Origin of the sequence: Bacillus sp. AFS088145 (assembly GCF_002564465.1) — a bacterium.
Classification (GTDB): Bacteria; Bacillota; Bacilli; order Bacillales; family Bacillaceae_G; genus Gottfriedia.
In genome coordinates, this window is the sequence record NZ_NUUX01000028.1 from 57,672 (window position 1) to 110,934 (window position 53,263).

Sequence of the window (53,263 nt, forward strand, 5' to 3'; positions counted from 1 at the left end):
CTGTAGGAATTATGTTGCCAATTGTGAACATCGATAATTAGTATGATGAATCTTATTGGAAGTGGATATAAGAATTTGTTTTATAAAATAGAATTGTTATGAATTATTTATTATAGTAGCTTTAGTTATTAGAACTAATTCGCGAAATTGATAAGGATAATTAAAAACAGCCGAAACTTAATAAGATTCAGCTGTTTTGTTTTACATTAATTTTTAATGCTTAAAGTACTATCTAACAAATAAACCTACAATCGTTCCTGTTAAAACTGAACCTAGCGTAGCAACTAATAATACTCTTAAACCAATTTTAGCAAAAAGCTCTGATTGTTTTTTATCAATCGCAGCAATTGCACCATATATAATTCCAATTGATGAAAAGTTAGCAAAAGATACTAAGAATGATGACACGATTGCTACAGTTTTTGTTGATAAATTAGGAATGATTTTTTGGAAATCAAGCATTGCAACAAACTCATTTGCAGCAACTTTTGTACCCATTATTGATCCTGAACGTACTAATTCATCTGTTGGGATACCCATAATGAAAGCAACAGGTGCAAAAACATATCCTAAAATTTCAGTAAATGTCATTCCGATAATCGCATTGAATACGAAATTAATCATAGCAAGTAAACCAATGTAGGTTATTAACATTGCTCCAACAATTAAGGCAACTTTACCACCATCAAGTGCACCGTTACCGATGGCTTCAAATAACGACTTTTCTTTAATCATTTCTTTGACATTAATTTCTTCATCTTGTTCTGATGTAACAGGACATGCCATTGAAGAAAGAATTAAACCAGAGAACACGTTGATCGGCAGTGCAACTAGTACATATTCAGGGGGAATCATTTGCATATATGCACCTAAGATCGAACATGATACCGCTACTAACGAAGATGTAACGACAACAAATAATCGGTTAGGTGTAAGTTTATGTAATTCGGTTTTAACAGAAAGAATTGCTGTTGTATCACCGAATACCATACTATTTACAGCAACGAATGACTCAATCTTTGGTAATCCTGTAACTTTAGCAACTGCTCCACCGATATATTTAATTGCTAACGGTAGTATTCTTGTGTAAGTCAAAATTGATAATAATGAAGATACGAATATGATCATCATTAAAACGTTTATCCAAAAATAACCCTTTGTCGATAAATCACCGAATACAAATGAAATACCTTCGTTACCAAAGGATAATACCTTATTAAAGAAAGAGACGATCTTTTGTAAAACTGTTCTACCAATTGAGGTTTTTAGCATAAACCAAGCTAAAATCAATTGAACCACTAACATAATTGCAACAGCTTTATAGTTAATGTGTTTTTTATCATTAGACATTAGCCAACAAATAATAAGTATCAAGATAATGCCAATGATTGCGATAATATATGACATTTATTTTCCTCCAAACTACAAAATCGTAGAATAATTTCTAATTTGCAATCTTATTGTTTCCAATCAATATAAAAATATCATTAAATAAAGTAAGCTTTATTTAAATAAATAGCTGAACTAATTTCATGCCACCCCAAACACCTATAATCCCACAAATTGCTGAAAATACAGGTGGTGCCGGAATTGGTAATTTAATGAGAGTAAATACAACTCCAACAATTAAACCTGCGATTAAGCTCATAATTATTTCATGCATATTTACTAACTCCTTTTTGTTTCAACACTTTTTTGTATTACGATTGATACTGATCGCCAATCTTCTCTGTTAGGGTATTATCCCCAAAAATCATAGCTAATACAAATTACTACACTAAAGAAAACTTTTTTTGTAAATCAAATGGATGGTAGGTAAAAAGAATGTTTTTAAAGAATATATTTGTAAAGAAAATTCTAATCTTGATCACCTAGAATATTTTCAAGTTGAAAGGGGCTTATGAATGAAACAATCGCTATTGCAAGAAATTCATGATTTTACTTTATTTGGTGAACATGCAGATCATTTTGAATACTTAGCAAGTGGAAAAGATGGAGATGTTTACACTAGAGACAATTATGTTATAAAAGTATTTAAGGAAGATGGAAAAAGTCGAGATGACGGGATGAAACTTCACCTTCTCGAACGAAGTATATACTATCCAAAAGTACATGTATTTACGAATGATTTTATGGTAAGTGATCGGATATTTGGTGAAACTTTTTATCAATTAGATGGACACAGTAAAAATTTACGTAAACAATTTGAAACAGAAATTAATCAAGCGATCTTTGATGCTCAAAATGCAGGTTTAAATGCATTCGACTTACATAATCATAATTTAATTTTATCAAAAGATGGCGAAGTTCGAATTGTTGACGTCGGACGATTTTCTCTTGAAGAAGAAACTCTCCAGCTAGGCTTTTTTAAATCTTTATTTGGAAGTTCAAATCGACGTAACCGAAAACATAAAAAACGTCATGATCACTCATCCTCAAGGCATCATTACAAACACTCTTCATCCTCAAGACGCCACCATCGTAGACATTCAAGTTCATATAGCTCTTACTCTTCCTAAATAAAAATCCACCTTTCTCATCAAAGGTGGATTTTTTTCTCAACTGCATAAGTTATAATAGAATGGAAAAACTAACCAATATTATTAATTGTAATATTGGAGGGCAAAATGTATAAATCAATCGTAGCGTTTATGCTTTTAATATTTCTTGGTTTTTCCTTCGATCATTTCATGGTGGCAGAGGCTAGTGTATTTACAAAAGAAATGTTAAAAAAAGAAATCGAGAATTACGGAGAAAAAGCAACTAACAAAATCCCGGCATCCTATAGTAAAGAAGATGCGCTAAAAAATGGAGATATATTAATAATAGGAAGAACTACTAACCATAATGAACGGATTCAAAAATTTATTAATAATGTAAAAAATAAGAAGCCTGACTTTATTCGATTTGTTGAATTTACTTCAAAAGGTGATCCAGTGATTACCGAATATCAATATAATGGAAAATTAATATACTATCGATTTGATAGTTCAAGGGATCGAACAGACCGATATCGAAAAGGTACATTTGCGATGAGTAAATTTGTTACAGGACCAAAAGTATTAGAAGACTATTGCCAAAAATTAGTCATAAAAACTAATACGTCATATTTAACAAATTGTTATCATTTTGATAAGGTGGAATTTTAGTTTTTAAAAACGTCGGTTAAAAAATCGGCGTTTTTTGTATTATTGTTAAAAAAAAGCGAATGAAATTTCACTTACCGTAATTTATATACAAAACAATTTTAGATCTTAAAATTCAAGATTATTAATAAAACTTATTAACTATCCAACCTTGAGAATTTCACTTACCGTAATATATTCCTAAAATTATTTCTTTTAACGATAAGATGGACAAAAAGTTCCAAACTAAACTATAATTTCTACATATAACGAATAAAACTACTACTAAAATCTGGAAATAATAAAGATTCACCAAAGGAGTAAAAAAAATGGCAGAAAATATAGTTCAAAATGAGAAAACTGAGTTAATAAAATTCATACCGCCAAAAGGAGAATTTACAAAATTTTTGTCTGATGAGGATTATTTAGAAAAAGGACGATCTTGGGGATTATTTAATAAAAATCCAAAACATGATTTTTTATTCAAAGGTCAAGACTTTCAAGTAAATGTAAAGCTTGTTGGCTATGAAACATATGGGGTTACGGATGAGTATCATACAATTATTATTGAATTTGAAGATGGCAATTTAACATGTATTCATCCTGCTTATTTAAAAGAAATGCAATCACCAAGCTTTAAGAAAGTATACACAGTTGGTGAAAGTGATCCGAAGAACAGTGAAGAGAAGAAAACAGAATCAGAAACAGTAAAAACGTCGAAAGAAAGTTCTTCTAAAGCTACTACAAAGAAAAAAGTAGAAAAGAAAGAAGAAGTTTCAATTACATTACCAATTGATAAATCACATTTTAACGGTGCCGTTAAAGAATTCAGTACAAAATATAATCATTTCAATGATAGCGAAGAAGAAATCATAATTTGGGAAAACGTAGCTGTCAAAGGAGATCAGGATTTAGTAATTGGTAATGCTTGGTGTTCATTGAGCAAAACTTTAAAAGCAGCTGAATTAGAGGTAGGTAAATCTTATCAATTTGATGGAAAAGTAGTTGATAAGAAACTAAACAAAGAAGTTAAATATAAACTAAATAACCCTTCAAAGGTTGCTGAGATTTAAATTTAAAGCAAGTAAAAAAGTTTCAAATTAATTTATATTTAAATTAAGCGAATTCATAAAAAGCTAACAAATACAGTTAGCTTTTTTCAGTGTTGAAATATAAAACGTTTAATAGGGAAAACGTACATTAAGTAATCATTATTGATGATTAAATTATCAATTTTGATTGATTTATTAATGGTACTCTCAGTAAATGCAATTTGGTTAGGTTTGTATAGTAAACTTTTTTGATGAGTAAGTTGATTGGAATGGAGGGATGCTCGACTCCTATGGGATAAGTGGGAAGGCTAAAGAATCTCGCCATTATGATCAAATCTAAGTAAATGGTTACATGTTTTTATTTTTTTAGACAAATAATTTAATAAAACACAATACCTATAAAAAGGTAATTAAAGTATAATCCTGAAAATTAGTAACTTAAGTCATGTATTACTACTTTTTACTAATCATAAAAAGAAGTTTAGTATCTTAATACACTTATTTAAGGGGGCGTATTTGTTGAGAAGAAGAAAAATTGTTATAACGATTCTTACTTTTGCTTTAGCAGGTTCTTTATTTTCAAATACTGCACTTGCAAAAGAGGATAAAGTTAATACTTATGAAAAAATTGATCTTGTAGGTCTTGGAGACTCCATAACATTTGGTTTCAACTTAGGTACTACTAATAGCATACCATCAAATTATGCGTTCCCTTTTCTAATTGGTGAAAACGCAAACCTTGAAGTTCGTGATTTAGGCGTTCCAGGTTGGACGACAGCTAATCTTTTGCAAGCAATAAAATATGATACCAATTTCAGACAATCAATAAAACATGCAGACTATATTACTTTAGATATAGGAAATAATGATTTGTTACATACTTTGAAAAAAAGTAATCATTTAGAACAACTTCCAGGAAAAATTGCTTCAATGATGCCGAAACTGACAGGAAATTTAAATGAAATAATTAAGGAAATTCGTGAACTTAGCGATGCTCCGATTGTTTTGTACAATTTCTATAATCCATTTCAAGTAAATAATCAACCGATGCATAAACTATCAAATCAATTATTATCGTTCATCATTAATCCTAAAATAGCTAGCATTGCAGGTAAATACAAAAATGTAAAAATAGCTGATGCATTTTCTGCGTTTGATGAAAAACAAGCAACGTATGTTAGACAGGGAGATATACATCCAACTATAGATGGACAAACTGTACTAGCTAACATCGGAAGGAACGCGCTCGGAATAAAAAAATAAAAATTTTTTATTAAGTTTTTATTTTTCAAATTAGCTTATTTAAAATTATCGATTAACCATAGATTGTGGTTAATCTTTTTTTATTGTAGCTATTTCTTATGTTAATTAATTTTGAATGGAGACATATCACATTCATCATAGAACTATATATTAATATTTACTAAAAAATGCTTTTTGGATTTTGAATAAATGATTTTATATTTAGGAGTGATCTAATGGAAAGTATCCATGAGATACTAAATGAGATTACATCATCTAATGAGGGTGATGTATTAGCGACAATTATTCATGTAGAAGGCTCAGCCTACCGGAAAGAAGGAACTTCCATGTTATTTAAGGGAAATGGGAAAGAGGTTGGCTTACTCAGTGCCGGTTGCCTTGAAGCAGATTTGTCATATCGAGTTCAAGAAACAAGAATAAGAAAAACACCCCAAACTGTTACTTATGACATGAGTGCAGAGGATGATTTAACATGGGGCAATGGAGCAGGGTGTAACGGAATTGTTACTGTGCTTTTAGAACCAATTGATGATACTATGTTTAATTTACTAACTAAATTAAAAACATACCTATTAAATCGTACAAGTGTATCGATGATGAAAATTTTATCTGATGATAGTAATGAGGTTGAAACTTTATTCATAGTCGATGAAAAGACCTTTTTTGGAAACTGTAATGAGCGAAAATTAAATCAGATTAAAATTGCTTTTAATGAATTACTCTATACTAATCAAAAAAGTGGGCTACGTACGATTGAACCGCTTGAAATTAATACGTATTTACATACTTTTCATCCAAAGCCTCGATTATTCGTGTTTGGAGCAGGTAAGGATGCGATTCCTTTAGTAAAACTTGCATCTTTAGCGGGATTCTTTGTAACTATAACCGATTGGCGCGCGGATCTATGTTCTAAAGAATACTTTCCGGACGCAGAACAAATCTTTGTGGGATTTCCGAGCGAAATCATACCAAGACTTCAATTGACTGCTTCTGATTCAGCTATCATCATTACCCATCAATTCCAAAAAGACAAGGAAATATTAAATCATATATTAAATAGTAATCTTAAGTACTTAGGAGTTCTTGGTGGAAAAAAACGAATCCAACGACTTTTGGAAGGCAAAAAAGTAGATACAAAAATAAATAGTCCAGCTGGCCTACAAATTGGGGCTGAGGGCCCAGAAGAGATTGCAATCAGTATTGTTGGTGAATTAATTCAAAGACAAAGAATAAAGAAGATATCCAAGCATGAAGAATAGTAGAATCATTGCAATATTACTTGCTGCAGGTAGTAGTAAAAGAATGGGACAGAAAAAAATTACACTTCCATTAGGTAATTCTACAATTGGAAGTTTCGGTTTACGTAAATTTATCAATTCTAAGATTGACCATGTTTTTGTCGTAACAAAAGAAGATGATTCACTAAATTGGATTAGCAAAGATCTTTTTCAAAAACCTTATAAAGATTCATGGACACATGTTCCATGTACAAGTGCTAATAAGGGACAATCATATTCTTTAAAATGTGGTTTAACTCAAGCCCTAAAAACAAAGCCTTTAGGGATCATGATCCTCCTCGCAGACCAACCTTTTTTATCGATCCAAACTATAAATGAAATACATCAAATTTATTTAAAACGTGTTAGTCAGAATTCAACAATTCCTTTTTTAGCAGCAAGCTTTCAAGGTGTCCCCAGACCCCCAATCATCCTATCGCCAAATACGATACCTGACTTATTCATGTTAAATGGAGATGAAGGAGCAAGAGCCATTATTCGGAATCATACTAATTTCGAAGGTTTGTTGGTTGAATTTGAGAATCAGTGGGATTTTTTCGATATCGATACAAAAGAAGCGTATGAAGTAGCGAAGAGATATGAACATAAAGGAAATTAGAAAAGGAGTTGCAATTTTTACGAAATAAGTTGTAAAGCATTTGCCGTTCAAAAAATATTAGTGAATGCAGACTTTTAATGAGATATTTCAAAATATTGTACTCTAGGTATCAGATGAAAGACTAAATGACAAACGATAAAACTTTATCCTTCTTATATTTCCACTTTGGTACATAGGGAAAATATGAGGGGTTTTTTGTGTTTTGGGATATTTTTTAATTTTCTTTATGGGGAATTTGCTGGTTTTTGTACTTTGAAAATAATAAGCAATCTGGTGATAAATAATATATATAACGGTTCCATGTGGGAGGCATTACCTAATTATGTAGATACAGATGTATATCATTATTATAATAAGGCCTATAATGAACAAAAAATCCAATCGTTTGAAACAATAACCAAGTACTCACTTATACCGTATGAGATTAAGGTGATACCTGATGCAATTGCTAAAAGAAATAACGCAACGATTGATTTTACAACTAGTGAAAATGGTACGAATTTTAATATAAGATTTAATAAATAATTCCTTTTCGTTAGAAATAATTTAGTTAAAGCTTTGTCTAAATATAAATTAATAGCTAATATTCGCTTATAAGTTGTTAGAAGCAATTATAAATTCTACTATAATAGGGGTATAATAAATAAGAGTTTGGTGTTGGTAATACCAAACTTAAGTACAACATCCGTAGTGATACGGCTGACAAATATGTCCTTGGGGAAGGACGGTTACTTCTTATTAGAAGTAATATTGATGATGGCAACGATTAAGCTGATAGGCGCAATCGTTGCCATTATCCTTTCTAGCATATTGTTTCATTTTCCTTCATATTTCAAATATAAAATTGTGAACTATATTTTAATTATAAATCCATTAAATGGGGTGCCTAAAAATTCGGTAAAACTGAAATTTTGGCACCCCTTATCTATTGATTAGCAGGAACTTAAAAAGATACAATTAATTCATAAATAAAAGTTCATTAAGACTAACAAAGTCTAACATATATCATAATTTAAATAGAAGAACTTCTATTTGGCTAACAGACAAAAGGAGTGTGCAAGATGGAACGGAAAAAAATAAATAAGCTTATAATTTGGATGTTAATTTTGTCTCCGGTTTTATTCTTCCTAATACCGATATTAGTCGGTTTAGTTTTAACGCATCCATTTAGACGAAAAACCGAACAAACCCCTGCCGATTACAATTTGCAATTTGAAGAGGTTGAATTTAAGAGTAATCTTGATCAAGTTGTGCTAAGGGGATGGTGGATACCAGCAAAAAATTCAACAACTAAAACTGTCATAACTGCACACGGGTACACAGATGAACGAAGTCAAAAAAAGATTAATGGTCTTCGAATTGTGCAATCAATCCATGATCAAGGGTATAATGTATTGATGTTTGACTTCCGTAATAGTGGAAAATCAGGTGGACGAACGACAGGAATTGGATATTATGAACAGCATGATTTATCGTCGGCAGTGGAATATGTGATTAACCAACGAAATCAACAAGAAATTGTCTTGCTTGGATGGAGTATGGGTGGGGCGACATGTTTACTGGTTGGTAGTCTTCATCCGCAAATTAAAGGAGTTATTGCAGATAGTCCATTTCATGATTTACAAACTTATTTGGAAGATAATTTAAGTGTTTGGTCAAAATTACCTAAAAAACCTTTTACTTCAATCATTTTACGTTCGATGAAACATTTATTAAAAATTGACCCAAAAGAAGTGTCTCCAGTCATATCAGTTCAAAAAGGAAATTCTACAAATTATTTATTAATTCATGGAAAGAATGATTTGAAAGTACCTTTCAGTAGTAGTGAAATGATTTATGATCAAATCCCTAATGAAAACGAAAAATCATTATGGTTAACAGAACATGGACATATTACAACATTTATTGAAGAACCGGAACCATATACGAAGAAAGTAATTGATTTTATTGTAAAAACATTTTCTTCTAATGCAAATTAAATAACTAATTAGATTTTGTGAAACAGATGAACCTTAAAGAGTGGTTTATCTGTTTTTTTATTTGAGAAAGATATACTTCAGTACATGAAAGTAGAGCGTGTAGAAAATACTATCATTTATAAATTGGTTTAAATAAAAAGTATAATTTTTGCCCCAAAAAGCTCTATTTTACTAAAAAGGCAGGTGAACTAAGATGGCAAATGAATATCGTTCGCGAGAGGAACGTAAAAGGCTGGAAAAGCCTTCTAAAATTTCCAATAAGTCGGAAGGCTTATGGAAAAAAATTACTGTAACATTATTATCAATCGTAATTGTTTTCATACTGATTGGTGTAGGAATATTTTCATATTTAGTTAGCGGAGCACCCGCTTTAGATGAATCAAAACTCAAAGTACCACTTTCTTCGACTATTGTTGATAAGGATGGCAAAGTTGTCGCAGAGTTAGGTAGAGAACAACGTACAAAAGTGTCCTACAATGAAATTCCAAAGGTAGTAGAAGACGCATTTATTGCTACTGAAGATGTGCGGTTTTATAAACATAAAGGCGTAGACATTCGACGGGTATTCGGTGCAGTTTTAGCGAATATTACTGGAGGTTTCGGATCGCAAGGTGGAAGTACAATTACCCAGCAAGTAGTAAAAAACTCATTTTTATCTTCTCAAAAAACAATTAAGCGTAAAGTTCAGGAATGGTACTTAGCATTTAAATTAGAACAAAGATACTCTAAACATCAAATATTAGAAATGTATTTAAATAAAGTTTACTTTTCGAATGGTCTTAAAGGGCGAGGAGTATATGGTGTAGCCAAAGCTTGTGAAACTTATTTTAGTAAAGATTTATCTAAAATTACCTTACCAGAAGCAGCAACTTTAGCAGGTATGGTGAAGGCTCCAAATAGCTATAATCCTGCAAAGCACCCTGTTGAGTCACAAAATCGTAGAAATACAGTTTTAAGTCAAATGAAAAAATATGGATATATTACAGATGAACAATATACAAATGCAAAAGCAATATCAATGAAATCCTTAGTAAAGGTTCATGAATCTGGTGGTACAAAATACAATTCATTTATCGATGTAGTCGTAAATGAAGTGGAAAAAAACAGTGATGCAAATGTTTATACTGATGGACTAACGATTGAAACAACTTTAGATCCTAAAGCACAAGATAAAGCAGATGAAATATTAAGTAGAGGAAAAAGCTTCTATCCTAGTGATGAATTTCAAACTGGATTTGTATTATTAGATACGAAAACTGGTGAAATTCGAGCAGTAGGTGCTGGTAGAAATACAAGTACTGGTGGTTTAAACTTTGCAACTGATATTAAAAGACAGCCGGGATCATCAATTAAACCTATACTTGATTACGGTCCAGCTATTCAGTATTTAAAATGGTCAACTTATCATCAAATACTTGACGAACCTTATTCATATTCTAATGGTACACCTATTAGAAACTGGGATCGAAAATATAAAGGTGATATTTCAATTCGATTAGCATTAGTCGATTCCCGAAATATTCCTGCATTAAAGACTTTCCAGGCTGTAGGAAGTGATCGTTCTAGAGAATTTGGGAATGGTTTAGGGTTTAATTTTTCGAAGAATACATATTATGAATCTTATTCGATCGGAGGATTCACAGGTGTATCTGCAATGGAGATGGCAGGAGCTTATGCTGCATTTGGAAATGGTGGAATTTATAATAAGCCTCACTCCGTTAAAAAAATTATTTATCCCGATAAAACTGAAAAAGTATTTGCAACTGAGCCTAAACAAGTAATGAGTGATTATACTGCATATATGGTAACAGATATGCTTCGTGATGTAGTTAAAACACCACTTGGTACTGGTAAAAGAGCAAATGTACCAGGTCTAGATATGGCAGGGAAAACAGGTACAACAAACTACTCTGATGAAGTTAAACAAAAATACGGATTTCCGGATAACGCAACTCGTGATAGTTGGTTTATTGGATATTCTTCTGATGTTACAATGGCTGTTTGGACAGGGTATGAAAAAAATAAAAAAAATAATTTTCTTGGTAAAGGTTCAACAAATATTGCAAAATTCATTGCAAGAGATATGTTAGCGGCAAATGGAGATCGAAACGCAATATTTAGAAAACCTTCATCAGTTGAAGAAATTCGAAACGAATTATACATTCGAGGAGAAAAAGTAGATGATATTCCTAAAGATATAGTGATTGAGTCTGCAAAAAATGTTAAGGCAAATTATGACCCTGTTACAAGTAATATTTCATTAAATTGGACGTATCCTGCAAATCTACTTCAAAAGACGTCTTTCGTAGTTAGTTATACTGTAAATGGTGCAGCGGGACAAACTCAAAAAATTCAGGGTACAGCAACAAGTATTAATGGAATTGTACCTGGAGATATTGTAAAAATAACGATTATTGCTACTAGTGATGAAGGTAATAGTGGACCTGTTATAATTACCGTTGATTTATCTTCAACTGAACAACCAACTACTCCACCTGCAAATGAAGGTGGACAAGGAACTGGAAATGGACAGGGTACTGGAAATGGACAAGGAACTGGAAATGGACAAGGGAATGGAAACGGGACAGGAGAAGGTACAAAGCCAGGTGATCAAACGCCGGGTACAGGGGGAAAGAATGGAGATAATATTATAAATCCAATCGTCCCTAATCCTAATAATCCACATTAAATCTAAATTTAAAACGCATTGAGAAAATATCAATGCGTTTTTTCAAGTGAATAATGTTAAAGGAGTTTTTAAATGGAAGATAAATTAAGTATTCATATTTTTTTAAAAGAGTCAGATAATCCATTTGCAAGTTATTATAGCGATGACTTTTTACACTTAAGCTCTGATTTAGAAGATTTTATATTATCTAAACTACTTAGTGCTAAAAGAAAAAAGATAGAGTTATTATTTGTTGGTCAAAATAAATTTGATGAAAATTCATTAAAAACTGCGACGTTAAACTCTTTTTCTAATCTTATGAAAACTGATGAACGGATTTATGCTAGAAATATTAAAAAGACAATTATTTTATTTGTTTTTGGTATTATCATTGGCTTGTTTTACTTAAAGCTTCAAAAAAGTCACGCCTATATCGGAGGCATATTAAGCATAGTATGTTGGGTATTTATTTGGTCAGGTACAGAAGTATATTTCTTTGAAAATATGCAGATCAAACAAAAGATTAAAAAATGTAAGAACATTCTTAATGCAAATATTTACAAAAAATGAGAATGCTAATGCCCCCGAAAAGGTCGGAGGCATTAATTTGGCTGTGTTATTTTATAGGGTGAGCTTTTTGAAATATATCTCTCAAAATATAGTAAGATTTTTTTAGTCGTTCATGATATATAGGCTTATCCCATTTTTTCCAAGTATAAGAATAAAAATCATCCATTAAAAGGTTTCCATTTTTTTGTCTAACAGTTGAATAGGATAATTCCTTATTTGATTCAGTAGAACGATAAGTAACAACAGCTACTTGAATTGTCTTTATTTTTTTGTGGCCTTCTAATCCACTTTTCCATAGATCGCCCATTATTTTGCGGGTACTTGGATCTTTCACATTTAATAATTGCCATGGGACACGGATTTCTATCACATGATTTTTTTCGTTGAGCGAAACATCAGTTAAAGAATTAAAATCTTTATGAAGTGGGTTTCCATCTCCGAACATTAATTTACCTGTTTCGTAAGACTCTAAAGGTAAATTTAGTGATTTCCCGTTTAAATTTGGAATGACAAGCGGTCGATTTAATCCAAGCATGATTTTATGATAAATACCGTTATCTTTCATATTTACATTCGGCTCAATTGGCGCGTAATGTAAAAGATTGGCGTATTCATAATAAAATGGATCATAATAGCTATCCACAAAAACATGAGAATTATTAGGTCCATTTAAGTCAATTAAAAAATCAATGCCATTTTCAGTTTTTATCGTTTTGTCATTTGGAAGTTGATGTTGTCCTTGACCTGGGATCGTATCAAGTAAAAGCATAACTCCTGTTTTAGACCAATCAAAAGGTTTTTTCGTTTTTTCAAAATTTAAAAGGAAATTAATTGATCGCTCGTCGCTAGACATTGACCAATTCTTTAATTTCCGTTCGTTATCATTTTGATCAAGAGAATTAATAAAATTAGCATTTTTCATATTTGCTGATTTGATTTTATTTTTTTTCCAATCACTTGGATCACCATCTACAGAAATGACATGTTTTGAACTGTTAGGATCAAAAGATAGTAAACCAAATTGCTGTTCGCTCGTTTGTACATTTAACCAAAATGGTCGGCGCTCAGGATCATCTAATTGCATAGTATTCCATGTTCGTTTAAACCATTCATCTTGCCATGAAAATACAATTCCGCCAGCCATTTGCTCCGTTTGAATGTCTTCAAAAAGGTGAGCATTAATTTCTCCCTGCTCAGTTTCACTATGAAACCCTTGATTCCATCCATAACGATTGCGATGAGTCATACCTCTTGAGGATGGAATACCAAATTCTGAAACTAAAACTGGCATAGTATGTACTTTTCTTAGTTCATGTAAATATCCAGCATAACTATTCTTCTTACCCCGGGAATCAATATAATTCGTATAGCTTAGTTCATAATTTAAAAATTCTGGGTAATATGGGTATACATGATAGGAAGCAAAATATCCAGGATATAATGTTGACTTTGGTTTGACATGATTCGGATCTAATGAAACCATATCTTCTTTTTCCATCGGTTCATTTGGATGATGAATCGGATCGGTAGTTACCCAATTTGCAAAGCTAATTGGACGCTGCCAAGCATATTTTTCTGTTTCATATTTCACTGTATTGTCTAATATACCTGCAAGCCAAACTTCAAATGGAGTTGCATTGTTTGTTTGAAAGTACTGACCATTAAAGTCAACAGTACCTTTATGTTTATCATTTGTTGTTTTCATCATATTTGGATCCCACTCGATGCCCAATATCCAACCAATTACGTATTTTGAAATATTGGAATGGTATTTACCCGAAGCTTGACCTAGTTTTTGAGGGATTTGTGCTCTCCCATGTATAACATCAACTGTTTGACGAATATCATGTTGAAAATCTTTTGTAAGACCCTCATTATAAATATCTACTGATGAATTCATCTTCTCCTCATTAAGCCAAACACCGTGAATTAAATAGAGAGGGTGATTAGTTTTTTGATTGTATTCATAAAGTGCATCATAAAAAGCAGGAGGATGAAGGGTATATACTCGAATAACATTTGCGTGCATCTTTCCAATCTCTTTGAGCCACCTTAAATATTCAGCTTTTGTTATTGCTGTTTCACCTGGAAAGTGTCCTGGTTTAGCAATCCCAAGATTTACACCTTTCAGAAGGAGATCGTGTGGGGTTTTTGTTTTATCGAAAAGTTGAAAATAAATTTCACCCATCTGAGCGGGAAATGTAATGTTATTTTTTTTATAGGTGTATGTGTTAACTTTCCTACTTATTTTACTAGTTTTTGTCTGATGGAATAGTATAAAAGCCACACCCATCATTAGAAAAAGCATCAGTAAAATGATCCATTTTTTTTTATTTTCCTTCATCATTAAATCCTCCAAAACATTTGAAACGTATTCGTTTAGTATGCTATAAGGTAATTTCCTATATTCGTTAGGAGTGTATAAGTTAACTCTTGTTAGAATGATTTGATAAAAAATAAAAAAAGTTAAAATTAAGAACATTATACTTAAAAATAAACTTTGTATTTATTGCAAATGTCGGTTAAAAAAAGTAAAATTTGGTTAAATTAACGTTAAAAAAAGTGGAGATTGTTATATTTTTTATAATGAGAGGAAAAAAGATGAATAATACAGATGGAATCAAACCTTCAAGGAAATATGCTAATGGAACTGTACATGAGACTGCTAGCGGGAAATTTAAGGTATTAGATCGCTATTTAAAAGATGGTGTAATAATGATTAAGCTTCAATGGTTAGAAAGTAATGTAATTGAAGAAAACAAAGAAGTAAATGTGTCTGCTTCGATTTATAAATTTCAAAAAAACAGGGGTATGAATGAAAATAACCCTTTATCACATCCAGTAGAAGTACAATTACTACATGATATCAAAACTAGCTTGGACCGTTTATTTGAAATTTTAGATATAAGAACTGAACTTTTGAACCATGCACTAGAAAAAATTGATGAAAATAGAAAGAAAATCGACGAGAATAGAGAGACTTTAAAGACACAACAAAAAATGATTGAGGAACAAAATAAGAGAATAAACACAATCGTAGATAAATTGATTGAAAAGATGTAATGATAAGCCTAAGGATAACGATTTTTTGATTTATTTAGAATCATTATTTGGAGTTAAGAATAGTTTGTTTAGAGTTAACTGTAAAATAAAAAAAGAATCTTAAAAATAATAAAACCGCAATTCGAAAATAGCCGAATTGTGGTTTTTGTTTTATATTTGGTAGTTTTTAGGAAATAGTGATGTTGTCTTAAATTACCAACAAATATAACGTTGATTGGATAAAGAATTAACGTTAATATTAGATAAAGTAAACTTGATTTTGAAGTTCATTTTAGTTTTAACGTTTAGTTTGAAGTGTTCCAAGTTAAGTCATAGATGACAATAGAACGATTATTTTAAAAATAGTATTTTAATGTACGCCGATTAATACCAACTAGATCAAATTGAGCGGGTGATAACGTGATTGATATTCAAACTGAATCTCCAATTGTAATGTTTATAGGAAGTGAAGAGAAATTTAATTATCAAAACTTTTGTGATGTAAATAACTATCATTATAAATTAGTTAACCCCAATCAGAATAATTTAGCTCTGTTTGAAAAAATAGATTTATTTAATCCAGATGTACTAATTATTTTTATTGAAGAAATACGAAACACATTTAATATAGAGAGATTTAATCAAATGAGGGATTTTTGTGAAAGAAGATATATTTCAACAATTTGTATATGTAATACGACTGATCAAATGACAATGAGTGCACTTATGCCTGATACCGTTTTTAGTGAATCAGTTGCTGAAATCGAACTTCAGAAGTATATAAACAAATTCGCTCAGCGTAGAAATCAAATACAGGAACAAGTTTTAATTGATCCAATGACTGGTGTTTACAATTTTAGATATTTAAAGAATGAGGTAAAAAAACAATTAGAGGATTTAAAACGTAGCTACGAATCTTTTTCGTTGGTATACGTAATAAAAGAACAAAATCAAGACTATTTTTTGAATAATTTAACCGAAAAAAGTTTTATTCAATTTTTAAAAAGAAGTTTAAGATCGTCCGATTTGCTAGCACATTACAAGAAAAAAGGATTTGTTTTATTGCTACCAAAAACGGTAAAAGAAGATGGCATTAAATTAATGAATCGTTTATCACAATCATTTTCAGAAGTACCGATCTCTTTTGATAATCGAATTCACTATACGTCATTTAATTTTAATGTGCTTGAAATTCCAGATCCAAGTATAAGAGCTGATGATTGTTTAACACTACTCACTTCAAATGAAATGGATGCTATGAATCGATTTGATTCTACAGCTAGTAAAATTGAAAATATGATTCGTAAGCTAAAAGTAGCGGTAATAAATGAAGATCGCCTCATTCGTGAAATGCTAAAACATCAATTGTCAGATTTAGGCGGAAAATTATATGATGTTGAAATAAAAGTGTTTATGGACGGGGAAGAATTTTTAAATGATCCTTGGCACAAGCAAAATGAACGATATCTTTTAATAATCGACCGTATCTTACCTAAAATGGGCGGCTTTGAAATAATACGAAAAATGCGTACTAGCTATGATCGTAGAAAATATTTATGCTTAATGATTGGAAATAAAAGCTCTGATAATGATATAGCAATTGCATTAAAAAGCGGTGCAAATGATTACTTGGAAAAACCTTTTAGTCTGAAAGAATTACGTCTTCGTTTAAATAGAATGTTAGGTATAACAGATAAATGAATATAGTCATTATCCTTTATCTAACTGGAATATTTCTTCTATTACTATTTTCAATCTATATTTATTTAGTGTATAAGAAAATGATTAATCAACAAAAAAATAAGCAAAAAGAAGAATGGTTAAATGGAAATATCTTATTTGTTGAAAATTATTTAATCAAAGGAGAAATTTCTGCTTCTTTTATTCCTAGAAAAGAAATTGAGTTTGAAGCCTTAGAAAATATATTTTGCAGTTTTATGAGTATTATCAAATTTGAAGAAGGATTTGATCCAATTAGGCCAATCGTCAATTTATATTTTATCTCTAGATATAAAGATAAACTTAAACATGGTAATTGGAGTGAACGGATGAATTCATTGTTATTTATCAAACAATTTAAAATAAAAATGATGCAAGATGATTTAATTCAACATTTATCATGTAAAAATTGCTCGCTTGAAGAAAAATTTAATATTTTTCTTATTTTGGCGAGTTTTAAATATGAGAAATTAATGCAATTGTTAGTTGACCAGAAAAAAATACCTTCTTTTTTACTCACGGAAATCTTGTATCTACATGTGAATGAAGACAATATCTATGAACTGCTTAAAGACTTTGATAATTTACCAGAGAATTTTAAAAACCCTATTTTGGATTTGATCCGAATTAAAAATATGCGATCTGAGCAAATCCATTTATTTCTTGAGAAATTATTAACATCAGAAACTAATGAACTAAGAATACGTTCCCTTAAAACAATCGCATCTTTAGGATATATTTCTTCACCAAATTTAATTATTCAACTCTTGGAATCAAATGAGAAAGTGATTCAAATAAGGACTGAAGAAAAGTTAATGATTGTACGATTAATGGGAAGTATTCGCAATGAATTATTTTTGTCTTATTTAACTGAGTTAATTTCAGACAATGCTTACATGGTAAGATATGAAGCTGCTAAATCGATAAAAAAATATAAGAATGGAGAGTTAGTTCTTATTAAAATTATCGAAGAACATCCTGATGCATTTGCAAGAAATATATCAAAAGAATGGTTGGAGAGGACTGCGGAATTTGATTAATATATTCTTTTTAATAGTTAATAAAGTAATTATCATTTACGTGTTGCTCCTTTGTTCAACATATTTAATTTTATTTATATTAGCATTTATGCGATTAAAGAGAGAAAAAGGTCTACATCAAATTGAACAATATAAGAGATTAAAAGAGTCTGCCTTTACTGCCCCAATTTCAATACTAGTCCCTGCTTATAATGAAGAAGTAGGGGTAATTAATACGATTTTATCCTTAGTGACTGGAAGTGGAAGGTTAGATTACCCAGAATTTGAAGTAATCGTCATTAATGATGGATCAAAAGATTCGACTCTACAAAAAACGATCGATCGTTTCGAGATGAAAGTAGTAAAAAACAAGGTATTCCATAAACATAAAGGGATTGAAACGAAACCAATTAAAAATGTATATCAATCAGCAATTTATCCCTTCGTATTTCTAATTGATAAAGATAATGGTGGAAAAGCTGATGCATTGAATGCTGGAATTAATTTTAGTAAGTATCCTTATTTTGCTTCGATTGATGGCGATACAATCCTTGATTCTGATTCATTCATTAAAATTATGAAACCGATTATTGAAAATACAGATGACGAAATACTTGCTACTGGTGGAAACGTATTAATTGCAAATGGGAGTAAAACATCGCTTGGTAAAGTAAATGAAATGCTTCTATCGAAAAATCCACTTGTAGTAATGCAAGTGATCGAATATATGAGAGCTTTTTTGATTGGTCGAATTGGACTTAGTAATAAGAATTTATTATTAATTATATCTGGAGCATTTGGTGTTTTTAAAAAGTCAAGAGTCATTCAAGTAGGGGGATATTTAACAAATACGATCGGTGAGGATATGGAACTCGTAGTTCGTCTTCATCGTAAAAACATAGAAGAAAATTGGGGAGCAAAAATCGAGTATGTAGCCGATCCAGTTTGTTATACTGAAGCACCAGATTCATTCAAATATTTAAAAACACAAAGAGTAAGATGGCACCGTGGATTATTTGAAAGTTTATGGGCTCATCGTAAAATGATTTTTAATAAAAATTACCGTTCAATCGGATTTATTGCAATGCCATATTTTTTCTTCGTTGAATTTTTAGGACCTATCATTGAGTTTTTTGGATATGCGTCTTTAATTATAAATATTACTTTACACAATATAAATATCATGTATTCCATTGCACTTTTAATTTTAATGATTATATATGGCTCATTTTTCTCTGTTAGCGCAGTGCTTTTAGAAGAATGGCGTTTAGAAAAATATAAAAAAATTAGTGAGTTAAACCGATTATTTTTCTATTCATTGACAGAAGCGCTTTGGTATCGTCCAATTTTGACATATTGGCGTGTAGTAGCAACAATTAGCATATTCTTAGGGCAAAAAAAGGGTTGGGGAGAAATGAAGAGAAAGGGTGTTTAACTTTCAGACTGTTGACAAACGCTTGCAATCAGTCTGAAAATCAAGCATTTAGTACTTTCTCTACAAAGTTTAAGGCTGCTTAGCAGTCTTTTTTTGTTTGTTGAAAAAGATCATATGTAAAAATTTTAAGCTTAGTCATTATTTCTGTAATTTTATTAAACTAAAATATCAGAATGATAAATATAAATGAGTAATAGAGCATAAATAGAGTATAGCGGAGGAGTGAAGGATGATAAAGGGATTAAAATTAGTGGGGCTAATCGCTTTCATTGCGATTTTGAATGTGATTGTATTCTCTCCAGGTTTAATCGGAATCCAATTAATTAATGCTAGTGCATTTCAAACTGCATTTGGGGTATCGTTCATAATAGCGAATTTGTTAGTACTTCTATTTAGTATGTTTCAGCTATATTTCAAGCCTGTTAAAGATAAGCCAATTAAGCAGCTAAAAACAAATGAAGATTTCGTTCTAGCTTTAAGTCGATATAAAAATAGTAAAGTACTAAAAGAAGATATTATTACTTCAGTTGAGCAAATCGAACGAATGAAAAAGAAAAAAGGCGTATTTTATAACTTATTAACGGATCGATTTTCTCCTACAGAAATTACATACAACAAGTTTGCATCTGTTGTGGACGAGGTTGAGTCATTATTTTATTTAAGAATTAGAAACATCATAAACAAGATCAGTACTTTTGATGAACTTGAATATAAAAAAATAAAGGGGAAAGACGGATTACGATACTCAAAGTCATTAATTCAAGAGAAAACAAATCTTTTTAATGAATATATCAAATTCGTTAAAAGGGCAATTGAAATGAATGAAGAGATTCTTGTTAATATTGATAAATTAATTTTAGAAATTTCAAGACTAGATGAAATAGGAATCGATGATATTGAAAAAATGGAATGTATGAAAGAAATCGATACATTAATTCAACAAACAAAATATTATAGGCAATGAATGAAAGGATGATAAAAATGAGGAAGTTTCTTTTTGCATCTATTGCAGTAATCGTTGTAGTTTTTCTTCTTGTCTATATTGGAGTTAATATGACTTCAGGAGATAAAGTTGTGAAAATTACTGATAAAAATAAAAATCAGCAATTAGCTAAAATGATCTCTAAAATAAATATTTCGAAAGCAAAACCAATTAAAGGTCAAATTGACTTAAGTACAGCTGATGTCGCAAGTGAACTCCCTGATATATCTAAATTTCCTGTATCCGTAGACAATACGACTGATCGTTTTGTTGAAATTTTTTCATCTACTGAAAAATCAAGTGATGGGAAAAATGGTTGGTTAAACGAAGTCGCAAATAAGTTTAATGATGCAAAATTCAATCTAAATGGTAAGCAGGTATCTATAAAAATTAGAAACATTGCTTCTGGTACTGCAACAGATTTTATTAAATCTGGAAAATATGTTCCTGATGGTTTTACACCTTCAAATGAACTTTGGGGTCAAATGATCACAGCAAGTGGTGTTAAAACAGAAACTGTATCCTCGCGATTAGTTGGGAATGTTCCTGGTATTGTCATTTCAAAGACAAAATATAATGAGTTAATGAAAAAGTACAGTAAAGTCGATCCGAAAACCGTCATCGAGGCAATGACAAAAAATGAACTATCAATGGGATATACCGACCCATTTACTAGTTCAACTGGATTAAATTTTTTAGTTACGACTTTAAATTCCTTTGATTCAAATGATGTTCTTAGTGATACAGCTGTGAGAGGGTTTGAAAGCTTTCAAGCAAATGTACCATTCACTGCTTCTACGACACTACAAATGAGTGATGCAGCAGAATCGGGCGTTCTAGATGCATTTGTCTTAGAATATCAAACATTTGTTAATTCACCTGATTTAAAAAATAGTTACGAATTTATTCCATTTGGAGTGCGCCATGACAGTCCACTTTATGCTTTAGGGAATTTACCAAAAGAGAAAATGGATATTTTGAAAAAATTTGCTGAGTTTACTGGTCAAAGTAATCTTCAATCACTTGCGAAACAAGATGGGTTTAATGGGTTGAACAATTACAAATCAGAGTTTAAAACGATCGATGGGGATACTTTAAGTGCTGCACAGAAACTTTGGAAAGGAAAGAAAAATACTTCAAATCCAATAGCTGCGGTTTTTGTAGCAGATGTTTCAGGTAGTATGGATGGTAAACCATTAAATGAGCTAAAAGAATCACTACTTAAAGGTCAAAAATATTTAGGAAGAGATAATAGTATAGGTTTAATCTCATACTCTGCAGATGTTACGATCAATCTTCCAATTGCAAAATATGATGCAAATCAACAGTCAAAATTTGTTGGTGCAGTATCTGGCCTCGATGCAAGTGGAGATACAGCAACAAACGATGGAATACTTGTAGCAATTAATATGTTAAAAGATGAAATGAAAAAAAATCCAAATGTAAGACCGCTCATTTTTGTCCTAACCGATGGGGAGACTAATCATGGGAATTCATTGAAGAATGTAAAGGGAATCATAAAAGCATATAAAATTCCAATTTATACGATTGGTTATAACGCTAATATTAAAGCGCTTGAAAGTATTTCGAATATTAACGAAGCTGCAAATATTAATGCTGATTCAGATGACGTAATCTATAAAATTCGTAATCTCTTTAATGTTCAACTTTAATTAGTAGGAGGATTTAAGAATGTCATTTTCTATGCAAGTTGTAAATGAAGAGGAAATCAAGGCAGTAATAGAAGAACAAGTAAAGCCTGTTCCAGAAGAATTAATGAAATTAAAGGCAACAGCGGATGCAAATGTAGCGATGATTATGGAATTAGACATTGTTTCAAAGGAAACGTACGAAAAACGAAAAGAAATTCTTCAATCAATCGAATCATTTGGATTACAGACGATGAAATCTTCTTCGAATAAAAATTCTCTTCTAAAGGTTTCACTTGGTCAACTTGCTAAAAGTGGAGACGAAGGAGGGCAAGTTGCAAAAGGATTATCAGAGCTCCAAGTTCAATTAAAGGACTTAGATCCAAGTGTCATTAATTTTGCAAAATCGGGTTTTTTAGGTAAGTTATTTAATCCTATTCGTTCATATTTTCAAAGATTTGAAAAAGCAGATGTCGCAATCGCAGATATCGTAAAGTCACTTGATAAGGGGAAAAAAATTCTTGAAAATGATAACACGACATTAGAGCATGAACAACTATCACTTCGTATGCTTTCAAAAACGCTAGAAAAGGAAATCCAACTTGGAACATTAATGGATGAGTCAATTGAAAACCAGATAGAAAAAGCAAAAATCGAAGGGGAAGATCAAGAAAAAATTAAATTCATCTCAGAAGAAGTACTTTATCCGTTACGACAACGAGTCATGGACCTTCAGCAAATGTTAGTTGTTAATCACCAAGGAGATATGTCATATGAGGTTGTGATTCGGAATAATCGTGAATTAATTCGAGGTGTTGAACGTGCAAAAACGGTAACGATTTCTGCATTGAATACAGCTGTAACGGTAGCAAGTGCTCTATATAATCAAAAAATCGTTTTACAAAAAATCACTGCTTTAAATCAAACAACAAATACGATTATTGAAGGTACTTCTAGATTATTAAAGGAGCAAGGGGTTGCAATCCAAAAGCAAGCGATGGAGTCAGCGGTCTCTGTTGAAACACTAAAAACCTCATTCACAAACGTCATATCAGCGTTTGAATCGATTAGTACATTTAAACAAGAAGCTTTGCCAAAAATGCGCCAAACAATCCTACAATTTCAAGAATTAGCTGAAGTCGGTTCTAGGCAGATTCAAAGACTTGAAAAAGGGGATCGAATTGGATTATAGAAGTTACTGGAAAAAGATATGAAGTAAGTGACATATCTTTTTTCAATTAGCCTTTCTCTAGCATTCAGACTACATGTAATTAGTTCTATTTATGTACAACGATTAATAGGATTTTATAGTGGTAAAAAGGAGGGGGAAAGTGTGAAACAGTATAGAGTTATTGGGAAAAGTGTTCCTAAAAAAGAAAGCTGGGATAAGGTAACCGGGAGAGTTAAGTATATTGTTGATGTCCAAGAGGTTGGTACACTACATGCCAAACTCGTAACGAGTACCCATGCTCTGCAATACTAGGTGAGATCGATACAAAGGCAGCATGGAAGGTCAAAGGTGTACGTATGATTATTCCTGGAAAGGACTATCCACTGCTTATAGATTCAACGATAAAAGATCGACCATTGCTTGCATTTGAAAAAGTACGTTACTATGGAGAGCCAATTGCTATGGTCATAGCAGATACGGAAGCTATTGCAATAAAAGCATCTACTTTAATCTGTGTTCAATACGAACCCCTTCCTGTCGTTAATTCACCTGAAGCCATATATCAAAAAGATGCTCCCCTCGTACATGAAAATGCTGAACAATACTTATTTGATGTGTCATCTGGATTAACAGGTACGTCTGGTGGGATTCGGCCTATACCTGGTACAAATATAGCAAACATACAAGGAATCCGAAAAGGGAATATTGATCGGGGCTTTGCTAACTTTGACGTTATTGTAAAAGAAGTATTTTCATTTAATCAATCTGATCATACAGCTATCGAGACAAGATGTGCGGATGTAGAAATTAAAAAGACCGGAGATGTTATTATTCATTCTGCCTCACAAGAACCATTTGAAATGAAAGAATTAATTAGTAAAACATTTAATATTGAAGAAGGGAAAGTACTTGTAAATATCCCGTTAGTTGGGGGTTCGTTTGGTGCTAAAACAAGTGTGCAATTAGAACCGCTAGCATATGTAGCCTCTAAGTCAGTTGGTGGAAGAAGAGTTAGGCTTTGAACTAAAAATTCTCCCCGCTATAGGTTAGCAATTAGTGGATTATGTGGGTATCCATTTCGTTCTTATGAGATGGAGCAAGCTCTAAATAACACTAATTTATCAGCCCTGGAGCGGATTAATCAGGCCATTCTTGCAATCCCAGCTCCGGTCAAAAGTGATATACGTGGTTCTAGGGATTATCGTATTTTTGTCTTAAGGAACTTACTTCTAGATGGATTAGTTTATTTGGGAGGAGTGAGAGCATGATACAGAAATTGAATCTTGATATAAACGGAGAACAGCGAACGGCGACTATTAGAATGGCTGATACGCTATTAGATGTTTTAAGGGAAAAACTCGACCTAACAGGAGCAAAACGTGGCTGTGAAAACGGTGATTGCGGGGCTTGTACGGTTATAGCGGACGGTTTACCAGTAAAAACATGTATGATGTTAGCGGTTGATGCTGTTGGAAAGAAACTTACCACAATTGAAGGCTTACATGATGATCCAATGCAGCGTGCTTTTGTGGAAAAATGGGCTTTTCAATGCGGGTATTGTACTTCGGATTTTATCCTAAACGCTCATGCACTCGTGAACGAGCATCCCGACGCAACTGAAGAGGTTATAGAAGAATGGCTTAGTTCAAATATATGTCGTTGCACTAGTTACCAGGAAATAAAAGAAGCTGTACTATCAGTTTTAAATGAACAACGAGGTAGACCAAGAAATAGACGCTAGCAAAATACATTTCTCTTAAAATAATTGCTTGATAAAATATATCCTATATTTGGAATTTAAAGTTTAATCAACTAAGTTTCATAATATGAATTTAAAAAGCCTACGTTAATAAAAACGCAGGCTTTTACATTTTTTAGAATTACAGTTAAAAAAAGAGAATTAGGTGTTCTTTAGGTAATTAACATTTTTTGAAATAGATTGGAATCGTTCCAATTGGCGTAATCTGGTATAGAATAGGGTTCAAAACGACTGGTACAGGAGGCAGATTGGAAATAACTCTTTTATGATTCTTATGACGAGAACTTTTAAGACTTATATGTTCACTATTCAATTCATTTTTATGAATGTTTCTCTCATCATTCCGACCAAATAAAAAATCATCAAACTTATTATATGCCATATTATCACTCCTAAATTCAAACTTTCGTATGTATACCTAATATATACAAATTTAGGATTAATGAATGGGCACGATGAGAGTACATCTTTAATTGGATTAATTTTGATAATCAATTAATTTAATAATTTACTTTTTTATTCAAAACGTATGGCCACTTAAGGCATCTATTCAAAGAGAATGGTATATACCTTCAAATGAACTATGTTTTATTAAAGTGTAAAAATATGAATTACGCTATTATTTGGCTCTCATTCGTTTAAGATCCTCTTTAGGTGGAAAACCAAATAACCGAGAGTATTCTCTACTGAACTGGGAAGGACTCTCATACCCTACTCGAAATGCTACTTCTGCTGCATCTGAAGATTCGGACAGTAATAAAAGTCGCGCTTCCTGCAATCTTAAGTGCTTCTGAAATTGTAGCGGGCTCATTGCAGTTACGTCTTTAAAATGTCTATGTAGGGAAGAAACACTCATATTTGCTATTTCTGCAAGCTCTTCAATTCGTAAAGACTTGTAAAAATTAGCTTTAATTTGTTCAATAACTTCACTTATTCGATTAGTAGTGCTACCTTCGATGGCAATTTGTTGTAATATACTCCCATTTTGTCCACGCAATACTCTGTAGAGAATTTCTTTTGTAAAAATAGGTGCAAGAATTGGGATATCTTCAGGTGAATCCATTAAACGGGCCAATCTAATCACTGCATCTAAAATTGAACCCTCTAATCCGTTGATAAAAATCGCTCGTTTTGCATTTTCCTTTGAATTAGTGGGAATTTCAGTATCAGTTAAAATTTCTAAGATTTGACTTGGATTAAATTCAAGTTTTAAAGCTAGGTATGGAGCGCTTGGTGTAGCTTCAATAACTTGGCCTGTAACTGGTAAATCAACGGATGCTACTAAATAATTTCCAGGACCATACTTAAACTGTTCATTTCCTAGTAATAATTCCTTTACACCAGAAACAACAATACATAGGGACGGCTTATAGACTCGGTATTTAGGATCAGTAATATTTGACTCTCGAATGAAAAATAACGAGTTAATTGAGGTCTCGTTAACACCTTCATGACTAGTATTGCGATCAATAATTTGAATTAGTTCGCTTAAATAAGAAGCGTTAATTTCAGACATATAGTCCTCCTTGCTTACTTTATATTAATAGAAACATAAAAAATTTTTCATAGAATTTGTAAAAACGAGAGGATTAGGCAATCATTTAGGAGGAATGAGTTAACGAACTCTGCTTATTTAAATGCATAATTAAGTATATCAAACATATCTTCAAAACTATAATATTATCATTTTACCTATGAGGAATTAAATTTAAAACCCTTAAAGGAGAGATTCATATGAAATTAATTGCATTAGACTTGGATGGTACTACACTCAACACTAATAAAATAATAAGTGAAGAAACGTTAAACTCGATTAAAAAAGCTCAGGCAGCAGGACATATCGTGATGATTTTATCCGGTCGTTCACCAAGTTCAGTAAATGATGAACTTTCAAAGTATGGTTTAAATTGTCCAGTTGGAGGCCATAACGGAACTGCATTATATGTGAATGGAAAGTTAATTGAACTAAATTCAATAGGGAGACCTCAAATACAAAAAATCGCCTTAGATGTTGAGAGTGAAGACTTACCGTACAATATTTCTACCAATAAGGGAATATTTGCCCCAAGTAATTGGGATAAACGATTTGAACATGTTGTTTCATCTGGACGTGTTCCAAAAGAATACTTCTCAAACAGACACTTCAAAATGTTTACTACACCACCAAATGTATATGGACATTCGTTTTTTAACAAAGTTCATGAAATAATTGAAAATGAGGATTTTACGATCCAAAAGTTTCTTATTTTAACCCTTGATCCAAAACAAATGGAGAGACTTGAAAAAAAATTAAGATTCATAGATGAGATTTTTGTTACGAGTGCCTCACCTTTTAATCTTGAAGTTACACATATAAATGGAAATAAAGGGTATGGGTTAAAAGCCATGGCATCCTATTTTAATATTCCATTAGAAAATACAGTAGCTATTGGAGATGAAAAAAATGATCTACCGATGTTTAATCTAGCCGGATTATCAATAGCCATGGGGAATGCTGAAGAAGAAGTAAAGCTCTCATGTGATGTTGTTACATTAAGTAATGATGAAAATGGTGTTGCATATGCATTCGAAAAATATATTTTTAAAGAGTCAAATGTACTATAATAATCTAGAAATCTAAATACATCCAAATAAGCAACGTTTTCCTTGGTTAAAGGTACGAGTATGTTTCTTTATCCAAGGTTGTTTTTATTTGTCTATTTAAACCAATCGATTAAACTATAGAAAGGTAAGGGGGAGTAAAATTTGGTTAGACGGATAAAAGATCTATTTGCCATTAAGGGGTATAGTTTATTTGTCATCTGTTTGTTATTTGTAGGGATCGGACTTTCAATCACAACTCCTTATTTATCACTGTATTCTACAAAATATATAGGAATGAGCTCTGGAGCATTTGGTATTTTCATGGCAGTGATTTCATTAAGTGGTGTTTTAGTAAATACATTTATTGCTGAACGTTCTGATCGAGGGATTGACAGAAAATGGATTATTATGATTGCAATGATTTCATCAGCAATAGGTTATGCATCCTATTTAATATTTCATAACTACTATTTATTATTAGTTTTTGTTGCTTTATTTAATGGATTGGGTGCAGCGGCTATGCCACAAATTTTTGCATCCGCACAGGAATCGGCAAATGCAAGTTTATCTAAAGACAAGACTTTAGCATTATCAACTTTACGCTCGCTTGTTTCTTTAGGATTTTTAATCGGACCATTAGTAGGTACTCTAATTTTAAGAGCAAAAGGTTATCATGGACTTTTTTGGGGAACATCTAGTATTTATGTAATAATTACTCTACTAGTATTCTTCTTTTTAGAAAAGAGAAAGCCAGTTCAGAATAATTTAAAAAAGAAAAACAAGACAAAAGTCACAGCCGCTAAACGAAAACAGCTAAGACTACCATTTATTGCTTTCATCTTATTATTTGCAGTTAGTTCGATTAATTGGATCAACACACCACTTTTTATCGTAAATGAATTACATGGTACAAATACAGATGTTGGATTAGTCGTAAGTATATGTGCAGGCTTAGAAATTCCAATCATGCTTGTGTTGGGAGTACTTTCTAAAAAAATCTCGAATCATGCATTGATGATCTACGGCTGCTTTATTGGTTTACTCTATTACTTAACCTTAAGCATTTCAACTCATACATGGGAGTTAATTGTTGCACAGTTACTACAGGCAACATACATCGCAATCGTTATGGGTAATGGTATAAGCTATTTTAACGACCTACTACCAAATTCACCAGGATTTTCTGCATCAATTTATGCGAATTGCTCGACGATCGGAAGTTTAGTAGGAAATTTAGGCGGAGGTCTGTTTGCACAATTAGCAGGGTATCGTAATGTTTATTTACTTTGTATATTGTTTGTAATTTGTTCACTCTTTATATTATGGAAATCTAAAAACAATGTGGAAATGGAAATATCGACAGGACATAGTCAGTCTGTGTAGTTGATTTATTGTTGGTGAAGTACACATAAAATTTCGAAGTGCAAATAAAAATGATGAAACTATTATTAGTATTGACATGACGGGACCAATTGTTAAAGAATCTGTCCCGGTCGATGGTAGTATTTATGAAAATGATGGTGAAATCACACCTAAGTTTACATTAGTAGACCATTTTTCAGGTGTTGATAACGATAAAACAAAGGCAAAACTTGATACGTTTGCATACAAAATTGGTTCCCCAATCGCATTATATACATTGCCACTTGGTTTACATTCAATTGTAATCTATTCAGTTGACAATGCAGGAAATATTGGTACCAAAACTATTCAATTTCAAACAATTGCAACATATGGATCTTTAAATGGACTAGTAAAGCGCTTTGCTCATTCCGATTGGATTGACAATGCAGGAATCGTAAAAAGCCTTCAGGAAAAATTAGGAAATAATGATTTGAAAGGCTTCTTGAATGAAGTTAGGGCTCAAAGTGGTAAACACATCACAACTGAGGCTGCAGAATATTTACTTAGAGACGCTCAATATTTGTTATCACAACAAAAATTTTTACAAAAAGATAGCATAATGGTTTAAAGGATCCTCAATTTAATAGGGTAGAGGTGGAAGTGCCGCGTCACTCTTGGGTGTTATGCCGACTTTATTCAGTGCAGTTACCGCCCCACTGGTGGGAGTTGCAGGTGTATTTTCGGCAATGCCATTTGGAGTTATTATTTTCATAACGAACTTGTTATCCATAATCTTGTAAAATGTTTAAAATTTTATAGTTTGGAAAATAAAAAAGTGCCCATTGATGGTAATTGATAAGCCTTATGGTTTTACTGTAATTCACACAATTTATTATCGGTTACCTTTTACTTAAAACGAAAATTGCTAAACAATAGACAAAAACGGGCTATTCCTTACTGGGGGTGGTGACAACCACTGGTACTCCCCCAATTAAGGAGCTAAATACCTTTCCTACAAAATAAATGTTATTTGAAAAAAGTGATCGCTAAATTTCTATCGGGCGATCACTTTTTTTGTTAAAAATTACATTTCATTATATATGGTTTTACTGTAATTCACACAATTTATTATCGGTTACCTTTTACTTAAAACGAAAATTGCTAAACAATAGACAAAAACGGGCTATTCCTTACTGGGGGTGGTGACAACCACTGGTACTCCCCCAATTAAGGAGCTAAATACCTTTCCTACAAAATAAATGTTATTTGAAAAAAGTGATCGCTAAATTTCTATCGGGCGATCACTTTTTTTGTTAAAAATTACATTTCATTATAACTGCCCATATTTCTTCATTTTGTTATAAAGTGTCACCCTGGAAACACCTAGCATTTTTGCAGCAGCTGATTTATTTCCATATGTTACTTTTAGGGCATGTATTATTAGTGACTTTTCATCCACTTCGTGTAATTCTGCTTCTCCGAGAATAGGCGATTGAGAATTTGTGTGTCTTTTAAAAAATTCATTTGGCAATTGTTCAGATTTGATTATATTATCATCTGTAAATATCATTACTCGCTCAATTATATTTCTTAGCTGCCTGATATTGCCGTTCCAAGGAAAATGCATGAATGTTACCATCACTTCCGGAGAAATGACTGGAACAGGCTTCCGGTATTTGATGGAAAACTCTTTTAAAAATAATTGGACAAGTTCGGGAAGGTCTTCCTTTCTGTCTCTGAGAGGAGGGATAGGGATCGTAACCACATTTAACCGATAATATAAATCTTCACGAAATAAACCTTCTTCCACCATTTTCTCCAAATCCCGGTTAGTTGCTGAAAGAATTCGCACATCTATTGGAATAGGTTGGTTTCCGCCAACTCGATAGTATTGTTTCTCCTGCAAGACACGCAGCAATTTTACTTGAAGCTCTAATGGCATTTCCCCAATTTCATCGAGAAATAATGTTCCACCCTTTGCTGTCCCGATTTTTCCTAGCTTCCCTTCTTTTATTGCCCCTGTAAATGCACCTTTTTCATAACCAAATAATTCACTTTCAAAAAGCGCCGAAGGAATGGCCCCGCAGTTAAGATCAACAAATGGCCCTTTTGAACGGGGACTTGCTTTGTGAATAGCCTGTGCAAACAACTCTTTACCAACACCGCTCTCACCAGTAATCACGACGGTTGCATCTGTATGGGCGACCTTCTTGGACAAAGAAATGGAAGTTTTTATCACCTGGCTTCTTCCCTTAATTTTGTGGAAGGGATCGATAATATCCTTGTTCCCAATCTGATTTTCCAAATCTTGAATATACGCAGAAGTAGTTGTAAGTTCATTATTTAGTTTTACAATTTCTGTAATATCACTTTCAACGGAAATTCCCCCTACCACCTTATCCCTGATGAATATTGGTAAGGTGTTAATTAATACATGGACATCTTCCTGCGGTTGGTTATAATGCCGAATAACCCCTTTTCCTTCCTTCATTGTGGACATTAAAACTACAGAATCCTCTTTAAAGCGATTCGTAATTTTAGAGCCGATCATTTCTTCAGCAGAAGTTTTGTACAAATCTTCTGCCTTAGGATTCCACGCAACAACTTTTCCATCGCTGTCTACTATTGTAATGGCATTATCTACGGCACGCAGAAGGGTCTGATAAACACCTGAAAGCTTTTGCCACTCTTGAAAAATAGCATTTATTAATGTAGTAAAGGGGACCCTTCGCACTTGCCTTCCAGCTTCATCAACAAGAACAATATCTTGGTCTAGAACTATTTCTTCAACCTCTGAGAGCAAGGTGTCGACAGAGAATTGTTTTATTTTTTCTGTATGAATCTCCTCATCTAAAGGAAGGGAAATGGACAGAAGTGAAACTTTTTCTTTTAACATAACCAATCACCCTATCACTGTTTAATGGTTTACAAAAGTGTTTATATTTTACACTCCGTTTACACTTTTGTAAATATATAGTTTACACAATTTTCGAAAAATCAAGTATAAAGTAGTTTTTTAAGTTGGCACAAAAATTGCATATAAATAAAGCAACAAAGAATTTGAGGGGGTAAAAACATGCTATCTTATAAACACGAACCTTTTACAGACTTTTCAAAAGAGGAGAATATAAACGCTTTTAATCAAGCATTAGATCTTGTAAACTCACAGCTTGGGAAAGAATATCCCCTAACCATAGGCGGGGAAAAAATTATAACGGATCACAAAATCACATCATTTAACCCTGCTAATAAAAATGAAGTGGTTGGGGTTGTTTCAAAAGCAAGCAAAGATTTGGCGGAAAAAGCAATGCAATCCGCATTGGAAGCATTTGAGTCATGGAAGAATTTCCAGCCGGAAGGACGGGCTGATATCCTATTCCGTGCGGCTGCGATCTTACGCCACCGTAAACATGAATTTTCTGCCTATCTTGTAAAGGAAGCAGGAAAGCCGTGGAAAGAAGCTGATGCCGATACAGCTGAAGCAATCGATTTCCTTGAATTTTATGCACGCCAAATGATCAAGCTTCAAAATGGTGTACCAGTGCAAAGCCGAGAAGGTGAACTAAATCAATTTCATTACATTCCACTGGGAGTTGGGGTGATTATTTCTCCTTTTAATTTCCCGCTCGCTATTATGGCTGGAACAACTGTAGCTGCCATTGTGGCTGGGAACACCGTTCTTCTTAAGCCTTCAAATAACACACCGGTTGTGGCTACGAAATTTTTGGAAGTGATGGAGGAAGCGGGGCTTCCGAAAGGAGTACTGAATTTCGTTCCTGGAAGTGGTGCGGAAATTGGCGATTATCTTGTAGACCATCCAAAAACGCGTTTTGTCTCATTTACTGGATCACGTGAGGTTGGCTGCCGTATTTATGAGCGAGCAGCAAAAGTGCATCCTGGGCAAATTTGGCTAAAGCGAGTGATAGCAGAGATGGGCGGAAAAGATACAATGGTCATTGATAAAGATGCAGATTTGGATTTTGCATCAGCATCCATAGTATATTCTGCTTTCGGTTTTTCTGGCCAAAAATGCTCTGCGGGATCGAGAGCCGTAATTCATCAGGATGTTTATGATCAAGTATTAGCTAAAGCAGTGGAATTAACCAAAACCTTAACCGTCGGTAGCCCTGAAGAGGCTAGAACATATTTGGGACCTGTCATTGATCAGGCGGCATTTGACAGAATCATGAATTATATTGAAATTGGAAAAAGTGAAGGTAAAATAATGGCTGGCGGAGAAGGTGATGATTCTCGAGGTTATTTCATCCAACCTACTATTATTGCTGATGTTAATGAAAAGGCGCGCTTAATGCAGGAGGAGATATTTGGACCAGTTGTGGCTTTTTGTAAAGCACGTGATTTTGATCATATGATGGAAATTGCCAACAATACCGACTATGGCTTAACCGGTGCATTGATTTCAAATAATCGCGAACATATTGAGCGGGCTAGAAAAGAATTCCATGTAGGAAACTTGTATTTTAACAGGGGATGTACGGGTGCCATTGTTGGTTATCAGCCGTTTGGTGGATTCAATATGTCCGGTACAGATTCTAAAGCCGGGGGACCAGATTACCTCATTCTTCATATGCAAGCAAAAACGACATCAGAAATGTTTTAACTAGATTTAGGTAGCAGGAAAATATGGGAGGAATCAATATGATATTAAAAGATTTTTTTATGGCCTTATCACAAAACCAATTACTTAACAGTGCCGCTAAAAAGTATGGTTTAAAAATGGGGGCGCAAAGTGTTGTAGCTGGTACAAATATTGAAGAAGTAATTAAAAGCATTAAAGAGCTAAATAAACATGAGATCTCATGTACGGTCGATAACTTAGGGGAATTTGTCTTTAAAAAGGAAGAAGCAATCCAGGCTAGAGAACAAATTCTGAAAGTCATCGAAGCCATTCATAAGAATAAAGTAGATGCACATATCTCGTTAAAACCGACTCAATTGGGCTTGGACATTGAGTACTCTTTTTGTTTGAGTAATTTAAAGGAAATTGTTCACCAGGCACATCAATATGGGATTTTTGTTAATATTGATATGGAAGATTATGGACACTTAAAGCCTTCGTTTGATCTTTTAGATGAGCTTTCTTTGGAGTATGATAATGTAGGAACCGTTATCCAGGCATACTTCTATCAATCACAAGAAAATCTCGAAAAGTATAAAGATTTTCGCCTTCGTATTGTAAAAGGTGCATATAAAGAGCCTGAGGAATATGCGTACCAAGACAAGAAAGATATTGATAAAAACTTTATTAAGTTGATAGAATGGCACTTGTTAAATGGAAAATTCACTTCTATTGCAACACATGACCACAAAATCATCCAACATGTTAAAGATTTTGTGAAAAGAAATAATATTCCGAACGATAAATTTGAAATCCAAATGCTGTACGGCTTCAGAAAAGACCTTCAATTGAAACTAGCAAGTGAAGGCTGCAATTTCTGCACTTATGTGCCATTTGGAAAGGACTGGTACGGTTACTTTATGCGTCGGCTTGCGGAAAGACCACAAAACTTAAACCTTGTAGCAAAACAGGTCTTTAATAAAAAAAACAACACCATGATTGGCTTAGCGGTCGGTGCCTTTACATTAGGTAGATTATCTAAAGTAAACAAGAAAAAACAGAAATAATAAAAAAATAAGGCGTTCATAATTTAAAGCGAAGTTGGCTGAATTCACAACAACAACAAACTTGCATGATTATCATTGTGAACATTATGTAGAGTGCTATATTGTAAAAAATGGTGAATGTGTAGCAAGAGATCGTATACCAGTAACAATCTATTAAATAATGAAACTAGTGATCGAGTTCCCCCTGTTTTTTACAATTAATTTGTATTCGTACTTGTTTAATGAGGTGATTTTATTACCATCATTTCTTAATTAACTTACATTAGAATAGGTACTTCTCAGTGTTCAAACAAAGCTTTTCTTATCGAGCTAACGCTAGCATTATTTCAATAAGATCGAAAAAGGACTGTCAAAATTTAGACAGTCCTTTTTCAAATATTAAATTTCAAGATTTTACTTTAACAGAACCTTGATAAAAGAATGGAACGTAGTGTGAAAAATTTATTACAGCGACCGCTTGGTTTAATGGACTTAATTGAACTAAAATATTCATAATTACTGTATAAGACTCGACTCTGAATTTAATAGATTGAGGGTCTTTTTTACTTTCAACAGATGGATTTGAAAATAAACATTTGAATAGTACTCTTTTACTCAATTCCACCCAACTTTAGGATAATTTCAAGAAAATTAGTATCTGTTAGCGAAAAATGTCGTCCTTTTTTCATAGTCTGACGATCAAAAAAGGATATTTCTGATATAAAATTGAATACTTAAATGGGACTTTATGCTTAAAAAATTATTTAAATGAAAAGGATGATCTAATTGACTTTAAATTTAACACTTATGAATAATCAAGATTTTCGGAGGTTCCTAGAAATAGCAACTGTGAATTTTGCGAATGATAAAGTGAAAAATGGGAGTTGGAAAGAAGAAACAGCTTTAGAACAATCAAAGGCAGCTTTTCAATCTTTATTGCCAGAAGGTGAAAATACTGAAAATAACTATTTGAAAAACATTGTTTTAAACGAAGAAAGAATTGGTTATATTTGGTATTCCATTAATAAAAAACAAGAGCCAAATTATGCTTATTTATATGAAATTCTTATTTATCCAGAGCGGAGAGGTCAAGGATATGGTAAAGAAGCGATGAGGATGTGTATAAAAGAAATGAATGAATTAGGAGTAGATGATGTATGTCTACATGTTTTTGGTCATAATCAGGGTGCATTAAATCTATATCATCAACTTGGATTTGAGATTACTGATTATAACTTAAAGGTTAGTTCTTCTCGTTTTATATAAATTTATAAAAATAAATTAATAATCCAAAAAACTTGAGTTTCATAAAAAAGGAGCTGGTCGTCATTCATCTCCTTTTTCATGAAAAGCAAATGGGCCTATATTTATTGAATCTGTTTGTCGAGATATTGAGATAGAATTTTCAAACCAGAATCTAATTCCTCTAAAGATTGGGTAGAAGACAATGCAATACGTAAATACTTTTCAGAAGAAGCTTGTCCACTTAGAAAACGATCAGAATGAAACACACGTACACCTAGTTTTTTCAAATCTGCTTCTAAGTTTACCCCATTACTATGACTATGAATAGGAAGCCAACGGTAAAAACTAAGCGGATGATCAATCTTATTTACAGGGAAATAGGATGAATAAATATCGTTTACTTTTTCAGCTAATTGTTTCTTTTGTTGAACGATTTCATGCGCTTTTCCTGATAAGATCAGTTCAGTAATTACTTCTACATCAAGTGATGATGTTTTTACGTTAAGATTAAAAATAGCTTTCAAAATTTTTTCGCGTAGTGCATCCCCAAAAACCATGAAAGCAACTCTCAACCCAGAACAGATGGACTTTGATGTACCACAAATATATACACTTTGTTCTGGAAGAAGATTATACATCGGTTGTTTGTAATCAGAAATTACTCCTGCAGTAATAAATGCATGGATATCATCCTCGATTAATATTAAACGATGTTTCCTTATTACAGAAGCTAATTGAAGTTTTCGAACGTCAGAAATCATAATAGTAGTTGGGTTACTACAAGAAGGCATTAGGAAAATGCCATGTATATTTAATTGGCTACATTGCTTTTCAAGTTCATCTGGCAGCATCCCGTACTGGTCGGAATGAATAGGAATTAATTGAATGTGAAGCGTTTTTGCTAACTCTATAAAATTCGAAAAAGTGTAAAAGTCTGTTGCAATACGATTACCTGGCTCAAATAAACTTGCTAAAGCAATGACCAAAGCGTTTTGAGTACCAGATACAATCGCTAAATTATCTTGAGTGGCTTTAATACCGAAAGCTTCCATCCAATTTAGTGCAGCTGCCTTGTGATGTGGGATTCCGGTAGGATCATTATAATTTAATAATTGATCTAAATAGCTTTTACTGACTACTTTCTGAATTGCTTCGGTCACAATACTATTCGTTTGTTCAAAAGATGCCACAAAGCCAAGATCAATCCTATTGGCTGTTTTATCGGTTGAAATCGTGATTGAATGGGCTGCATTTGGAGCAACAAAAGTTCCACTTCCTGTAATCGCATAGATTAAACCTTTTACTTCACATATTTTGTAGGCACGAGTAATTGTCGTAAAGTTTAAGTCAAGAAAATCGGCTAATTCTCGCTGCGGTGGTAATTTTGTACCAGGTGCTAGAAAGCCATTTATAATATCTAGTTCAAGTTGTAACGCAATGGAATTATAAAAAGGACGTTTTAAAGTCTTTTTGTCGGGTTTCCAAGACATTGGGTAATTATCAAATGAATTTACTGGCATATAACACCTCTACTATTTAATTCCATACAATTATATCATTTTTGTATGGAAATCAAAAAATTCAAATCTATACTTAATAGAGTAGGGAGTTAGTAAACATTCTTTAAACCGTACTTGATTTAATTTTTAGAAAATTGTAATCCATACAATTATTTCGTTTTTTGTATGGATTCTGTATGTTAAATTATAATAAATTTAACGATACAGGATGTGAAGTTATGAAAAAAGGAAACAAGCTATGGATGGCATTTCGCTTTGCTTTTCCACACACAATACCCATTTTTGCAGGATTTTTATTTTTAGGGATAGCATATGGTATTTTTATGAATTCTTTAGGATTCAGTGCCATTTATCCGATTTTGATGGGGCTAACAATTTTTGCTGGATCGATGGAATTTATTGCAGCAAACTTATTACTGATGGGATTTAATCCAATTAACGCACTATTACTAACTTTAATGGTGAATGCGCGACATTTGTTTTATGGGGTCTCAATGTTAGATAAATATAAAGGCACTGGTAAGAAAAAGATCTATCTAATTTTCGGTCTATGTGATGAGACTTTTTCGATAAATTATACAGCTGATATACCAGATAGCGTAGATAAGAGTTTGTACATGTTTTTTGTTACATTCCTTAATCATTTGTATTGGGTAATTGGTGCAGCAATTGGAGGGATTTTTGGATCCCTTGTAAAATTCAATACTAAGGGACTTGAATTTGTAATGACTGCCCTTTTTGTTGTTATATTCATTGAGCAGTGGAAAAAAGAGAGAAAACACATTAGTGCAATAACAGGGGTTGGTCTTTCAACCATTTGTCTTATTATTTTTGGGGGAGAACATTTCATTATTCCTGCTATGCTTTCAATTCTTGTTACTCTTAGTGCAATTAGAAAGCCATCTAAGAAAGTCGAGGTATCAGTATGACGATGAATATAACACAGCAAATTATCACAGTATCAATGGTTGTTTTAGGTACAATGCTTACAAGATTTCTTCCTTTTATCATTTTTCCACCGGGGAAAGCTACACCGAAGTATGTACAGTATTTAGGTAAAGTCCTACCGTCTGCAGTAATTGGACTATTGGTCATCTATTGTTTTAAAAATGTAAATATACTTTCTGGTACTCACGGTATTCCAGAGTTTATTTCAGTATTTGTTGTTGCGATTCTCCATTTATGGAAGAGAATGATGCTTCTTTCGATCGCAGGAGGTACGATTGTTTATATGATTCTTGTTCAATTAGTTTTTTAACAAATAGGAGTGAAATGATGAAAAATTATAGATGGAGTAATGAACAAATTAGAAACCAAGTAAAAGTTCTTGATGGAGTAATTAATCCACATATTATCTTAAAAAATGCAACGTATTTAAATTCATATTTGAACCAATGGATCCATGCAAATATTTGGATTTACCAAGATCGGATTGTTTATGTTGGTGAAGCTCTTCCGGAAAACTTGAATGAAATTGAAGTAGTAGATTGTGAAGGGCAATACATAGTGCCAGGTTATATTGAACCTCATGCTCATCCATATCAGCTCTATAATCCTCTTACTTTAGCAAAGCATGCCGGACAATTCGGTACAACAACATTAATAAATGATAATCTAAAATTATTCTTAGAATTGCCTAGTCATGCTGCTTTTGAATTATTGAATGATTTTAAAAATATTCCATCAAGCATGTATTGGTGGTGTCGTTTTGACGCACAAACTGAATTTCCGAATAATGAAGTGCTATTTAATTCGAAAGATGTTATGTCTTGGCTTGAAAATGAATTAGTATTACAAGGTGGAGAACTAACTGCGTGGCCAAAGCTACTAAATGGTGACAACCAAATGCTTACCTGGATACAGGAGACAAAGAAATTAAATAAGAAAGTGGAAGGGCATTTTCCTGGAGCTTCAGAACGCACTTTAGCTAAGTTAATGTTATTAGGTGCAGATTGTGATCATGAAGCAATGACAGGGAAAGAAGTACTTTCGCGTTTAATGCAGGGCTATATGGTTTCATTAAGACATTCTTCAATACGACCTGATTTAGAAGTGCTTTTAAAGGAAATTAAAGAGCTTGGCATTCAAAAATTTGATCGCTTTTTCTTTACGACTGACGGTTCACATCCTTATTTTTATGAAAAAGGAATGACTGATGAATTAATTAAAATAGCAATCCGTCACGAAATACCGTTAATTGAAGCATATAATATGGCAAGTTATAATGTAGCTTGCTATTATAATATGGAACATTTACATGGTTCAATCGCCACAGGAAGAATTGCTAATATTAATCTACTAGAAAGTAAAGAAAACCCAACACCGCTAAGTGTTTTAGCAAAAGGTAAATGGATCAAAAAAGACGGGAACCTTATTAATCAATATTTACCAATCGATTGGGAGAAGTATCAATTTTCTAAACTAGATTTAAAGTGGACTTTACATAAAGAGGATCTAAGTCTTTCAAACTCATTTGGTATAAACTTAATAAATAATGTAATTACAAAACCATATGAAAGTATAATTGATGTAGAAAGTGATGAATTATCATACGAACATGATGAATGTTTTCTTTTAATGGTTGGAAGAGATGGTTCTTGGAGATTAAACTCGCTAGTGAAAGGATTTGCTCAACATATGGGTGGATTTGCAAGTTCTTATTCGGGTACTGGCGACATTATAATTTTAGGGAAAAGAAAATCCGATATGTTGAAAGCTTTTGAAAGAATGAAAGAAATAGGTGGTGGAATGGTACTAGTTGAAGAGAACAAAATTGTTCACGAAATATCTTTAGCTTTAAAAGGTAGCATGTCTGAATTAGATTTGGACAGTTTAATCCAAATTGAGAAAAAAATGATCGAATTGTTAAAAGAAAAAGGATATAAATACGACGATCCTGCTTTTACGCTATTATTCTTTTCTGCAACCCATTTGCCATTTATTCGATTAACTCCAAGTGGATTATATAACGTGAAAAATAAAGAAATTCTAGTTTCTCCAACAAATAGGGAACCTGCACATTATGAGAATTAGATTGAAAAGTTATGTAAAATCTTAACAAAAAACATAAATGATAAAGTCTATCTTAGGCATGAATCGGAAAATTAATCTGATTCATGCTTTTTTATTTGTTTGAGGTTGATTATTTTATTCAAATCGATCAGATTAAACAATTGAATTATCCAGATAAATTAGTATAGACATAATATAAATGTAGAAGAAATTTACAATGTTTGCCATATGCTATCTAGTAATTATTACATTAACAATTTAATATAAATTTCTTTTTTACGCTTTATTTAGACTAACAATAATGAAAAGAAACAAAGAAGCGTATACTATTCAAGATAATTTTAGAGTAGAAGATGGTAGGATGATTTATCTAAAATAGTTCTGGTTTTTAGAGAAGGGATGAAATATAAAGTGGATCATTTAAATGGAAGAAATGAAAAAAAATAAGAAAAATAATATCCATAATTTCACAATAAATGCCAAAGGTAATATTAATGAAAACTTGAATTTTACAGGATAAAATTGTAGGTCAATTAACTATGTGGTTAAATGGAAATCAACAAAAAAAATAAAAACACAATCCCGAATAGCAAAATCAGTTTTTATATTAATGATATAAAAAGGAGTGTAAAAAAGAAATACCATGATGGTAAGTACCAATTTAATATAAATCTTAAACTACCGATATCTGTTACAGAATCTCCAATAAAATTAAATGACAGTTCTGAAGGAAAGTTAATAAAAGAAATTGAAAATGACTTGCAAAAAGAACTAAGTCCTTTTTTAAATCCCTCCAAAATGACAAGTTGGATCCAATTGGCCACGGACTTTATGCTAGATCATTTAAATACTCAGAGTGGAAAAAGATAGAAGATAATTGGATTGGTGCATTTCAACAATCAAAAATTAAGGTTAAGGTTATTTTGGTTGATAAAGGAATATCATGTAAGTAATTACACAATGTAATATGAAAAAATGAGCCATTCTTTTGAATAAGTTAAGTAAAACAGGATAATTTGACAATTAAAAAGTCTCGATTGTAGAATGTGCCCTTAAAAGAAGAATTTAAGATTACGTTAAGTCTCAGAAAGAAGATGATTTCTGTATTCTACAGGTTCATCTTTTTTATTTTACACTGTTTCCAAATAGGCCTTTTGAACTTTTGTTTAGCTTATTTTATTTTTAAATCTCTTTACTTTTTAATAAACTTCTTGATACAATAGCTTTCCGTCTGAAAATTCGGCTATTTATTTATATAAAGGGGGTAGAAAAATGTCTACACAACAATTCGAAGAAGAACTCCAATATTTGAATTCAATTTTAAGCGAAATGGAAAAGCAGCTAACGAAACTTGAAGGGATTCCCGTTTACACTGGAAGTGATGTAACCGAACAAGTACTTGAAGGAATTCGAGAAACAAATCGAAGAAATCTTCGCTTAGCTAAAAACGAACCTTATTTTGGTCGAATGGATTTTCAAGAGGAGAATAAAGACTCGGTACCGGTTTACATAGGAAAAGTAGGTATATCAGAACAAGCTACAGAAAATCCATTGATAATTGATTGGCGTGCTCCGATTGCTAGTATGTTTTATTCGTTTACAGGTGGGGACGATCCTGCTTATTACGAATCTCCTGAAGGGATTATCGAAGGTATAATCTATTTAAAACGAAATATAGTAATCCGCAAAAAAAATCTCCAACGCGTTGTAGATACATATGTAAAAGGTGATCAAGATGTATCTACTACTGATGATTTTCTTCTATATCGATTAAGTGAAAACAAAGATAATCGCTTGAAAGATATTGTATCTACTATTCAATCTGAACAAAATGATATTATTCGTTCATCCAAAAATACACCTTTAGTCATTCAAGGAGTAGCAGGAAGCGGAAAAACAACTGTTGCTCTTCATCGACTTGCATTTCTGATTTACCAATACCGTGAAACATTAAGGGCAGATAAAATGATTATTTTTGCACCTAATAATATGTTTCTAGATTATATTTCAAACGTTCTTCCAGAATTAGGTGTAGGTGGCATTCAACAAACTACATTTTCTGATTGGGCATTAAATACCCTCGACCATGAAGTAAAACTAAAGGATTCATCTGAAAACCTAAACAAATGGTTCGCAACAGGTGCTAACCGCCATGAAATCAATCATACTAGTCCAGGTAAATGGAAAGGTTCAACTCATTTTATGTCATATATTGATCGATGTATGGATATGTATGAAGCCTCAGCTGTTCCTGAGAAGGATTTCAAGCCATGGAAAAAAAGAATGATTGATAAAGAAACACTTAAACATTGGTTTAGTATTGAATATAAACATTATCCACTTGCAAAACGGAGAGAACGTATTGTTGCAAGGCTCAAGAAATGGATTGATAATGAACTAAATATTATAGAAGAAACAAATATAAGAAAAGAGAAAAAGAAAAAAGCAACTCAATATTTAAATTCTTATATGAAACAATGGCCAAAGCATACTGCGCTTTCTTTCTATAAATCTCTCTTCAATACAACAAAGGATGCTTCTATTGTAGACGAAATACCTGCAGATATTATTAAATCTACATCTTTAAATTGTAAAAAGAAAGAAATGGATCAGGAGGATTTGGCTCCGCTAGTTTATATTCACAATCGTCTTTTTGGAATTGAGTCAAAGCAAAAGTTCAATCATGTAATAGTAGACGAAGCACAGGATTTTTCACCTTTTCAAATTGCATTATTAAAGCAAATGACGCTAGGAAATTCGTTCACCATTCTCGGCGATTTATCCCAAGCTATTCACGAGTATCAAGGGATTAATACTTGGGATGAATTTTTAGAGATATTTAATGAAAAAGAAGTAACCTATTACGAGTTAAATAGAAGCTATCGTTCAACAATGGAAATCATTCATTTTGCGAATGAGATTATAAAAAAAGCAAATATACCTGTTAGCTTAGCAAATCCAGTATTTCGAAGTGGAGAACAAGTTAAAATACAAGAAGTAGATTATACAAATCGGGTTCAAGTAATCATTAATTCCATCCATCAATTAAAAAAGGATAAAATGGATACAATTGCAATTATTGGCCGTACTGAGGATGAGTGTGCAATTTTATATAGTGAATTATCTGCAGCTGGTGAAGAAGTAACTTTTATTCATTCAAAACAGAGAAAATACGAAGGTGGAATTTCAGTAGTACCGGTATATCTTTCTAAAGGTCTTGAATTTGATGCTGTACTACTTGTCGATGTAGATGCCGTGCATTATGAAGAAACGAAACAAGACGCTAAGTTACTTTATGTTGGCTGTACTCGAGCACTTCACAATTTGACTGTATTATATTCTGGAAACAAATCTCCACTAATTGAAAAATCACCAATTCAGACTTTTTAATTACAATACTCATTATTTTAGCTAAGGGCAAAATTAAACAGCATTTTCAATTATTTAATACAATTTTAAAAGGGCATCGTTTTTACAGAACGATGCTTTTTTATATTGACTCGAAAGATTTTTTTAAAACTCTAGACTATTTTTTAATTAAAAAATACAGAAAATTCTTCTGTTATTGTAAAAAAATCCTAAAATATGGTAAATCTTACTCATTTCAACAAGATTAGTAGTCTATTAATATTGAAGTATTAAATAAAAAGTAGGTGACCATCATCGAGAAAAAACACGAAGTCGTATTGTGCATGAAGGATCTAAGAAAGGATTATGGTCCAAAATCGGTTTTAAAAGGAATTGATTTAACTGTTCATCGAGGACAAATTATAGGCTATATTGGACCAAATGGAGCTGGTAAAAGTACAACTATCAAAATTTTATTAGGACTAGAAGGGAATTACTCTGGGAAGGTTGAGATTTTTGGGGAGGAAATTTCGGATCAGAATGTTGAATACAAGAAGAGAATTGGTTATGTTCCTGAAATTGCTGAACTATACGATAATCTTACAGCTAGAGAATATTTAACATTCGTTGGCGAGTTATACGGGATGGATTTTGACGAAGCAGATGAGAAGGCTCTGAAGTTAATGAAGGTATTTGGTTTGGAGGAAGTTTACTTATCACGAGTAGCTTCTTTTTCAAAGGGGATGAGGCAAAAAGTCCTTATCATTTCAAGTTTAATACATAATCCTGACCTATTGTTTTTGGATGAGCCACTTAGTGGGCTTGATGCAAATAGTGTAATGGTATTTAAAGAAATTCTAGACATTCTAGCTGCTAATGGAAAAACGATTTTTTATTCATCACATATTATGGATGTAGTAGAGAAAATTAGTAATCGAATTATTTTAATCAATGATGGAAAAATAGTAGCAGATGGTAGTTTTAAAGAATTAAAGGAGCAAAATGAAGAAGGATCATTGGAACAGATTTTTAATCAGCTTACAGGATTTAATGAACATCAAGCTTTAGCTGAGGAATTCGTATCCATTGTTAAAGGGGGATAACTATGAAGGATTTCCCTATGTTAAAAATCTTAGACTTTTTTCGACCGCTATTTGAATTGTTTGGTGTTGAATATCCAATCATGCGTAAAATTTTAGCAGTAAAATTAACAATGGATAGTCGTAGGACACCGACCATTTTTAATCAAAACAACAAGAGAACAAAGAAAGACGAAGAAAATGGAATCACAAAATCATTAGGAGTGTATGCTTTACTCAGTTTGACACTCATTCCTTTAGTGCTTTTTGGAAAAAGTTATGTATATGAAATGAGCGTTTTTTTTGGCATTATTATGTTCCTCATCATGACATCAATGATTTCTGATTTTTCAAATGTCTTACTTGATGTGAAAGACAAGGGAATTCTACATACAAAACCAATTGGAAAAAAGACAATTACTGCTGCAAAAATGGTACATATATCAATCTATCTTTTATTAATAACTACATCAATTACAGCTTTGCCAGTGATAGTTGGGACATTTAGACACGGATTTTTATTCTTAATTTTGGCAATTGTAGAGCTTCTTCTCGTCAATTTATTTATAGTTGTCTTTACAGCGATTATCTATTATTTCATTTTAAGATTTTTTGATGGTGAAAAGTTAAAAGATATTATCAATTATGTTCAAATCGGACTATCAATTTCGATCGCTGTAGGTTATCAACTAGTTGGTAGAGCGTTTAGCTTTGTAAATTTAGATATGTCATTTTCGCCAACTTGGTATCATTTTCTTATTCCCCCTATCTGGTTTGGAGCTCCATTTGAGTTAATTTTAAATCGTAACACAAGTACATATCTTATTGGATTTTCTTTTTTAGCAGTAATAATTCCTATTATTGCAATCATGTTATATAGTTTATTGAGCCCATCCTTTGAGAAAAATCTTCAAAAATTATCAAATAATAGTGGCATAAACAAAAAAAAAGACAGTAAGTGGAAGAATTGGCTGTCTAAAATATTTTGCAGTAATAATGAAGAAAAGGTATTTTTTAGATTTGCAGATAATATGATGCGAAATGAGAGGGAATTCCGTTTAAAGGTTTATCCATCATTGGGATTATCACTCGTTCTTCCATTCGTTTTTTTATTCAATCAATTACAAATTTCTTCCTATCATCATATCGTTTCAAGTAAGAGTTATTTAACGATTTATTCGTCTTGCTTAATCATTCCGAATGCGATCGCAATGCTAAAATATTCCGGGAAATATAAAGGTGCTTGGATCTATAAAACAGCGCCAGTATCAAACCTTGCACCATTATATAGTGCAACTTTAAAAGTATTTATTGCAAACCTCTATTTTCCTGTCTATTTTATATTAAGTATAATTTTTATCGGAATCTTTGGTATTAAAATAATTCCTGATCTATTAGTTGTTTTTGTAAGCTCAATTTTATATACAGTTATTTGCTCAAATTATCTTAAAGGATCACTGCCATTTTCAGAGTCGTTTGAGGATGCTCAACAAAATTCTGGTATTAAAATAATGATTGCCTTAGTTTTAGGGGGGATATTAGCATTAATTCATTGGGGGATCACTTTTATTCCATTTGGTGTATTGATTTATTTAGTCTTGCTAATATTTGTAACTTTCTTTTCATGGAAACGTGCTTATAAGACGATTTGGAATTTTTGAAACGAAGAATTATAAATTAATAGTTAACATAATTGCTAATTTGGATCTTCTTGTTTAATTAAATGAGAGTTATTTGAACAGTAAAAATGTATTGAAATAGTAATTCTTTTTTTATGTGCAGCACTTAATTAATATAGAACTATTTAAAAAATATTTATCAAGCAATCTAATATTACTAAGAAGGACTGTCAAAAAATTGACAGTCCTTTTTATTCAGATTGTGAACTTTAATTAAAGTGAGCCTAATAAGAAGAGTGAGTAAAACGTCACTGAAAATCGATATTTAACGAGTTTACTTCTATAGAAAAAAAGGTGATTTCACGTTTTAAATAAATAATTACTTTTTACCATTGGATTCTAGAAGTTATATAATTCAGTCAAATTTATTGCTATACTATGAAATGGGGAGCTGAGCAAACATGAAAACTAGATTTTACTTTTTCGTCCTGATTATATTACTTTTAGCACAAATACCGAACAATGCTGTAGCTGAAACAGTGGACAAAAAAGTTTACTCTTACACAGGCAATGACACAAATGAGATAGATGGACAACTCAATTCTTTCAATGAGATTCATAGGTATGAAATAACACCCGATGCCTCTGGTGAAATAGCAATTTATTCTATTTCGCCGATAGCGAAGTCAAGTGCGTATTTTTACGATGAAAATGACAAACTTGTTGATGTAGTTCGAAATCCATCCGTTTTTACGGTAACAAAGGGAAAAACGTATGCATTAGAAATCCGTGGTCCTATCAATATCGATTATCCGATTTCGTATCAGTACAAAATCATACTACCTTCAGAGCATCCGACCTGGAATCAAGTCTACGAACCAAATGATGTAAAGGGCCTTGCCTATCCGCTTCAAAGCGGAAAAACTATTTCTGGCTATATCGAAGACGCTTACGATCGTGATGTGTATAAAATAACGGTAGAAAAATCAGGTGAATTATTCGCTGCAATATACGGTATTCCACAGACACTCGATTATAGAATCTGGATGCAAAATGAAGATGGAAGTACGCGGTATTTAGATGATTCAAAGACTTATGGTCATGCAATCGATGAACTCGTTGAACCAGGTACGTATTATATAACCGTTGTTCCAGTGAATTCCAATCATTCAAACGACGGTGACTACAAGCTAGAAGTCTCGTTTCCGACAAATGATGAAGTTTCACCTGATGCCGAGGGTGAACCAAATAATACACGACAGCAAGCAACCGAATTATTACCGGATAATGAGTATCATGCAGCCTTTACCAATTCATTTGATGTTGACTGGTACAAAGTGAGTGTACCTGAACGTACTCGAGTGGTTTTAGACACTCAGAGCGCGGATGTCGAAATCGTCAATTCGAATTTTTACTCTAGTGTATCGACGAATGAAAACTATAAGTATGATGGATATTTATTACCGGGAACGTATTATGTGAAAGTCAATCGAAAAAACGATGCAATGAAAAACGGGATGTATACGATTCGACGAACTGATGTCCCAGAGTCAGACGAATGGACAAATGGAAAAAATCCTTCATTTATCAATTTTGATCAAGTCTATGACGGGAAAATGGATTATTTACATGATCTTGATTTTTATTCGATTCCTAAGGTTGATCGAAAAGGGATTCTTCAACTACGATTTCGTTCAAATTTTAAGGAACAACTTGATCTTCGAATGACTTATTATTTACAACCAACGTTTGTGAGAGAAGAAGGGGACGAGACTGTTTATACCTATTTTATTAAAGAAAATATTTATCCGTATAAGTTGACCGTTCAATCGCCAAACGGCGAGTATGGTCGTGATAAAGACTATAATTTAAAAGCGACCTTTCAGCCTTATGCAACGGTTGATCAGATATACAATAATGGAAAAACGGTAAGTGGACAGACTCTACCAAACGTTCATATTCATTTTTATACGTTTAATCCTCTCGAAGCCCATGAGAAACTTGCTGGAGTTGGTGAAAGTGACGAAAACGGGCATTTCACTGTCCCAATACAGGGGCATGAGTACAGCACCTATCTTAGGATGCGAATCGATGAATTACAAGTACTAAATGGTAATACAGGTGAAAACGAGCAATTTACCCCCATTATCGACATGACTATTCCGACGATCAAAGAGGTTGAAGAAATTTCAGACCGAACAAATGGGATGCTTGGAAAAGGAGAACCATATTCAACCATTACATTTACGGCAAATGGTAAAATCATCGCCACAACAACCGTTAAAGAAGATGGAACATATTTTATCAATTATCCAATACAAAAAGCAGGAACAATAGTGTCAATTCAAGCGAAGGATCATAGCGGGAATGTTTCGACACCAATTAGAGTAACAGTCAAAGATAAGACACCTCCTGCGACTCCAGTAAAACCTTATGCAAGTGATTTTGAAGGCAAAGTAACTGGAAAAGGAGAACCTGGGGTTACAGTTCTTGTTTACTCGAGGCATCCAGAAAAACTAATTGGTTCAGGCACTGTCTTATCTAACGGCAATTATGTGGTTAAGATTCCGAAGCAAAAAGCAGGTACGGAACTGTATTTGAGATTTAAAGATAAAGGCGGAAATTATTCGGCTCCAGCATATCTCATTGTGATTGATAAAACACCTCCAACATTTACAATGAGTAAAAAGATTGTGAAAACAAAAAAATGGTATATGCTTTCTGGAAAAACGCAGCACCAAGTGGAAATTGAAGTTAGAAAAGGTTCAAAATTAATTGCACACAATTGGTCAAGCGTTAGAGATGCAGGGTTTAACTTATACATTCCTCCACAAAAGAAGGGGCAAATCGTCACCATAATAGCGAAAGATCTCGCTGGAAACAAATCAAAGCCACTTTCTTTTAAGATTAATTGAAGTATATAAACTCTATTTAAAGTGAAAAAAAGTTAAATGTTTATAAAAGTAAAATTTGAGGATTAATCCTATAGTATATAGGACTTAATCCTTTTTTTTTGTCTAAGTTTAGTATTGGTATTCAACCAATACTAAATAGTAGAAGGCACTTCGTTTTCTACTTTTTATATTTTATTTCTTGGGTAAGATAAATGAGTGAGTTGAGCAATTAAATAGAACTTTTTAATTGATTGGGATAATATGGGATTGTAGCTTAAATAAAAAGTTTGTGAGAGGACGTTGAGTATGTCTAATTTATTCAAACCATTCAAATATAAAGGATTAGAATTAAAAAATCGTGTTGTAATGCCACCTATGTGTCAATATTCGGTCCATTTAAAAGATGGGATTCCAACAGATTGGCATTTCGTTCACTATACTAGTCGGGCAATCGGAGGTACGGGTTTAATCATTATTGAAATGACAAATGTTGAAGATCGAGGCCGCATTTCAGATTATTGCCTAGGAATTTGGAGTGATGACCATATCCCTGCATTTAAGCGTATTATCGATGAATGTCATAAATATGGTGCAAAAGTTGCGATTCAAATTGCTCATGCAGGACGTAAAGCTGAAGATGCTCCAATTCCAGTGTCGTCTTCACCGAACGCTTTTAATGAGAAATCAAAAACTCCACATGTGTTAACAACTTTAGAAGTTAAAGAAATGGTTGAAAAGTTCAAAAAAGGTGTTGAGCGAGCTGTTCTTGCTGGGGTAGATACGATTGAGCTTCATGGTGCACATGGCTATCTCATCCACCAATTTGCATCTGCTTATACGAATCAAAGAACAGATGAATATGGACAGGATAAATTTTTATTTGGAAAAGAAGTTATTAAAGCAGCAAAAAGTGTAATGCCAGCTGACATGCCACTTATTATGCGAATTTCTGCGTTAGAATACGTGGATGGAGGCTATGGACTAGATTATTCTGTCGAAATGGCTAAAGCATTCCGTGATGCAGGTGTTGATATCTTTCACATTTCATCCGGTGGTGAAGGTCCAATCGGTTCAGGAGGTAGACCTGGATCTCATCCTGGATATCAAGTCAAATTGGCTGAACAGATTAAAAAAGAAGTTGAAATCCCTGTCATTGCAGTAGGGAAATTAGATGATGCAAATCTTGCAGAATCTGTACTAGGCAATCAGGAAGCAGATTTAATCGCTGTAGGTCGTGGGATGCTAAGTAATCCCTATTGGGCGAATGAAGCTTCTATCCATCTTGATGGGAAACCTTTGACTCCAAAACCTTATGAGAGAGCATATTAAGTTAAAATGTGTGAAAAGTACGCTGAATGAAGAGCGTACTTTTTTTATTTAAAAACGAAAAAAAGATCTTGGTTTGTTCCAAGACCTTATTTCGAATTTTCTTCATCAAAAAATGGTTTGTTAGCAAAATAATACATAACTGCCATCATAAATTCTCCACCAATAAGATTTCCAATTGTTACAGGAATTAGATTACGAATCATACCTGATATAGAAATAGTGGTAGGATGATCAATTACAAGTGCAATTGCAAAGGAGCACATATTGGCAATACTATGCTCGTATCCGGACATAAAGAAACAAAAAACAAATAACATCATCGCAGTAATTTTTGTTAGATTTTCAGTTTCACCAAAAGACATTGGTATGAAAAAGGCAAGGCACACGAGCCAATTACACAAGATGCCCCTTGCGAACAAATGAAAAATAGAATTGTCTATTTTATGTTCGACAACTGATAATAGAAATGCACTTGAGTCAGGAGTATCAAAAAGTCCAGTAGTATAAATGATAAAAGCAAAAAGACATGCCCCTAATACATTTCCTACATAACTATATACTAAAAGCTCAAAAACTTTAGGCCATTTCATCTTATCTCGCAATGCAGCATAAGTGTAATAAAATGTATTCCCAGTAAAGAGATCTCCCCCACCATACCAAATCAACACAATAGCAGCTCCAAATGTTAATGCGGCAATTGGGTAAGCAACAGGAGAATTAACTAAGAAAAAGCCGTTCCCTGTTTTGAAAGCTACCATTACACCGAAACCAATAAACATACTTGCAAGCATACTTCTTAATACGTAGCGGAGATGGCTTTGGTCAAATATTTTTTGTTTCTTTAAGGCTAACTTTTCTACTTCTAAAAGCGGTTTTACTTCCATCGAATCACCCCTTTTTAATTTGTCCATAAATGGTTAAGAAATAGCATTTTTGTAAATTTTTATGGTAAAATTTTATTATTAACAATTTTCCGCATAATTAAATCAACTGTTATAAATGAGTTGATGGATATCAAATAGTAGATATAGAAAAGTTTATTGGAGGGGTTATTTTGAAAGAAATTATAGTACGCCCATATACATTTGAGGATGCAGAGGCTAAGTTACAATTACATGTAGAAAATAAAGAACATTTTGAAAAATGGTCTCCTACGTTAAGGAAAGAAGACTTTTATACAGTTGAAGGACAAATGAATAGTATTAAAGAGTTTATGGAAAAAAGTGCAGAAGATAGTAGATATGATTTTGCAATCTTTGTTAAAGAAGACAACGATTTAACTTTAATAGGAGAAGTACAGTTCATTTTTGTTACACGAGGACCTAAACAAAGTAGTATGGTTGGTTACCATATTGGGGAAAAATTTAATGGTCATGGATATATGACGAAAGCTTTGAAACTTGCTCTGAAAATTGCATTTGAAGATTTAAAGTTCCACCGAGTGACATCAGAAGTTAATCCAGAAAACTTAGGGTCTTTACGTGTCCTTGAAAAGGTTGGATTTGTGAAGGAAGGATATTATCGAAAAAACTTGAAAATTAGAGATCAGTGGTATGATCATGTTTGTTTAGCAATCTTAGAAGAAGAATTTGCAGAGAAGGTTGGCACAAAGCTAATTTAGTAAAATAAATAGTTTGATTCATTTAAGATAGACAGGTTACTGTTTATCTATTTTAATGGAAAATAATTCCAATACCTAAGTAAAAAGTTCATTTTTACATTAATTGAAAATAATTTAGAGGTATTACGACATAATTTTTAGTTTGTCATAAAATTTTAACAATAAAAATAAAGGAAAATTGGCATATTTTAGCTAATTAATAAGAAAGGGAGTTCATACTCTCTTTTCAATTTAATAATCGATGCATCAATTCGATTAAAGTGTAAGATGCTCAAAGTAAAAACTATGGTGAAAAAAAAGGAGTGGTAGGGATGAATTTCTACATTATATCGGAAGAGCAAGAAAACCAAAACATTCATTATTACTGTATCGCTGCAGGTAGCCATCGCTACGACTTTGCTGTTATCTTTTCGGAAAAATTTCTAGGGAAAGCAATGGTTGTCTCTATTCAAAGTGGAAGAATGGTATTACTTTGCAGAGAAGACATTGACCATCCAGAACATTGGGACCAAAAGCTTGGTATTGCAGCTGAAGACATCAAAGAAATTGAAACGTTTTTTCATTCCATTTTGGACCAACGAATTTTTAGTGATCAATATTAAAAAGCGAGAGTCTCCAAATTTTTGGAGACTCTTTTTAATTTGTAATTATAATTACATCTTTGGTTTCTTATTTAAGTAAAGAGAGTAGCTATATTAAAATGTACCCTTTGTAA

At 32.5% G+C, this 53,263-nt stretch carries 46 protein-coding genes and 1 pseudogene; 38 read left to right on the forward strand and 9 right to left on the reverse strand.

Annotated features, from left to right (window positions below; translation table 11 throughout):
* Positions 1–228: 228 nt before the first annotated feature.
* A complete protein-coding gene (locus tag COI44_RS17735; RefSeq protein ID WP_098429116.1) occupies positions 229–1,407 on the reverse strand; it encodes a NupC/NupG family nucleoside CNT transporter in 1,179 nt (392 codons plus the stop codon).
* 100 nt (positions 1,408–1,507) lie between these two features.
* On the reverse strand, positions 1,508–1,663 hold the full coding sequence (locus COI44_RS17740; protein ID WP_025671048.1) for a XapX domain-containing protein: 156 nt from the start codon (positions 1,661–1,663) through the stop codon (positions 1,508–1,510).
* A gap of 241 nt (positions 1,664–1,904) precedes the next feature.
* On the opposite strand from COI44_RS17740, the gene COI44_RS17745 reads away from it, so the two are divergent.
* The 10 genes from COI44_RS17745 to COI44_RS17790 all read left to right on the forward strand — a co-directional run bounded on the left by COI44_RS17745 (position 1,905) and on the right by COI44_RS17790 (position 12,553).
* Positions 1,905–2,519, forward strand: a complete 615-nt coding sequence (locus tag COI44_RS17745; RefSeq protein ID WP_098429117.1) for a hypothetical protein — start codon at positions 1,905–1,907, stop codon at positions 2,517–2,519.
* A 108-nt stretch (positions 2,520–2,627) separates the two neighbouring features.
* Entirely contained in the window at positions 2,628–3,149 is a 522-nt protein-coding gene (locus COI44_RS17750) for a DUF4362 domain-containing protein (RefSeq protein WP_098429118.1), read from the forward strand.
* Between the two features lie 305 nt (positions 3,150–3,454).
* The gene (locus tag COI44_RS17755; RefSeq protein ID WP_098429119.1) at positions 3,455–4,198 is read left to right on the forward strand and encodes a hypothetical protein; all 744 of its coding nucleotides are present in this window, start codon (positions 3,455–3,457) and stop codon (positions 4,196–4,198) included.
* Between the two features lie 498 nt (positions 4,199–4,696).
* A complete protein-coding gene (locus COI44_RS17760) occupies positions 4,697–5,440 on the forward strand; it encodes a GDSL-type esterase/lipase family protein (protein WP_286133905.1) in 744 nt (247 codons plus the stop codon).
* 215 nt (positions 5,441–5,655) lie between these two features.
* The gene (locus COI44_RS17765; protein WP_098429120.1) at positions 5,656–6,699 is read left to right on the forward strand and encodes an XdhC family protein; all 1,044 of its coding nucleotides are present in this window, start codon (positions 5,656–5,658) and stop codon (positions 6,697–6,699) included.
* Positions 6,689–7,336: an NTP transferase domain-containing protein gene (locus COI44_RS17770; RefSeq protein WP_098429121.1), complete on the forward strand. Its 648-nt coding sequence runs from the start codon at positions 6,689–6,691 to the stop codon at positions 7,334–7,336. Before COI44_RS17765 ends, COI44_RS17770 begins: the two co-directional genes overlap by 11 nt.
* 273 nt (positions 7,337–7,609) lie before the next feature.
* A complete protein-coding gene (locus tag COI44_RS17775) occupies positions 7,610–7,861 on the forward strand; it encodes a hypothetical protein (RefSeq protein ID WP_142329278.1) in 252 nt (83 codons plus the stop codon).
* A gap of 536 nt (positions 7,862–8,397) precedes the next feature.
* Positions 8,398–9,315, forward strand: a complete 918-nt coding sequence (locus COI44_RS17780) for an alpha/beta hydrolase (RefSeq protein ID WP_098429123.1) — start codon at positions 8,398–8,400, stop codon at positions 9,313–9,315.
* A gap of 193 nt (positions 9,316–9,508) precedes the next feature.
* Positions 9,509–12,004 (forward strand): transglycosylase domain-containing protein, encoded by a 2,496-nt coding sequence (locus COI44_RS17785; protein WP_098429124.1) that lies wholly within the window; start codon positions 9,509–9,511, stop codon positions 12,002–12,004.
* 72 nt (positions 12,005–12,076) lie between these two features.
* Positions 12,077–12,553: a hypothetical protein gene (locus tag COI44_RS17790; RefSeq protein ID WP_098429125.1), complete on the forward strand. Its 477-nt coding sequence runs from the start codon at positions 12,077–12,079 to the stop codon at positions 12,551–12,553.
* A 46-nt stretch (positions 12,554–12,599) separates the two neighbouring features.
* Here COI44_RS17790 and COI44_RS17795 read toward each other — a convergent pair whose 3' ends face one another.
* Positions 12,600–14,897, reverse strand: coding sequence for a hypothetical protein (locus tag COI44_RS17795; protein WP_098429126.1), 2,298 nt, complete (start codon positions 14,895–14,897; stop codon positions 12,600–12,602).
* Positions 14,898–15,154: 257 nt separating this feature from the next.
* On the opposite strand from COI44_RS17795, the gene COI44_RS17800 reads away from it, so the two are divergent.
* The 10 genes from COI44_RS17800 to COI44_RS17840 all read left to right on the forward strand — a co-directional run bounded on the left by COI44_RS17800 (position 15,155) and on the right by COI44_RS17840 (position 25,311).
* A complete protein-coding gene (locus COI44_RS17800) occupies positions 15,155–15,616 on the forward strand; it encodes a hypothetical protein (RefSeq protein ID WP_098429127.1) in 462 nt (153 codons plus the stop codon).
* A 399-nt stretch (positions 15,617–16,015) separates the two neighbouring features.
* Positions 16,016–17,296: a GGDEF domain-containing response regulator gene (locus COI44_RS17805; protein WP_098429128.1), complete on the forward strand. Its 1,281-nt coding sequence runs from the start codon at positions 16,016–16,018 to the stop codon at positions 17,294–17,296.
* Between the two features lie 80 nt (positions 17,297–17,376).
* Positions 17,377–18,354, forward strand: coding sequence for a HEAT repeat domain-containing protein (locus COI44_RS17810; RefSeq protein ID WP_142329279.1), 978 nt, complete (start codon positions 17,377–17,379; stop codon positions 18,352–18,354).
* A complete protein-coding gene (locus COI44_RS17815; RefSeq protein WP_286163973.1) occupies positions 18,347–19,768 on the forward strand; it encodes a glycosyltransferase family 2 protein in 1,422 nt (473 codons plus the stop codon). The genes COI44_RS17810 and COI44_RS17815 overlap by 8 nt, the downstream gene beginning before the upstream one ends.
* Before the next feature lie 229 nt (positions 19,769–19,997).
* Positions 19,998–20,732, forward strand: coding sequence for a hypothetical protein (locus COI44_RS17820; RefSeq protein ID WP_098429131.1), 735 nt, complete (start codon positions 19,998–20,000; stop codon positions 20,730–20,732).
* A gap of 8 nt (positions 20,733–20,740) precedes the next feature.
* A complete protein-coding gene (locus COI44_RS17825) occupies positions 20,741–22,423 on the forward strand; it encodes a vWA domain-containing protein (protein WP_098429132.1) in 1,683 nt (560 codons plus the stop codon).
* Between the two features lie 19 nt (positions 22,424–22,442).
* Positions 22,443–23,591 carry a toxic anion resistance protein gene (locus tag COI44_RS17830; protein WP_098429133.1) on the forward strand — a complete coding sequence of 383 codons (1,149 nt, stop codon included), beginning with the start codon at positions 22,443–22,445 and terminating at the stop codon, positions 23,589–23,591.
* A gap of 141 nt (positions 23,592–23,732) precedes the next feature.
* Positions 23,733–23,882 carry a hypothetical protein gene (locus tag COI44_RS24265; RefSeq protein WP_179887173.1) on the forward strand — a complete coding sequence of 50 codons (150 nt, stop codon included), beginning with the start codon at positions 23,733–23,735 and terminating at the stop codon, positions 23,880–23,882.
* Between the two features lie 44 nt (positions 23,883–23,926).
* The gene (locus COI44_RS17835) at positions 23,927–24,592 is read left to right on the forward strand and encodes a molybdopterin cofactor-binding domain-containing protein (protein WP_098429134.1); all 666 of its coding nucleotides are present in this window, start codon (positions 23,927–23,929) and stop codon (positions 24,590–24,592) included.
* Positions 24,593–24,834: 242 nt separating this feature from the next.
* On the forward strand, positions 24,835–25,311 hold the full coding sequence (locus tag COI44_RS17840; RefSeq protein WP_098429135.1) for a (2Fe-2S)-binding protein: 477 nt from the start codon (positions 24,835–24,837) through the stop codon (positions 25,309–25,311).
* A gap of 178 nt (positions 25,312–25,489) precedes the next feature.
* On the opposite strand, the gene COI44_RS17845 is transcribed toward COI44_RS17840, so the two are convergent.
* On the reverse strand, positions 25,490–25,711 hold the full coding sequence (locus COI44_RS17845; RefSeq protein ID WP_098429136.1) for a hypothetical protein: 222 nt from the start codon (positions 25,709–25,711) through the stop codon (positions 25,490–25,492).
* A 237-nt stretch (positions 25,712–25,948) separates the two neighbouring features.
* Positions 25,949–26,845 carry an AraC family transcriptional regulator gene (locus COI44_RS17850; protein WP_098429137.1) on the reverse strand — a complete coding sequence of 299 codons (897 nt, stop codon included), beginning with the start codon at positions 26,843–26,845 and terminating at the stop codon, positions 25,949–25,951.
* Between the two features lie 218 nt (positions 26,846–27,063).
* On the opposite strand from COI44_RS17850, the gene COI44_RS17855 reads away from it, so the two are divergent.
* The 3 genes from COI44_RS17855 to COI44_RS17865 all read left to right on the forward strand — a co-directional run bounded on the left by COI44_RS17855 (position 27,064) and on the right by COI44_RS17865 (position 29,884).
* A complete protein-coding gene (locus COI44_RS17855; RefSeq protein WP_098429138.1) occupies positions 27,064–27,933 on the forward strand; it encodes a Cof-type HAD-IIB family hydrolase in 870 nt (289 codons plus the stop codon).
* A 141-nt stretch (positions 27,934–28,074) separates the two neighbouring features.
* Positions 28,075–29,295 carry a sugar efflux transporter gene (locus COI44_RS17860; protein WP_098429139.1) on the forward strand — a complete coding sequence of 407 codons (1,221 nt, stop codon included), beginning with the start codon at positions 28,075–28,077 and terminating at the stop codon, positions 29,293–29,295.
* Positions 29,296–29,371: 76 nt separating this feature from the next.
* Positions 29,372–29,884, forward strand: a complete 513-nt coding sequence (locus COI44_RS17865) for a hypothetical protein (protein ID WP_098429140.1) — start codon at positions 29,372–29,374, stop codon at positions 29,882–29,884.
* 702 nt (positions 29,885–30,586) lie between these two features.
* Here the strand turns inward: COI44_RS17865 and COI44_RS17870 are convergent.
* Positions 30,587–32,152, reverse strand: coding sequence for a sigma-54 interaction domain-containing protein (locus tag COI44_RS17870; protein ID WP_098429141.1), 1,566 nt, complete (start codon positions 32,150–32,152; stop codon positions 30,587–30,589).
* Between the two features lie 180 nt (positions 32,153–32,332).
* On the opposite strand from COI44_RS17870, the gene pruA reads away from it, so the two are divergent.
* The 3 genes from pruA (at position 32,333) to COI44_RS24885 (ending at position 35,059) form a co-directional block, all read left to right on the forward strand.
* Entirely contained in the window at positions 32,333–33,877 is a 1,545-nt protein-coding gene (gene pruA / locus COI44_RS17875) for an L-glutamate gamma-semialdehyde dehydrogenase (protein WP_098429142.1), read from the forward strand.
* A gap of 38 nt (positions 33,878–33,915) precedes the next feature.
* Positions 33,916–34,902: a proline dehydrogenase family protein gene (locus COI44_RS17880; RefSeq protein ID WP_098429143.1), complete on the forward strand. Its 987-nt coding sequence runs from the start codon at positions 33,916–33,918 to the stop codon at positions 34,900–34,902.
* A 61-nt stretch (positions 34,903–34,963) separates the two neighbouring features.
* Positions 34,964–35,059: a nucleotide-binding domain-containing protein gene (locus COI44_RS24885; RefSeq protein ID WP_353616022.1), complete on the forward strand. Its 96-nt coding sequence runs from the start codon at positions 34,964–34,966 to the stop codon at positions 35,057–35,059.
* A 228-nt stretch (positions 35,060–35,287) separates the two neighbouring features.
* On the opposite strand, the gene COI44_RS17885 is transcribed toward COI44_RS24885, so the two are convergent.
* Positions 35,288–35,500 carry a hypothetical protein gene (locus COI44_RS17885; protein ID WP_098429144.1) on the reverse strand — a complete coding sequence of 71 codons (213 nt, stop codon included), beginning with the start codon at positions 35,498–35,500 and terminating at the stop codon, positions 35,288–35,290.
* Between the two features lie 167 nt (positions 35,501–35,667).
* Here COI44_RS17885 and COI44_RS17890 point away from each other — a divergent pair, with 167 nt between their 5' ends.
* Entirely contained in the window at positions 35,668–36,147 is a 480-nt protein-coding gene (locus COI44_RS17890; RefSeq protein WP_098429145.1) for a GNAT family N-acetyltransferase, read from the forward strand.
* 101 nt (positions 36,148–36,248) lie between these two features.
* On the opposite strand, the gene COI44_RS17895 is transcribed toward COI44_RS17890, so the two are convergent.
* Positions 36,249–37,646 carry an aminotransferase-like domain-containing protein gene (locus COI44_RS17895; protein ID WP_098429146.1) on the reverse strand — a complete coding sequence of 466 codons (1,398 nt, stop codon included), beginning with the start codon at positions 37,644–37,646 and terminating at the stop codon, positions 36,249–36,251.
* Positions 37,647–37,864: 218 nt separating this feature from the next.
* Between COI44_RS17895 and azlC the strand changes: the two genes are divergently transcribed.
* From azlC to COI44_RS17940, 9 genes and pseudogenes are all read left to right on the forward strand, one after another.
* Positions 37,865–38,575: an azaleucine resistance protein AzlC gene (azlC, locus tag COI44_RS17900; protein WP_098429147.1), complete on the forward strand. Its 711-nt coding sequence runs from the start codon at positions 37,865–37,867 to the stop codon at positions 38,573–38,575.
* Positions 38,572–38,904 (forward strand): branched-chain amino acid transporter permease, encoded by a 333-nt coding sequence (locus COI44_RS17905; RefSeq protein WP_098429148.1) that lies wholly within the window; start codon positions 38,572–38,574, stop codon positions 38,902–38,904. The genes azlC and COI44_RS17905 overlap by 4 nt, the downstream gene beginning before the upstream one ends.
* A 17-nt stretch (positions 38,905–38,921) precedes the next feature.
* A complete protein-coding gene (locus COI44_RS17910) occupies positions 38,922–40,679 on the forward strand; it encodes an adenine deaminase C-terminal domain-containing protein (protein WP_483295493.1) in 1,758 nt (585 codons plus the stop codon).
* Positions 40,680–41,207: 528 nt separating this feature from the next.
* A pseudogene (locus COI44_RS23930) lies at positions 41,208–41,611 on the forward strand (Ger(x)C family spore germination C-terminal domain-containing protein).
* A gap of 319 nt (positions 41,612–41,930) precedes the next feature.
* The gene (locus COI44_RS17920; protein WP_098429151.1) at positions 41,931–44,048 is read left to right on the forward strand and encodes a HelD family protein; all 2,118 of its coding nucleotides are present in this window, start codon (positions 41,931–41,933) and stop codon (positions 44,046–44,048) included.
* 302 nt (positions 44,049–44,350) lie between these two features.
* A complete protein-coding gene (locus tag COI44_RS17925) occupies positions 44,351–45,109 on the forward strand; it encodes an ABC transporter ATP-binding protein (protein WP_098429152.1) in 759 nt (252 codons plus the stop codon).
* A 2-nt stretch (positions 45,110–45,111) separates the two neighbouring features.
* Positions 45,112–46,746 carry a hypothetical protein gene (locus COI44_RS17930; RefSeq protein ID WP_098429153.1) on the forward strand — a complete coding sequence of 545 codons (1,635 nt, stop codon included), beginning with the start codon at positions 45,112–45,114 and terminating at the stop codon, positions 46,744–46,746.
* A gap of 419 nt (positions 46,747–47,165) precedes the next feature.
* Positions 47,166–49,619: an Ig-like domain-containing protein gene (locus COI44_RS17935; protein ID WP_098429154.1), complete on the forward strand. Its 2,454-nt coding sequence runs from the start codon at positions 47,166–47,168 to the stop codon at positions 49,617–49,619.
* 285 nt (positions 49,620–49,904) lie between these two features.
* The gene (locus COI44_RS17940) at positions 49,905–50,927 is read left to right on the forward strand and encodes an NADH:flavin oxidoreductase/NADH oxidase (protein WP_098429155.1); all 1,023 of its coding nucleotides are present in this window, start codon (positions 49,905–49,907) and stop codon (positions 50,925–50,927) included.
* 86 nt (positions 50,928–51,013) lie between these two features.
* On the opposite strand, the gene COI44_RS17945 is transcribed toward COI44_RS17940, so the two are convergent.
* Positions 51,014–51,811: a formate/nitrite transporter family protein gene (locus COI44_RS17945; protein ID WP_098429156.1), complete on the reverse strand. Its 798-nt coding sequence runs from the start codon at positions 51,809–51,811 to the stop codon at positions 51,014–51,016.
* Between the two features lie 170 nt (positions 51,812–51,981).
* Between COI44_RS17945 and COI44_RS17950 the strand changes: the two genes are divergently transcribed.
* Positions 51,982–52,548, forward strand: a complete 567-nt coding sequence (locus tag COI44_RS17950; RefSeq protein ID WP_179887175.1) for a GNAT family N-acetyltransferase — start codon at positions 51,982–51,984, stop codon at positions 52,546–52,548.
* Positions 52,549–52,859: 311 nt separating this feature from the next.
* Positions 52,860–53,150, forward strand: a complete 291-nt coding sequence (locus tag COI44_RS17955; RefSeq protein WP_098429158.1) for an SAV0927 family protein — start codon at positions 52,860–52,862, stop codon at positions 53,148–53,150.
* The last annotated feature ends 113 nt before the right edge of the window (positions 53,151–53,263 follow it).

Excerpts from the sequence above, each read along its gene's own strand:
- COI44_RS17735 (WP_098429116.1), bottom strand. The coding sequence starts at position 1,407 with ATGTCATATATTATCGCAATCATTGGCATTATCTTGATACTTATTATT.
- COI44_RS17740 (WP_025671048.1), bottom strand. The coding sequence starts at position 1,663 with ATGCATGAAATAATTATGAGCTTAATCGCAGGTTTAATTGTTGGAGTT.
- COI44_RS17745 (WP_098429117.1), top strand. The coding sequence starts at position 1,905 with ATGAAACAATCGCTATTGCAAGAAATTCATGATTTTACTTTATTTGGT.
- COI44_RS17750 (WP_098429118.1), top strand. The coding sequence starts at position 2,628 with ATGTATAAATCAATCGTAGCGTTTATGCTTTTAATATTTCTTGGTTTT.
- COI44_RS17755 (WP_098429119.1), top strand. The coding sequence starts at position 3,455 with ATGGCAGAAAATATAGTTCAAAATGAGAAAACTGAGTTAATAAAATTC.
- COI44_RS17765 (WP_098429120.1), top strand. The coding sequence starts at position 5,656 with ATGGAAAGTATCCATGAGATACTAAATGAGATTACATCATCTAATGAG.
- COI44_RS17770 (WP_098429121.1), top strand. The coding sequence starts at position 6,689 with ATGAAGAATAGTAGAATCATTGCAATATTACTTGCTGCAGGTAGTAGT.
- COI44_RS17780 (WP_098429123.1), top strand. The coding sequence starts at position 8,398 with ATGGAACGGAAAAAAATAAATAAGCTTATAATTTGGATGTTAATTTTG.
- COI44_RS17785 (WP_098429124.1), top strand. The coding sequence starts at position 9,509 with ATGGCAAATGAATATCGTTCGCGAGAGGAACGTAAAAGGCTGGAAAAG.
- COI44_RS17790 (WP_098429125.1), top strand. The coding sequence starts at position 12,077 with ATGGAAGATAAATTAAGTATTCATATTTTTTTAAAAGAGTCAGATAAT.
- COI44_RS17795 (WP_098429126.1), bottom strand. The coding sequence starts at position 14,897 with ATGAAGGAAAATAAAAAAAAATGGATCATTTTACTGATGCTTTTTCTA.
- COI44_RS17800 (WP_098429127.1), top strand. The coding sequence starts at position 15,155 with ATGAATAATACAGATGGAATCAAACCTTCAAGGAAATATGCTAATGGA.
- COI44_RS17810 (WP_142329279.1), top strand. The coding sequence starts at position 17,377 with ATGATTAATCAACAAAAAAATAAGCAAAAAGAAGAATGGTTAAATGGA.
- COI44_RS17820 (WP_098429131.1), top strand. The coding sequence starts at position 19,998 with ATGATAAAGGGATTAAAATTAGTGGGGCTAATCGCTTTCATTGCGATT.
- COI44_RS17825 (WP_098429132.1), top strand. The coding sequence starts at position 20,741 with ATGATAAAAATGAGGAAGTTTCTTTTTGCATCTATTGCAGTAATCGTT.
- COI44_RS17830 (WP_098429133.1), top strand. The coding sequence starts at position 22,443 with ATGTCATTTTCTATGCAAGTTGTAAATGAAGAGGAAATCAAGGCAGTA.
- COI44_RS17835 (WP_098429134.1), top strand. The coding sequence starts at position 23,927 with ATGATTATTCCTGGAAAGGACTATCCACTGCTTATAGATTCAACGATA.
- COI44_RS17840 (WP_098429135.1), top strand. The coding sequence starts at position 24,835 with ATGATACAGAAATTGAATCTTGATATAAACGGAGAACAGCGAACGGCG.
- COI44_RS17845 (WP_098429136.1), bottom strand. The coding sequence starts at position 25,711 with ATGGCATATAATAAGTTTGATGATTTTTTATTTGGTCGGAATGATGAG.
- COI44_RS17850 (WP_098429137.1), bottom strand. The coding sequence starts at position 26,845 with ATGTCTGAAATTAACGCTTCTTATTTAAGCGAACTAATTCAAATTATT.
- COI44_RS17855 (WP_098429138.1), top strand. The coding sequence starts at position 27,064 with ATGAAATTAATTGCATTAGACTTGGATGGTACTACACTCAACACTAAT.
- COI44_RS17865 (WP_098429140.1), top strand. The coding sequence starts at position 29,372 with ATGACGGGACCAATTGTTAAAGAATCTGTCCCGGTCGATGGTAGTATT.
- COI44_RS17870 (WP_098429141.1), bottom strand. The coding sequence starts at position 32,152 with ATGTTAAAAGAAAAAGTTTCACTTCTGTCCATTTCCCTTCCTTTAGAT.
- pruA (WP_098429142.1), top strand. The coding sequence starts at position 32,333 with ATGCTATCTTATAAACACGAACCTTTTACAGACTTTTCAAAAGAGGAG.
- COI44_RS17880 (WP_098429143.1), top strand. The coding sequence starts at position 33,916 with ATGATATTAAAAGATTTTTTTATGGCCTTATCACAAAACCAATTACTT.
- COI44_RS17895 (WP_098429146.1), bottom strand. The coding sequence starts at position 37,646 with ATGCCAGTAAATTCATTTGATAATTACCCAATGTCTTGGAAACCCGAC.
- azlC (WP_098429147.1), top strand. The coding sequence starts at position 37,865 with ATGAAAAAAGGAAACAAGCTATGGATGGCATTTCGCTTTGCTTTTCCA.
- COI44_RS17905 (WP_098429148.1), top strand. The coding sequence starts at position 38,572 with ATGACGATGAATATAACACAGCAAATTATCACAGTATCAATGGTTGTT.
- COI44_RS17910 (WP_483295493.1), top strand. The coding sequence starts at position 38,922 with ATGAAAAATTATAGATGGAGTAATGAACAAATTAGAAACCAAGTAAAA.
- COI44_RS17920 (WP_098429151.1), top strand. The coding sequence starts at position 41,931 with ATGTCTACACAACAATTCGAAGAAGAACTCCAATATTTGAATTCAATT.
- COI44_RS17925 (WP_098429152.1), top strand. The coding sequence starts at position 44,351 with ATGAAGGATCTAAGAAAGGATTATGGTCCAAAATCGGTTTTAAAAGGA.
- COI44_RS17930 (WP_098429153.1), top strand. The coding sequence starts at position 45,112 with ATGAAGGATTTCCCTATGTTAAAAATCTTAGACTTTTTTCGACCGCTA.
- COI44_RS17935 (WP_098429154.1), top strand. The coding sequence starts at position 47,166 with ATGAAAACTAGATTTTACTTTTTCGTCCTGATTATATTACTTTTAGCA.
- COI44_RS17940 (WP_098429155.1), top strand. The coding sequence starts at position 49,905 with ATGTCTAATTTATTCAAACCATTCAAATATAAAGGATTAGAATTAAAA.
- COI44_RS17945 (WP_098429156.1), bottom strand. The coding sequence starts at position 51,811 with ATGGAAGTAAAACCGCTTTTAGAAGTAGAAAAGTTAGCCTTAAAGAAA.
- COI44_RS17955 (WP_098429158.1), top strand. The coding sequence starts at position 52,860 with ATGAATTTCTACATTATATCGGAAGAGCAAGAAAACCAAAACATTCAT.